The organism is Pigmentibacter ruber (assembly GCF_009792895.1).
GTDB lineage: Bacteria > Bdellovibrionota_B > Oligoflexia > Silvanigrellales > Silvanigrellaceae > Silvanigrella > Silvanigrella rubra.
The window spans coordinates 519,043-576,713 of record NZ_WSSC01000001.1 but is presented as its reverse complement, the minus strand read 5'-3'; the positions used below and the strand labels follow the sequence as shown (position 1 = coordinate 576,713).

General features: G+C 30.1%; 52 protein-coding genes (2 of these 52 only partly in view). 26 read left to right on the top strand and 26 right to left on the bottom strand.

All coding sequences use genetic code 11. The features are described 5' to 3' along the window. Positions 1 to 237, bottom strand: the 5' end (the start) of a protein-coding gene (thrS, locus tag GOY08_RS02445) for a threonine--tRNA ligase (RefSeq protein WP_158996974.1). 1,710 nt of this gene lie to the left of the window's left edge; the window shows 237 of its 1,947 coding nt (coding positions 1-237); its start codon is at positions 235 to 237; the stop codon falls past the left edge of the window. 240 nt (positions 238 to 477) lie between these two features. On the opposite strand from thrS, the gene rpsB reads away from it, so the two are divergent. Both rpsB and tsf read left to right on the top strand, forming a co-directional pair. Beyond that, the gene (gene rpsB / locus GOY08_RS02440) at positions 478 to 1,269 is read left to right on the top strand and encodes a 30S ribosomal protein S2 (RefSeq protein WP_158996973.1); all 792 of its coding nucleotides are present in this window, start codon (positions 478 to 480) and stop codon (positions 1,267 to 1,269) included. A 65-nt stretch (positions 1,270 to 1,334) separates the two neighbouring features. After that, positions 1,335 to 2,276 carry a translation elongation factor Ts gene (tsf, locus tag GOY08_RS02435; RefSeq protein ID WP_158996972.1) on the top strand — a complete coding sequence of 314 codons (942 nt, stop codon included), beginning with the start codon at positions 1,335 to 1,337 and terminating at the stop codon, positions 2,274 to 2,276. A 55-nt stretch (positions 2,277 to 2,331) separates the two neighbouring features. Here tsf and GOY08_RS02430 read toward each other — a convergent pair whose 3' ends face one another. Next, complete coding sequence (locus tag GOY08_RS02430; RefSeq protein ID WP_158996971.1) at positions 2,332 to 2,964, bottom strand: HAD-IA family hydrolase; 633 nt, start codon at positions 2,962 to 2,964, stop codon at positions 2,332 to 2,334. A 180-nt stretch (positions 2,965 to 3,144) separates the two neighbouring features. Here GOY08_RS02430 and tcuC point away from each other — a divergent pair, with 180 nt between their 5' ends. After that, a complete protein-coding gene (gene tcuC / locus GOY08_RS02425) occupies positions 3,145 to 4,419 on the top strand; it encodes an MFS transporter (protein WP_158996970.1) in 1,275 nt (424 codons plus the stop codon). Here the strand turns inward: tcuC and GOY08_RS02420 are convergent. Further along, positions 4,416 to 4,802, bottom strand: coding sequence for a hypothetical protein (locus GOY08_RS02420; protein WP_158996969.1), 387 nt, complete (start codon positions 4,800 to 4,802; stop codon positions 4,416 to 4,418). The two genes, tcuC and GOY08_RS02420, sit on opposite strands and share 4 nt — an antisense overlap. A gap of 77 nt (positions 4,803 to 4,879) precedes the next feature. Then, positions 4,880 to 6,409: a tetratricopeptide repeat protein gene (locus GOY08_RS02415; RefSeq protein ID WP_158996968.1), complete on the bottom strand. Its 1,530-nt coding sequence runs from the start codon at positions 6,407 to 6,409 to the stop codon at positions 4,880 to 4,882. A gap of 862 nt (positions 6,410 to 7,271) precedes the next feature. On the opposite strand from GOY08_RS02415, the gene GOY08_RS02410 reads away from it, so the two are divergent. Both GOY08_RS02410 and GOY08_RS02405 read left to right on the top strand, forming a co-directional pair. Beyond that, on the top strand, positions 7,272 to 8,288 hold the full coding sequence (locus GOY08_RS02410; RefSeq protein WP_158996967.1) for a C1 family peptidase: 1,017 nt from the start codon (positions 7,272 to 7,274) through the stop codon (positions 8,286 to 8,288). A gap of 57 nt (positions 8,289 to 8,345) precedes the next feature. Further along, the gene (locus tag GOY08_RS02405; protein WP_158996966.1) at positions 8,346 to 9,368 is read left to right on the top strand and encodes a C1 family peptidase; all 1,023 of its coding nucleotides are present in this window, start codon (positions 8,346 to 8,348) and stop codon (positions 9,366 to 9,368) included. A gap of 39 nt (positions 9,369 to 9,407) precedes the next feature. Here the strand turns inward: GOY08_RS02405 and GOY08_RS02400 are convergent, their stop codons facing one another. From GOY08_RS02400 to GOY08_RS02390, 3 genes are read right to left on the bottom strand one after another with little or no spacing between them, the layout of a single operon-like run. Next, entirely contained in the window at positions 9,408 to 9,890 is a 483-nt protein-coding gene (locus tag GOY08_RS02400; RefSeq protein ID WP_158996965.1) for a hypothetical protein, read from the bottom strand. Beyond that, the gene (locus GOY08_RS02395; protein ID WP_158996964.1) at positions 9,887 to 11,329 is read right to left on the bottom strand and encodes a hypothetical protein; all 1,443 of its coding nucleotides are present in this window, start codon (positions 11,327 to 11,329) and stop codon (positions 9,887 to 9,889) included. Before GOY08_RS02395 ends, GOY08_RS02400 begins: the two co-directional genes overlap by 4 nt. A gap of 4 nt (positions 11,330 to 11,333) precedes the next feature. Then, positions 11,334 to 13,394, bottom strand: a complete 2,061-nt coding sequence (locus GOY08_RS02390; RefSeq protein WP_158996963.1) for an Hsp70 family protein — start codon at positions 13,392 to 13,394, stop codon at positions 11,334 to 11,336. A gap of 140 nt (positions 13,395 to 13,534) precedes the next feature. Between GOY08_RS02390 and GOY08_RS02385 the strand changes: the two genes are divergently transcribed. Together GOY08_RS02385 and GOY08_RS02380 are read left to right on the top strand one after the other, a co-directional pair. Next, positions 13,535 to 14,425, top strand: coding sequence for a phosphatidate cytidylyltransferase (locus GOY08_RS02385; RefSeq protein WP_158996962.1), 891 nt, complete (start codon positions 13,535 to 13,537; stop codon positions 14,423 to 14,425). A 90-nt stretch (positions 14,426 to 14,515) separates the two neighbouring features. After that, positions 14,516 to 15,898: a GNAT family N-acyltransferase gene (locus GOY08_RS02380; protein ID WP_158996961.1), complete on the top strand. Its 1,383-nt coding sequence runs from the start codon at positions 14,516 to 14,518 to the stop codon at positions 15,896 to 15,898. On the opposite strand, the gene GOY08_RS02375 is transcribed toward GOY08_RS02380, so the two are convergent. Further along, on the bottom strand, positions 15,899 to 16,774 hold the full coding sequence (locus tag GOY08_RS02375; protein ID WP_158996960.1) for a CheR family methyltransferase: 876 nt from the start codon (positions 16,772 to 16,774) through the stop codon (positions 15,899 to 15,901). Positions 16,775 to 16,946: 172 nt separating this feature from the next. On the opposite strand from GOY08_RS02375, the gene GOY08_RS02370 reads away from it, so the two are divergent. After that, the gene (locus GOY08_RS02370) at positions 16,947 to 17,672 is read left to right on the top strand and encodes a response regulator (protein WP_158996959.1); all 726 of its coding nucleotides are present in this window, start codon (positions 16,947 to 16,949) and stop codon (positions 17,670 to 17,672) included. A gap of 6 nt (positions 17,673 to 17,678) precedes the next feature. On the opposite strand, the gene GOY08_RS02365 is transcribed toward GOY08_RS02370, so the two are convergent. The 4 genes from GOY08_RS02365 to GOY08_RS02350 all read right to left on the bottom strand — a co-directional run bounded on the left by GOY08_RS02365 (position 17,679) and on the right by GOY08_RS02350 (position 21,677). Next, a complete protein-coding gene (locus GOY08_RS02365) occupies positions 17,679 to 18,170 on the bottom strand; it encodes a c-type cytochrome (RefSeq protein WP_158996958.1) in 492 nt (163 codons plus the stop codon). A 183-nt stretch (positions 18,171 to 18,353) separates the two neighbouring features. Then, the gene (locus GOY08_RS02360) at positions 18,354 to 19,466 is read right to left on the bottom strand and encodes a thioredoxin domain-containing protein (protein ID WP_158996957.1); all 1,113 of its coding nucleotides are present in this window, start codon (positions 19,464 to 19,466) and stop codon (positions 18,354 to 18,356) included. A 46-nt stretch (positions 19,467 to 19,512) separates the two neighbouring features. Then, positions 19,513 to 20,037, bottom strand: coding sequence for a DUF2058 family protein (locus GOY08_RS02355; RefSeq protein ID WP_158996956.1), 525 nt, complete (start codon positions 20,035 to 20,037; stop codon positions 19,513 to 19,515). Between the two features lie 281 nt (positions 20,038 to 20,318). Then, a complete protein-coding gene (locus tag GOY08_RS02350; protein WP_158996955.1) occupies positions 20,319 to 21,677 on the bottom strand; it encodes an NAD(P)-binding domain-containing protein in 1,359 nt (452 codons plus the stop codon). Between the two features lie 317 nt (positions 21,678 to 21,994). On the opposite strand from GOY08_RS02350, the gene GOY08_RS02345 reads away from it, so the two are divergent. The 3 genes from GOY08_RS02345 to GOY08_RS02335 all read left to right on the top strand — a co-directional run bounded on the left by GOY08_RS02345 (position 21,995) and on the right by GOY08_RS02335 (position 24,905). Continuing rightward, positions 21,995 to 22,804, top strand: a complete 810-nt coding sequence (locus tag GOY08_RS02345; RefSeq protein ID WP_158996954.1) for a tRNA/rRNA methyltransferase — start codon at positions 21,995 to 21,997, stop codon at positions 22,802 to 22,804. 193 nt (positions 22,805 to 22,997) lie between these two features. Further along, entirely contained in the window at positions 22,998 to 23,759 is a 762-nt protein-coding gene (locus tag GOY08_RS02340) for a tryptophan 2,3-dioxygenase family protein (RefSeq protein ID WP_158996953.1), read from the top strand. An 18-nt stretch (positions 23,760 to 23,777) separates the two neighbouring features. Further along, on the top strand, positions 23,778 to 24,905 hold the full coding sequence (locus GOY08_RS02335) for an aminotransferase class V-fold PLP-dependent enzyme (RefSeq protein ID WP_158996952.1): 1,128 nt from the start codon (positions 23,778 to 23,780) through the stop codon (positions 24,903 to 24,905). Between the two features lie 15 nt (positions 24,906 to 24,920). On the opposite strand, the gene murB is transcribed toward GOY08_RS02335, so the two are convergent. From murB to GOY08_RS02315, 4 genes are read right to left on the bottom strand one after another with little or no spacing between them, the layout of a single operon-like run. Then, positions 24,921 to 26,636, bottom strand: coding sequence for a UDP-N-acetylmuramate dehydrogenase (gene murB / locus GOY08_RS02330; protein ID WP_158996951.1), 1,716 nt, complete (start codon positions 26,634 to 26,636; stop codon positions 24,921 to 24,923). A gap of 1 nt (position 26,637) precedes the next feature. After that, on the bottom strand, positions 26,638 to 26,970 hold the full coding sequence (locus tag GOY08_RS02325; RefSeq protein WP_158996950.1) for a hypothetical protein: 333 nt from the start codon (positions 26,968 to 26,970) through the stop codon (positions 26,638 to 26,640). Next, complete coding sequence (hflX, locus tag GOY08_RS02320) at positions 26,964 to 28,316, bottom strand: GTPase HflX (protein ID WP_158996949.1); 1,353 nt, start codon at positions 28,314 to 28,316, stop codon at positions 26,964 to 26,966. Before hflX ends, GOY08_RS02325 begins: the two co-directional genes overlap by 7 nt. Then, on the bottom strand, positions 28,313 to 29,002 hold the full coding sequence (locus tag GOY08_RS02315) for an alpha/beta hydrolase (protein WP_158996948.1): 690 nt from the start codon (positions 29,000 to 29,002) through the stop codon (positions 28,313 to 28,315). Before GOY08_RS02315 ends, hflX begins: the two co-directional genes overlap by 4 nt. A gap of 96 nt (positions 29,003 to 29,098) precedes the next feature. On the opposite strand from GOY08_RS02315, the gene GOY08_RS02310 reads away from it, so the two are divergent. From GOY08_RS02310 to GOY08_RS02295, 4 genes are read left to right on the top strand one after another with little or no spacing between them, the layout of a single operon-like run. Beyond that, positions 29,099 to 30,475 carry a 1-acyl-sn-glycerol-3-phosphate acyltransferase gene (locus GOY08_RS02310; RefSeq protein WP_158996947.1) on the top strand — a complete coding sequence of 459 codons (1,377 nt, stop codon included), beginning with the start codon at positions 29,099 to 29,101 and terminating at the stop codon, positions 30,473 to 30,475. 13 nt (positions 30,476 to 30,488) lie between these two features. Next, positions 30,489 to 30,962, top strand: a complete 474-nt coding sequence (locus GOY08_RS02305) for a hypothetical protein (RefSeq protein WP_158996946.1) — start codon at positions 30,489 to 30,491, stop codon at positions 30,960 to 30,962. Further along, a complete protein-coding gene (locus GOY08_RS02300; RefSeq protein ID WP_158996945.1) occupies positions 30,946 to 31,662 on the top strand; it encodes a motility associated factor glycosyltransferase family protein in 717 nt (238 codons plus the stop codon). The genes GOY08_RS02305 and GOY08_RS02300 overlap by 17 nt, the downstream gene beginning before the upstream one ends. Positions 31,663 to 31,673: 11 nt before the next feature. Further along, positions 31,674 to 31,967, top strand: coding sequence for a Trp family transcriptional regulator (locus GOY08_RS02295; RefSeq protein ID WP_158996944.1), 294 nt, complete (start codon positions 31,674 to 31,676; stop codon positions 31,965 to 31,967). 5 nt (positions 31,968 to 31,972) lie between these two features. Here the strand turns inward: GOY08_RS02295 and GOY08_RS02290 are convergent, their stop codons facing one another. Both GOY08_RS02290 and nadE read right to left on the bottom strand, forming a co-directional pair. Next, positions 31,973 to 32,545 carry a hypothetical protein gene (locus GOY08_RS02290; RefSeq protein ID WP_158996943.1) on the bottom strand — a complete coding sequence of 191 codons (573 nt, stop codon included), beginning with the start codon at positions 32,543 to 32,545 and terminating at the stop codon, positions 31,973 to 31,975. Between the two features lie 358 nt (positions 32,546 to 32,903). Continuing rightward, on the bottom strand, positions 32,904 to 34,799 hold the full coding sequence (gene nadE, locus GOY08_RS02285; RefSeq protein WP_158996942.1) for an NAD(+) synthase: 1,896 nt from the start codon (positions 34,797 to 34,799) through the stop codon (positions 32,904 to 32,906). Positions 34,800 to 34,992: 193 nt separating this feature from the next. On the opposite strand from nadE, the gene GOY08_RS02280 reads away from it, so the two are divergent. From GOY08_RS02280 to GOY08_RS02240, 9 genes are all read left to right on the top strand, one after another. Then, a complete protein-coding gene (locus GOY08_RS02280; RefSeq protein WP_158996941.1) occupies positions 34,993 to 36,123 on the top strand; it encodes an ABC transporter substrate-binding protein in 1,131 nt (376 codons plus the stop codon). Positions 36,124 to 36,320: 197 nt separating this feature from the next. Beyond that, complete coding sequence (locus tag GOY08_RS02275; RefSeq protein ID WP_158996940.1) at positions 36,321 to 37,451, top strand: ABC transporter substrate-binding protein; 1,131 nt, start codon at positions 36,321 to 36,323, stop codon at positions 37,449 to 37,451. A 138-nt stretch (positions 37,452 to 37,589) separates the two neighbouring features. Beyond that, positions 37,590 to 38,729, top strand: coding sequence for an ABC transporter substrate-binding protein (locus GOY08_RS02270; protein ID WP_158996939.1), 1,140 nt, complete (start codon positions 37,590 to 37,592; stop codon positions 38,727 to 38,729). A 31-nt stretch (positions 38,730 to 38,760) separates the two neighbouring features. Beyond that, positions 38,761 to 39,636, top strand: a complete 876-nt coding sequence (locus GOY08_RS02265) for a branched-chain amino acid ABC transporter permease (RefSeq protein WP_158996938.1) — start codon at positions 38,761 to 38,763, stop codon at positions 39,634 to 39,636. 4 nt (positions 39,637 to 39,640) lie between these two features. Then, on the top strand, positions 39,641 to 40,600 hold the full coding sequence (locus tag GOY08_RS02260; protein WP_158996937.1) for a branched-chain amino acid ABC transporter permease: 960 nt from the start codon (positions 39,641 to 39,643) through the stop codon (positions 40,598 to 40,600). Next, positions 40,593 to 41,393, top strand: coding sequence for an ABC transporter ATP-binding protein (locus GOY08_RS02255; protein WP_158996936.1), 801 nt, complete (start codon positions 40,593 to 40,595; stop codon positions 41,391 to 41,393). The genes GOY08_RS02260 and GOY08_RS02255 overlap by 8 nt, the downstream gene beginning before the upstream one ends. Position 41,394: 1 nt before the next feature. Continuing rightward, on the top strand, positions 41,395 to 42,102 hold the full coding sequence (locus GOY08_RS02250) for an ABC transporter ATP-binding protein (protein ID WP_158996935.1): 708 nt from the start codon (positions 41,395 to 41,397) through the stop codon (positions 42,100 to 42,102). Between the two features lie 5 nt (positions 42,103 to 42,107). Continuing rightward, a complete protein-coding gene (gene panC, locus GOY08_RS02245) occupies positions 42,108 to 43,022 on the top strand; it encodes a pantoate--beta-alanine ligase (protein WP_158996934.1) in 915 nt (304 codons plus the stop codon). 17 nt (positions 43,023 to 43,039) lie between these two features. Beyond that, positions 43,040 to 45,688: a 1-acyl-sn-glycerol-3-phosphate acyltransferase gene (locus GOY08_RS02240; protein WP_158996933.1), complete on the top strand. Its 2,649-nt coding sequence runs from the start codon at positions 43,040 to 43,042 to the stop codon at positions 45,686 to 45,688. 69 nt (positions 45,689 to 45,757) lie between these two features. On the opposite strand, the gene GOY08_RS02235 is transcribed toward GOY08_RS02240, so the two are convergent. Genes GOY08_RS02235 through GOY08_RS02205 form a run of 7 tightly spaced genes read right to left on the bottom strand, consistent with a single transcriptional unit; the run spans position 45,758 to position 55,448 of the window. Beyond that, positions 45,758 to 46,762 (bottom strand): response regulator, encoded by a 1,005-nt coding sequence (locus GOY08_RS02235; RefSeq protein WP_158996932.1) that lies wholly within the window; start codon positions 46,760 to 46,762, stop codon positions 45,758 to 45,760. Between the two features lie 9 nt (positions 46,763 to 46,771). After that, positions 46,772 to 47,614, bottom strand: a complete 843-nt coding sequence (locus tag GOY08_RS02230) for a CheR family methyltransferase (protein ID WP_158996931.1) — start codon at positions 47,612 to 47,614, stop codon at positions 46,772 to 46,774. Between the two features lie 19 nt (positions 47,615 to 47,633). Then, positions 47,634 to 48,479 carry a hypothetical protein gene (locus GOY08_RS02225; protein WP_158996930.1) on the bottom strand — a complete coding sequence of 282 codons (846 nt, stop codon included), beginning with the start codon at positions 48,477 to 48,479 and terminating at the stop codon, positions 47,634 to 47,636. 11 nt (positions 48,480 to 48,490) lie between these two features. After that, positions 48,491 to 49,570: a chemotaxis-specific protein-glutamate methyltransferase CheB gene (cheB, locus tag GOY08_RS02220; protein WP_158996929.1), complete on the bottom strand. Its 1,080-nt coding sequence runs from the start codon at positions 49,568 to 49,570 to the stop codon at positions 48,491 to 48,493. Between the two features lie 17 nt (positions 49,571 to 49,587). Then, positions 49,588 to 50,076, bottom strand: a complete 489-nt coding sequence (locus tag GOY08_RS02215; RefSeq protein WP_158996928.1) for a chemotaxis protein CheW — start codon at positions 50,074 to 50,076, stop codon at positions 49,588 to 49,590. Between the two features lies 1 nt (position 50,077). Beyond that, entirely contained in the window at positions 50,078 to 52,921 is a 2,844-nt protein-coding gene (locus GOY08_RS02210) for a hybrid sensor histidine kinase/response regulator (RefSeq protein WP_158996927.1), read from the bottom strand. 16 nt (positions 52,922 to 52,937) lie between these two features. Continuing rightward, positions 52,938 to 55,448, bottom strand: a complete 2,511-nt coding sequence (locus tag GOY08_RS02205) for a chemotaxis protein CheW (RefSeq protein ID WP_158996926.1) — start codon at positions 55,446 to 55,448, stop codon at positions 52,938 to 52,940. A 206-nt stretch (positions 55,449 to 55,654) separates the two neighbouring features. On the opposite strand from GOY08_RS02205, the gene GOY08_RS02200 reads away from it, so the two are divergent. Together GOY08_RS02200 and GOY08_RS02195 are read left to right on the top strand one after the other, a co-directional pair. Then, on the top strand, positions 55,655 to 56,308 hold the full coding sequence (locus GOY08_RS02200) for a globin domain-containing protein (protein ID WP_158996925.1): 654 nt from the start codon (positions 55,655 to 55,657) through the stop codon (positions 56,306 to 56,308). A 57-nt stretch (positions 56,309 to 56,365) separates the two neighbouring features. Further along, positions 56,366 to 57,136, top strand: a complete 771-nt coding sequence (locus tag GOY08_RS02195; RefSeq protein ID WP_158996924.1) for a substrate-binding periplasmic protein — start codon at positions 56,366 to 56,368, stop codon at positions 57,134 to 57,136. Between the two features lie 36 nt (positions 57,137 to 57,172). On the opposite strand, the gene GOY08_RS02190 is transcribed toward GOY08_RS02195, so the two are convergent. Further along, on the bottom strand, positions 57,173 to 57,671 hold the final stretch of the coding sequence (locus GOY08_RS02190) for a methyl-accepting chemotaxis protein (RefSeq protein WP_158996923.1). 1,082 nt of this gene lie beyond the right edge of the window; the window shows 499 of its 1,581 coding nt (coding positions 1,083-1,581); its start codon lies off the right edge, out of view; the stop codon is at positions 57,173 to 57,175.

Sequence of the window (57,671 nt, the reverse complement as noted above, 5' to 3'; positions counted from 1 at the left end):
ATGAACCGTGGAGTGTCTAATAACTTCAAGTCCCTCAGGATTTCTATCCGTTATAATCTCAACCTTGTCTCCATCATGGATTGGATGATCTAAGTCTACCAATTTTCCATTAATTTTCCCTACAATAGCACTTTTGGCGAGCCCCGAGCTTATGCTTTTCGCGACATCAAATACTGTTGAAGATGCTGGAAAAGAACGAGAGGACCCATCCGGTAAAAATATACTTAAAGAACTCACAAATTGTCTCCTTAGTTTAGCGCTCCCCACCTACTGTGTGGGTATGCGAAAGTCAAAGGCAGACTATCTAAAAATATTTCCTAGGTAAATGCTCATTTTAATTATCCTTGACTTCATTAGCAAAAAATTGTTTAAGTTCTGAGCCTGATTAGAGCATTCTCTGTAATACCCAAACTTGGTGGGTTACGAAACCTAGGTATTACAAGGGGTTAAACCAATAAACCAAGTAGGAGTTTATCTATGTCTATTGAAGTTCAAATGCGTGACTTACTCGATGCTGGCGTTCACTTTGGTCACCAAGTACGCCGTTGGAATCCTAAAATGCGTCCATTTATCTATGGTGAGCGCAATGGAATCCACATTATTGACCTCCAAAAAACTCAAAAATTATTTAAAGATGCTTTAAGTTTTGTTGAACAAACTGTTGCTGAAGGCGGACACATTCTTTTTGTTGCTACAAAAAAACAAGCACAAGAAATTATTGTTGAAGAAGCTGAAAGAGCTAACATGTTTCATATTCACCACCGTTGGTTAGGTGGTATGATGACTAACTGGCAAACAGTTCGTTCTAGTATTACTAAATTGAAACGCATTGAAAAAATGGCGAGTGACGGAACTTATGACAATATTACAAAACGTGAAGTTGCTCTTAAAGAACGTCTTCGTATCAAATTAGAACGCTCATTAGGTGGAATCAAAAATATGCCTGGCTTGCCTTCTGCTATTTTTGTTATCGATGCAAAGAAAGAATTCACAGCTATTGCAGAAGCAAATCGTCTAGGAATTCCTGTAATTGCAGTTACTGATACAAACAGTGATCCAAACGGTGTTGACTATATCATCCCAGGAAATGACGACAGCCTTAAAGCAATTAAGCTTTATGCTAGCCTTATTTCTGATGCTGCGATTGCTGGAAAGCAACGTCGTAAATCAGAATCTGGTAAAGATGATTCTTCTTTCTCTTCCGATAGCGGGCGTTCACAAGTAAAAGTAAAACGCTTGAAATCTCGTGACGAAGACGAAGCAAACTAATTTCCAAGGTGTTCCTCGTTAGGAGCACCTTTCTTGCTTACAAACATTTTTAAAAGGAAATCATAATGGCTGTAGTAACTGCTCAAATGGTTAAAGAACTACGTGAAATGACTTTGGCTGGAATGTCTGATTGCAAAAAAGCACTCGATGCAGCTGAAGGCGATATGGAAAAAGCTGTCGTTATTTTACGTGAAAAGGGTCTTGCAAGTGCAGCGAAAAAAGCTTCACGTGCGGCTAGCGAAGGTATTGTTTCAACTGTAGTTGAAAATAATATTGGATTTGTTTTTGAAGTAAACTGTGAAACTGACTTTGTAACAAAAAATGATGGCTTTCAATTATTTGTTACCAATTTACATAAAATTATCAGTGCAACAAAACCTGCACATTTAGACGAGTTATTAGCAGCTAATTATGATTCCACAGGAAATGTAAAAGCTGCTGCTACTGCATTAGTTGCACAAATTGGTGAAAATATCACTGTTCGTCGTTTTGAACGCATTGGTTCTGGAAAGAACTTTGTCACTTCCTACGTTCATGGTGGTGGAAAAATTGGTGTTCTTGTAGAACTTGCTGGAACTGGCATCGAAAATCATTTAAATGATTCTTCTTTAAATGAGCTCGGTAAAGATGTTGCACTCCAAGCTGCTGCGATGAAACCACAATATTTGAATGAGCAAGAAATTCCTGCTGAAACTATTAAAACAGAAGAAGAAATTATTCGGAACAAGTTTTTACAACAAGGAAAACCAGAAGCTGCATTAGCTAAGATAGTTCCAAGTAGTATTAAAACTTGGTTCAAAGAAATCTGTTTAGTTGATCAACTTTTTGTTAAAGATGATAGTAAATCAGTTGCTGCACATGTTGCAGAAACTGGAAAAAAACTCGGCATTTCTGATCTTAAAGTAGTTTCCTTTATTCGTCTTGAATTAGGACAAGGTGTTGAGAAAAAAGCTGAAGATTTCGCTGCAGAAGTTGCTGCAACTGTAGCTGCTGCAAGCAAAATGTAATTTCTTGTAAATTAAATATTGTATTTTAATTTAAAAGTAGTTAATTAGTTATTAACTACTTTTTTTTACTAAATTCATTAAGTATATAGGAAAGCTCTTGGCCATTTTTAACTATATAATTTGGTTTTTCTTTTGATAAAAGAGCTTCACTCTCTTTACCCCACAACACCGCTATAGAAGAAATAGAAACTTTTTTCGCAGCAATAATATCTCTCACTTCATCGCCAATATATATAATATCATTATAATTTACTTTATATTTATTCATTACTTCCTTAATTTTTTTAGATTTTTTAAAAAGAGAAACATCACCTATAATTTCAATAAAACTAATATAATTCAAATTTTTTTGAATTATATCTTTGATTAAATTTTTTGAATTTGAGGATAAAATAATTAATTGAATTTTATCTTTATTTAAATATTGAAACATTTCTATTATTTGTGGATTTAGGAGAATAAGATCTTTATTTAAATGAACAACTTTTTTTGCCAACTTATAATATTTTGGTATTTCAAACCAACGTATCTTAAGATCCTTTATTAACTCTTTTGTACTTTTATTTAAAATATCTTCTTTACTTAATGAAGGAATTTTTTTTATTCTTGAAATTTCATTTATTACTTCAAGAATAGCATTATAACTATCAACAATAACACCATCAAAATCAAAAACAGCTATTTTCATTCCAAAATTTAACCATAAATAAAAATTTTTATCGACTCTTTCATAGATAATTCTTCTAATGAAATTTCTACAACTTACAGTCAATAATTATATATAGATTTTTTTAATTACGCTATTTAGAATTCAATATAAATGAATATGAATATTTTCCTGCAGTAAAAATCTATGAAAGGTTTATAAATGGTAAAAAATAAGCAATCAAAATTAGGAACAGTGATTCGTGTTACTAGCGGTAATTTTATTGAAATGTATGATTTCTTTCTCTTTGGCTTTTATGCAACTTATATTTCTTCTACATTTTTTCCTTCTCAAAGTGAATATGCTTCGCTTATGTTAACATTTGCTACATTTGGCGCAGGTTTTTTAATGCGTCCTTTAGGAGCTATATTTTTAGGAGCGTATATTGATCATATTGGAAGAAGAAAAGGTTTGATTTTGACTTTAGGAATCATGGCAACTGGCACTGCTCTTTTAGCTTTTACCCCATCTTATCAAACTATTGGCATTATAGCTCCACTCATTGTTCTTTTAGGTAGACTTTTACAAGGATTTTCTGCAGGAGTTGAACTTGGAGGGGTTTCTGTTTATTTATCAGAGATGGCAACTCCAAAAAATAAAGGTTTTTATGTAAGTTGGCAATCTGCAAGTCAGCAATTAGCAATTGTATTTTCAGCTCTTCTTGGTTTTGCAATCAATAAATATCTTTCAAAAGATGTTATTGCTGATTGGGGATGGAGAATTCCTTTTTTCATAGGTTGTTTAATCATTCCAGTTGTTTTTCAAATTCGTCGTTCTTTACTTGAAACTGAGGAATTTTTAGCACAAAAAAAACATCCTAAATTTAAAGAAATAATACACTCTATTCTTTTAAACTGGCAATTGGTTATTACAGGAATGATGCTTATCGTAATGACTACTGTTACTTTTTATTTAATTACAGTTTATACACCTACATTTGGAAAATCCGTTTTACAACTTACATTAGAGGATAGCTTGCTTGTTAGTCTATTTGTAGGAATCTCAAATTTTATTTGGCTTCCAATTATGGGATCTTTATCTGATAAAATTGGTCGCTGGCCAATCATGGGAAGTTGTTCACTTTTAGCCTGCATCACAGCATATCCAGTATTATTTTGGCTAGTAAAAAATCCAAGTTTTACAAATATGCTTCTTGTTGAACTTTGGTTATCTTTTTTATTTGGTAGTTATAATGGTGCTACTGTAGTAGCCCTAACTGAAATTATTCCTAAACACATTAGAACAACAGGATTTTCTTTAGCTTATAGCTTAGCAACCGCACTCTTCGGAGGGTTCACCCCACTCATTTCCACTTGGTTGATTGAAAAAACTAGCGATAAAGCTGCTCCTGGATATTGGTTAGCCTTTGCAGGAGCAATGGGATTAGTAGCTACATTTTTAATTTATCGTGATATAGTAAAAGAAAAAAAGCATTAAACATCACGTCTCTTACTTTTTTTTAATTCATCCCTCTTCGTCTCTTCTTCATTTTTGCGAAAGCGAATTGAAAACTCAATTCTATGTTGCCTTGCAACAGAAAAAAACTTTTCAATCCCAAAAGACATTATATTTTTTACAACATCCTGACTAAGTCCTTTAAGGATTTCTTCTTTCCCTTTGTTTAATAATTGAGTAGCTTCTTTGGGAAAATTTTCTTTTACTTCCTTTATTACATCACGACCTGTCGCAACTGTTTTTTTTAAAATATCGCCTCCTATTTTTGCTAAATCTTGAAAATTTTCACGATCCAACCATTTTTGATGTTCTTCATCTGGAGAAACTCTTTTTTTAAATCTATCAGTATTTTTATTTTGTGTCATATTTCAGCCTTTCTGTTAACAGGCAAATGTCAATATGAAACATAAGTCAATCACAAAAGAAAAGCAAAAAAACTATCCTAACCAGCTTTTGGAGGATTTGCTTTTGAGACCGCTTTAGAATTTGGTACGGGGGTTCCTTTTATTCTTGCTAAGGCAACTATTGTTTCTTTACCATTTGGATCTAATTTTAAAGATCTCTCATAACATTCTATTGCTTTCTTTTTGTCCTTTAATGCTTCATAACAACAACCTAAATTATAAGTATATTTTGAATGATCTGGATCCATTAAAGTAGATTGTTCATACCATCCTAAAGCACTTCTATAATTTTTAAGACGAATAAATAACAGACCAACTCTAGCTAAATTGTCTGCAGTTGGTTCCATATTTGCCACTTCTTCACAAGCTGCAATAGCGTCAGGTATTTTACCCATTTTTGCATAAATTCTACCTTTTGCTTTTAAAACTTCCAATCTTAAAACAACAATGGTTTTAGGGATTTTATTAAGGTCAGCAATGGCTTTTTCATTCTCATTAAGTTTTTCAAATATTTTAGCTCGGCATAAATAAACATCATACTGATTCGGACTTTTATTTAATATGTCTGAAAACATATTAACAGCTTTAATCGGATGTCCATCTTGAATATAGAAATTAGCCAACTGCATTAAAGATTTAGTACTCTCAGGATTTTGTCTGCGTGCTTTTAAGCAATAATGCACACCTTTTTCTTTATTTCCTGAATTCCAAAGCATTTCAGCGTAACGTAAAAGTAAAGTTTCATCAGTTGGTTCATCATGCAAAGCAAGTTTCATTTGTTCAATAGCTTTGTCAAAATTACCAGGAGTCTTAATATTTTCAATATATATATCTGCCAATAACATTCTTCTATGAATTTGTTTACCATTAATCTTCAATTCTTTAACTAAAAAAGGAATAGCTTCTACTTTCTTTTTGTTACCTAATAAAATATCAGCACCTGCTGCGTAAGCAGGATAATACATGCTATTTATTTCTATAGCTTGATTAACTAACTCTAATGCATCTGTTATGTTACCTAACTTAGCTTCAGTTTGAGCTAATCCAATCAGAGATCTCGCAGTGGGTTTAAATTTTTCGTTAATAATTAAAAATTCTTTTTTAGCTTCAGCGTATTTTTCATTAAAAAAAAGGCTTTCAGCAAAACGAACTTTCTTAATATTTTCAGGTGGATTTTTGTACTTAGCATAGATAGACTCTGCCTTTTGAATTATATCTTGCGCTTCAAAAGGTTTTAAAATATAATCGCTCACTCCTAAATCAACACTGCGTACAATATCTTCTTTTGTAGCTTCACCAGAAATGAATAAAACAGGAATATCATTTTGCATTGCTCGTCCACGGATATATGCTAGGACTTCAAAACCATCACCTTGCGACATGTAAATATCAGTAATAACTAAATCAACTGCATGAGTTTTTAGCCAAGCAATTGCTTCTTTAGCGTTTCCAAAGTCTTCAACTTCATAATTCCCAGTTTTATCAAATATTCTGAATAGAGCTTTACGCATATTCAACTGGTCATCAATGACAACCACTCGAAGATGTTCTGATTTTCCATCAGGCATCGTAAGCTCCTTTATAAAAATTACAAATAAAATCGAAACTTCCAATTTTTATTTCGGTATTTGAAGATAAAAAATAATGTTTTAAATATTTTAGAAAACGTAAAAAAGAGGTAAAATATTAATAATTTCGAAATTTATAATTTTTCAAGAGATTTTTTCGTCAAAATTATGACTTCACATAACAAAAAAGAAATAATTAATAAATAATAAGTAAGTTCATTGTTTTTATTTGATTTTCCTTTAATTATTATTATTTTATATAAAGCATGTTTATATCCATATTTAGTAATGAAAAAATAGGGGAAATAAATTCTATTAGTAAAATTTTTTTTTTAATAACAAATATAATCTATTATTTTTGCGCTTTTTTTAGATCAAATTCTTTCTATTAAATTGAACGGATATTTTGATAAGTTTTGTTTATATTTTAAATTTTTATAACTCAATTTTTAATTTACAAAATTAATATAATTAAAATTTTAAAATAAATTTATAATTTTGAAAACTTTCTGGCTGGGTAATCATTTTATAATGATAAAAACACAGAGCATAAAAAAAAAATTAAAAATAATTTATGAAATAATATAATATTAAATATTTAATAATAAATTCAACATTATATAAAAAAGTAAAAATTTAAAATAGACTTCAATACTAGATCTATTTTCATCTCATAAAAATATTTTTGGTACGCTACTAAATTACTATAATTGCAAAATAAAACGAATCTTTACGAATATTTTTTTATGCTTTACAGTATTTTTAGTCAAACACTCATGATCCATTGCACTGAACTATTTTAATATTGCAAAATAATTCTGCATGAATGTTTGCTAATTTAATAATTCTTTTGGAGGTTACCATGAAATTTTCTTTGATTAGTAAACTTTCTTTAGTTGCAGTAGGATTTTGCTCATATTCTATTTATGCGCATGAATATTACAAAATTGAAGGTTCTCATGAAGTGATCATTCCAATTAAATCAAGCACAATGGAAGCTGACGGTGCATTTGATTTAGATAGATTAACAGGAGTGAAAAGAATTCATCTGTTAACAATTGTGCCTACTGAAGCTTTTAGAGAAAAAAATAGAAAAGCTCTTGCAAAAATGGAAGCAGATGGTGGTGAAAAAGACTATTCTGATGGAATCCAACCTTTCACAAATTCCGCAACATCTGTTGATTTAGGGATGGGAAAAGTACCTGTTCTTGACCAAGGTGCGCATGGTACTTGTGTTACTTTTGCAGCAACTGCAGCTTTAGATGCTAAATTAAAACTTGGTGATTATATCGATCAACAATGCATTCTAGCACTCAAAAAATTCCTTGGTGAAAATGTATGGAATGGTGCATATACAGCGGTTGAAATCCTTGAACCATTAAAAAAACATGGGATAATTCCAAAAGACCAATGCTTTGGCTCAAAATATGCAAATGTAAATCAAAAAGTTTCTGTTGCAAAATATGAATCAAGAAGTGACAAAAGTTACACTGGCCAAATTACATATCATTATACTGAAAAAGCTGATTTAGATGTAGTTAAAGCAACATTAAAAGCTGGTTATAGGGTAGCAATTGGAACTGGACTTTTAGACAACGATGGCGATCCTATTTCTGTAAATGGATTTGATGTTACAATGAAAGGCTCCAATAGATCCTACGATGGTGGTTTATGGGCATGTAAACAACCTGGCAATTCAACCAACTACTGTGCTGATCAAAAAGCTGGTCATGAAATTGTTATCTTTGGCTATGACGATAAACAACAATTATTGAAGATTAGAAATTCATGGGGTAGATCCGCTGGTGAAAATGGTAATTACTACATGACTTATGCATTCTTTAATGCAATGGTCGGCGACCATACAGAATTAAAGTAAAATTAATTCACTTTCTCCTCTTCTAGAGGAGATTTTTTTTATCTAAAGGAGATTTTTATGAAATGGCAACAAAAGGTATTTCTTTATGCGTCTCTATTTAGTTTGATAAGTTTTCAAAGTTTTGCTGCAGAAAATTCTATGTTTCAATTAGAGGGCACTAAAGAAACAACAATTATTGTTAAGAGCAAAACTTCATCTACAGCTAGAATTGAAAAAAAAATTAGACTTATGAAAATGACAGCTTCAAATGCTATGAAACTTAGAAATAAAAAAGTAATGGATAATTATTTTGATTTATATGAAGAAAAAGATTATTCTCAGGGAATTTCATCTTTCAGTGAAAACAGTAATGCAAAAGATCTTGGAATGAGTCTTGTCCCTGTTCTTGATCAAGGCAACTATGGAACTTGTGTTACTTTTTCCTCAACTGCAGCTTTAGATGCTAAATTAGCTAATTTATACCCTGATATACAAAATTATAGTCCAGACTTTATTGATCAACAATGTATATTATCTCTTAATAAATATTTGGGAAATAACTTTTGGAATGGAGCTGATAATCCAGGTCAGATTTTAGAACCTTTAAAAACTTATGGAATAGTTGAGAAAAATAATTGTAATGGGGTATTTTATTCTACACCTAGTTTCGCTATTTCTTCTGCGAACTATTCTAAAATAAGTAAAAAAGAATATACAAACCATATAAACTATAATTATCTCCAAAAAGCAGATTTAAACTCTTTAAAAGAAGCAATAGATAAAGGAAATAGGGTATTAATTGGATTTGCATTAGCAAATTATCCCGGTAATAAAATTTCTGTTAATGGTTTTGATTTAAATATAAATTTTACATCAACTTCAGGTGGTTTATGGGCATGTAAACAACCTGAAAGTGAAATTAACTATTGTCCTTCCGATGCAAAAGATGGTCATGAAGTTATAGTAATAGGCTATGATGATACTCAGCAATTACTCAAAATAAGAAATTCTTGGAGTGAAGGAGCTGGAGATAACGGAGATTTTTATATGACTTATACTTTTTTTGAAGCAATGGCAAAGGATCAAACTGAACTTTATTAGTTTAATTAACTTTAAATCCAACAGAACTCTATAAAATTCTTATTTTAAATAATCATTAAGAATCCGTTTTAATGCTTGATGAGAATGAATCATGGGTTCTGCATTTTCCTTATCCCAAATAGATCCAATTTTAAAATCATTGGTACTTTCTGGTAAAGGAACAAAACCACTTTGCCAAAACCAATTTAGTCGGCTTCTTGGATTTCCTAAAAGTTCAGCAGATGGTCTCCAATCACTATGTTTTTCAGCAAATTGATCAGGCGGATATCGCAATTGCAAAATTTTATATCTTTTTTTTACTACTGATTGTGGGGACCATATCTCTACACCAAGACAAGTTGCAGCTTTGGAGGGAGAAAGATTTTCTGCAGGCTGCGCAGAAGACCACTCACTTCCTATTTCCTCACATGGAGTTTTCCCTTTAGGAATTAATTCTAATCTTAACAGTTTTATTTCACTTGCTGCTCTTCTTCTAGGAACAAAAAGATTTTCATCATATTTCTCAAATTCTTCTTCTTTCATTCCATTATCTGCCTTTTTTGATTTATTAAGTTTTTAATATAAAGAACAAGTTCATCATTATTTTTGCTTTTTTTAGTATTATTTTCTAACAAACTATTCATAATATTTACAAGACTATAATATTTGTCATCAGAAAGAGAAGCATTAAATGAGAATACTTCTCTATTTTTTTGATCATCAGGAAACGTTTCTGGCATTTGAAACGTTGTCGCAACATCAGATAAAAAACTGTAATCAATTAAATTCGGACTAATTTTTTTAAATAAACATATCCCATATACTAAAGTAATAATAACATGAATATCCTTAGAGTATTTCCATGAAAATGCTTTAATAGCAGAAGAGGGATCGAATGAAAAAATCCATTCAAAAGGTTTTTTATAGACATAAGAAATTAATTCATCATCGATATTTTTACCTAGACTACATAAAACGCACTGTTTTAAAACAAAAGAAGAAAAATCATCTTCCTTTAATTTTAATCTTGAATTAGAAAATTTAAGCAATAAATTTAATATATCTTCTGTATATTTATGCCTACTTACTGAAGCTGGTAAAAATATTTTTTGAAACCCAGAAAGCAAAACACCTGATGTGGCATCTAATTCTGATAAAATATCTTCATTTAATGTTTTTTCATTAGCATTTTCCACTAGTAGACGAGTAATCCAATCCTGAAAATCACAAAATGATTCCAAACACCAGGTAGCAAGCGAATCTCTCCTAGAGTTCATTTTTTGAGTTATTGCCTGAAAAGCATCTAGGTTGCTTTTATTTTGATTTTGCTGGAGTTCATAGTAAATACGCCCATATTCTACTGCTAATATTGAATTTAAATGTTCCCATTCATCAACAAGTAAACAAATTTCACGTTGTATAGTTCTAATTCTAGCAAATAATTTTCTGTCATTAGTTTTTATATCAAATGTACTTAATTCACATACTTTAGAAACTGGTAAACATTTTGGTTCGTGATTACTAGTATCTAATCCAAATCGAATTCCATCTTCACTTAAAGAAACAGCAAAGTTAGTATTATTTTTTGTCAGGAACACAGAACCAAGTCCATCTATATCATAAAAATGAATAATAGCTCTAAATTGGTAGTTTCTATCATTTAATCCAAACCAATAATATAATGACAGATTAACTATTTTTTCTACTTCATTTAATATTTCAATAATTTCTTTTTCATTTTGTTCTGCTAAACCTTGCATTGAAAAAATATTTGTAAAGAAACTTACTAAACTTTCAGCAATTCTTTCAGACATTCTTTGCAATTCATAAGTTCTTTCAAATTTCTGATCATTCATCCCTCTATAATTTGACAAAAACTTTTTGAATTCTTTAATATGTGAAGGAGAAAGTAAATACTCTTCAAATTGGGGAAAATTTTTCTCAATTTCAGAAACAATATTTTTTAACAAATTTTTTGGCATTAATTTATTTTCCCTCTAATAAAGAAAGAAGATCTATTTCTAGATTTTCAAGTTCCTCATCATTATCTTCACCATTTTGAGACTTTATGAGAAGTTCTGTATAACTACTTAGCAACTGCTTTAATTTCATATATTCAATTGAAGATGAATCTATTTGTGAAAGATATCTTTTTGTTCTTAGTATTAAAGCATTTACAACATTTGTTGATTCAGTTAGTATGGGAGTTTTTTTATTCCCACCAAAAGGAAAAGAGAGAATATTTTTATCTTGTTTTGAGATTAAATCAGTATGCGAACCAATGTCTTCTGCAATTTGATCGCTATTTTCATCTTCTGGTTTAATAAATGGATTTATTTCTTCTGCAGCAATTGAGGTCCAACCTTTTACTTCGCCAGTCCTGCTATCAAATTGCGCTTTAGCTTCATTTTTAGTACCAAGTTGTCTAGCAAAAACTTGTACCATTCCATTTACATCATAAGTAAGTTGTATCTCACAACGCGTTCCTTTTGGACAAGGTTGTTCCAATTCAAATAAAAATGATCCAATTAATCTGTTTTCTCCAACTGTGTCGCCATCCCCCTGAACTACGACGACATGAACGGCATGTTGATTATTGTAAATTGTATTAAAAAACTCAGACCTTCTTGCAGGAAGTGCACTATTTCGATGTAAGATTGGTGCAACATGCAATAAATTTTGCAGTTCTTTGTTAAATTCTTCGATTCTTGCTCCTAACTTTCTGTGTAGTTCTTGCTCTGAAATTGGATAAGGTATTCCAAACTTTTTAGCTACTTGTTTAAAATTTTCATTGATAGATTCAGTATTTTCAACAACACCAATTCCCAAAGTATGACTGCAGACATCAACAAGAATGGTATCAGGTTGGATTCCTAAAATAATAGCCGCTTGCAATGCTGCTCCCCAACTCACAGCTAAATCTGGTTCTAACCTCGCATCGACGATACAATTAAAGTAATCTGAAAGCATTTTTCTGACTAAAGCTAAACGTGTACTACCACCAACTAATAAAATTCTTGAAATATATTTAGGATTTCTTTTCGCAGCATGCATAGCACTTTCTGTCAAATGCAAAGTTCTTTGGATAATTGGAATAACTAGAGTTTCAAAATCTTCTCTAGTCATTTGAAAAGAAATACTTGATCCTTTTCCATCTAAGTCAGGATGGGAAATGTCAACCAGACCTTCAGTCATAAAGGTTTTTTTAGCGTTTTCAGCAATGACAAGTAAATTTCTAAACATTTCGGAATCTTTTGCAGCTCTGCGAGCAAGTAATTGTGGATGCACTTTTGTCAAAAGAAAGCCTGCAACAGCTTCATCCACATCATCGCCACCTAAATGAATATCCCCATCACTACTCAATACATTAAAAATATACCCTTCCCTATCAACAATACTGACATCAAATGTTCCCCCACCCAAATCAAATACAGCTAGACTTTCTTTTTCTACAACCTTGTCTTCAGGCATCATACTATATGCGAGTGCAGCGGCGGTTGGTTCATTCACTATGCGCAATACTTTTATTCCAACTTTTTCAGCAGCAGCAATTGTTGAAAGTCGAGCAGCATCGTCGAAATGTGCTGGTACAGTAATAACAGCCCAAATGCCCCCATTTTTTTCTTTTTGCTCTTGTAATACAGGATGAGATACCAAATAATTTAAGACCAAAGACGCAATTTCTTCAGCAGAAAATATTTTTTCGTTTGAATAAAAATGCGTTAAGTTTTTCCCCATCGTCCTTTTTGTACTTTTGATTACTTCAATTGGCTCTGACTCTAATTTTGCTTTAGCCTCAGAACCCACTAACAGTTTATCATTTTTATTATCATAATAAACCATTGATGGAACTAAAAAACTATCTCCATATTTTAAAGTTACAGGTTGTGAATCTCCCATAGAGTAAACAGAAACTACTGAATTGGTTGTTCCTAAATCAATACCAATAGCTGCAACTGAATTTGGGATTTTATGAATTTCTTGAACATTATAAACTGATTGATTGTTTATATCTTTACTTTTTTTCTTGAACTGCAAAACATTCATATATTAGACTCCAAACTTTGCGTCTTTTATAGCCGCAGGAATGTCTATTTGATAGACTTTGATTACTATGGCATATTGCAGATTGCAAACCGGTGTCGCCGGAATAGTTACTATTTATTTTAGAGATTGGTTTTTAATATATGCTTAAAACTCGTTTAATAACCGCAGCAATTTTTTCAGGAATAATAATATATATTTTAAGTTTTTCGCCTCTTCATCTTTTTTATCCACTTTTTGTATTGATCACTTTTGTTGCTATTTTTCTCTCAGGCACTGAATTTGCCGCACTGAGATGGAATATCATGGATGGCTCTTCCATTACGTTAGAACAAAAACGACCAAAACTCAAGCCAAAGCATTTTGCTATTGGATTTTCATATGCTTTTTTAATTCTAACATTTTCAATTTCAAGCATTATTTTTAAAAATAATCCAGAAAAAATCCTTATATTACCTATAAGTTGGACTTTTCTTTGTTTCTTTGTTTCTGCAGCCCTGATTTACAGAAGAGCGACTGATATTCATACAGCTTCTAACAAGCTTCTAAATGTCATTGCTGGTTTTATTTACTTAGCTTTACCTGCTGCCTGTCTGACAAAGCTTAGTTTGATAGATTTTGATGGTCCTTATCGGAGTGCTCAATTATATTTTTGTTTAGCAACTATTTTAATGGGAGATACGGGTGCCTATTTTATTGGAACTCGTTTTGGAAAACATAAACTTATACCAAAAGTCTCCCCGAAAAAAAGCGTTGAAGGTTCAATAGGAGGTCTTGTTTTTAGTGGATTGACCGCTTTTCTATTGAACTATTTCTTTCAGCTTCCCTTTCCAGCTTGGTATGCCATTTTAATGGGAATTTGTATGGGTATTGCCGGACAAATAGGGGATTTATTAGAAAGTGCTTTCAAAAGAGCAGGAGGTTTTAAAGACAGTGGAAACTTATTACCTGGTCATGGCGGTTTTCTGGATAGAATTGATTCTTTAATTTTAGGAATACCTGTCGCATTTCTTTTTTTCTCCCTCTATCATTGATTTGACACCCCCAGTTACTTTTCCATTTTATACTCCACCCATTATCCGAAACAATCTTAGCTCAGCTTAAAGTTTTTTTTGGATGATGATATGAGTGAAGAATTTGAAAACCGAAGAGACACACGTAGATGTGTTTATTTGGGAGAAGGAATAAAAGTTTATATAAAAGATTTAGATGAAGTTCGCTCTATTCATGGTGAGATAACAGATATTTCTCCATGGGGTTGCAATATTTATATTGCAGATCAAAAACTTGCTACTTATCCTAAAAAAGGCGACACAATTAAAATATTTTATAACACAAGAGAAAAAAAGACTTTTACCTGTAAAGGAAGAGTTGCATATGTAATCTCAAAATTAATTGATGACATAAAATATTTACGTTATGGAATTGAAATTATAAATGAATACATAACAAAACCAGAAGTTGCAAATATAAAATATTATGATATTCCAGATATTTTTACACCACATTGCTGGTGTGATGATGCATTTTTTTTTCAAGAAAAAATTATTTTTAAAGTAAAAAGTTTGCACTCTAATGGAATGGTTTTATTAACATCAGCTAGAAACAAAACTCTCCTACCAAATTTAGAATTACAATTAAAAGTAAGCATACCTGCGTTAGATGAATTTATAGTGAATACTAAAATTGCTCAGGTAACTAATTCAACAAAAGCAAATGAAAAAGATAAATACTATGTTCATGTTAATTTTGAAAATAAAAATACAAAATTTCTCCAAGTTTTTGTTGAATATGTTTTATTTTGTGGAGTTGAAGTAACACCTAAAGAACTAAGAGAAAATAACTTGCCTGTAGATATCATTGAAAATAGTTTATCACATTACTATGCAATGGATAAATTTGATTTAGAAAAAGTTTATGAATTAAGAAAAATTGGTTTATTTGAAGAAATTCCTAAAATAATATCAGAAAGCGTAGTGGAAAATGAAAGTAGTCAGAATGATGATCCGTACAGAGATAAATTTGATGAATACTCTAGACAATTAATTTGCAAAGTTGGAAAAAAAGCTGTTGCGTGTTTGAGAATCATTTATAATCATCAAAATCAAGAGAAAACGGAATTAAACGAATTTTGTGAAAGTATACCCGATTGGTTATCTACAAAAAAATTTGTTGAAGTGTCACGCTTTGCTTGGGATAAAGATTATCGAGAAAGTGATGTTTTTATAAATATGATTAGACAAGTTGTAAGAATAGTTATTGAATCTGGTCATACACATATCGTAACAAGTTCACCTGAGCCTTTAAAGCCACTTTATACAAAAGTAGGTTTTCAAGCACTAGAAATTCCTTGGAAAGAAAAATACTCTGACATAAAAAAGAAAGAAACACTTTTATTTCTTGATGCTAAAGGAATTCTAGCAGGTGAAATAGTTATAGAAAAATTTATTTGGAATAAAATATACTCTAGAGTTGCAAATTATTTAGGAATATCAATGAAGGAATAATTATTTATTATTTAATTTATATATAGCAGGAATTACTGATTTTAATTTATGTTTATTTCCAATCATCGCCTCGGAATGTCCTATAAAAAGATAACCATCTTTTGTCAAACAAGATGCTAACTTTTCCACCGTATCTTCCACTACTTTTTGTGGGAAATATATCAATACATTTCGACAAAATATTAAATCAAATTTGTAAGGAAATTTATATACTTCACTCTTTAAATTAAATTTAAAAAAATCTATCATATTTCTATAATTCTCTTTTACTTGATACGAATCCGCAGGTATTTTACTAGACTCTTCAAAATATTTTAAGATAAGATCTGAGGAAATATGTTCACTAATTTCTTTTTTATATATCCCTAATTTAGCCTTTTCTAGCACCTGTGTATTTAAATCTGTTGCTTGAATTTTAATAGAAATATTTTTTGATCTACTGAAATATTCATTAAGTATCATTAATATTGTATAAGGTTCTTCACCACTGCTAGAAGCTGCACACCAAACTTTTATATCTTTCCGCTTTTCTTTTAGTAAATTTTCTTCAATCTTTGGAAGATTTTGTTTTAAAAATTGAAAGTGCTCTTTTTCTCTAAAAAAATGTGTGGTGTTAGTAGTTAAAACTTCCAAAAATTCATTTGTTACTTCATTACTTCCAATTTCTATAAGACTTATTAATTCTTTATAAGAAGAACAATTATATTTTTTTAAAACTTTATGAAGTCTATTTGACATTAAAGAAAAGTTTTTTTCACTAGGATCCATGAAAATCCCAGTTCTGTCTAATAGAATTTTTGATAAACTATTAAACCCAGCTTCATCTGAAATTAACTCATCAAAAGTAAGATTGTTTTGTTGAGGTGCTTTAGGCATTTTTTCCCTCGATAGCATTCTCTCCAAAGAAAATTATAACTTAATCACAGAAACTTTTCGGTGTAATTATGATTAAAAATAATGCCATGTCGGAAACCTAACACAAAAAAATCTGTCATATTTCTTATTTAAATGTAACATATATAAAATACTATTTCTTTGGAGTATAATTATGAGCTGCTTAAAGGAAAATCTTATCCTTGTAGTGGACGATGAGCCTGATTTAAGAGAAATGCTTGTCTCTGAACTTCAATCTCTAGAAGCAAAAACATTAGAAGCTGGAAATGGGAAAGAAGGTATTAAAATTGTTCAAAGCGAAAAAATTGATCTTATTATTAGTGATATTAGAATGCCTGGAGGAAATGGGATTGAGTTATTGGATGAAACAAAAAAAATAAATTTGCAAAAACCAAAATTTTTGTTCATCACTGCGTTTTCTGATTATACAAGAGAAGAAATTCATGCTCATGGAGCAGAAGGACTCGTTTCTAAACCATTTGATTTACCAAGTTTAATCGAAAATTTAGAATGGCTTTGTACTGATTTAAAAGAAAAATACTTAAAAAAACCAGCTCAACCAACTTCGTCGCAAATAAAAGTAACAGCCAACAATACTAGTGAATTTCTATTGGGTCGAGGTGGTGCTTTGATGCACACAGGGTCAAAATTGTTAGAAGCCGCTGAGTTTGTTGATTTTGAAATTCATTTTCCAGATGGGACTATAGTATCGGGAAAAGGTGAAGTTCTTTGGAATGGGAATGCTCAAGATGGTGAAAACTATTGCGCAGGCATTGAATTTAAGTATTTTTCGCCAGATTGTTTAAATTATGCAATAAAATTATTAGAAAATTGCAAGTCAATTGCCTATGTTCCAGAGAGAACAAAAAAAGTAGAATGAAACTTGTTACTTTTTAGAAGATAAGGAATGAACGTATTCCGCTAAATCTTTTCTATCTTTTTCATTAGGAACTTGAGCTTTAAAACTAGCCATTCCCGTTCCAGGTACTCCCTTTTCTATAACTTCCATAATATATTTAACCGGAGGTAGGTTAGCTTTATTATTTTTGAATTTCCCTTCAGCTAAATTTGTCGCTTTCATAGCTTGTCCTGAAGGGGTATCAGCTTTACCTGTGGCACCGTGACAAAGCGCACAAGTAGCAGATTCATAAAACTTTTTACCATTTGCGAGTTGCTCAGCACTTGCACCACTTCCTTTTGCAGGTGCTGCAGTAGCTGTTTCTGTTTCAAGCATGCTTGATGTTGTATTTACTGCAGTTTCAGATGATTTATCAGCTGATTTATTCATTTTAATTAAATCATAACGATAAACGACTATAAATACGACAAGCAGAGTTACTAAAAAAGATACTAGTAATACCTTTGTAGGAGCCTTCATTTTTTCCTCCAATGAAAATAGAATCCAAAAATAAATATTGCTATCTTACTCGACAATATAAAAAAAAATTTAATCTTGAATAAGACATAAAAAATTACACTTGTAAAAATAATAAACCAAATAAAACAAAAAGAAAATGCTATCCATAAATTTAAATGTTACATTTTCTTTAATCAAAACAATCTATTTTATTGCAGCTTTTATACTTGCTTCTAACTGCTGAGGATTGGCTTCTAAGATTTTTCCATTTAAATAGAAAGTTGGTGTCCCTTTAAAACCAGTTGAACTATTAAATTCATTTTGTACTTTTTGGATATATTCATTAGGTTCATTAGAATTTAAGCATTCTGTAAATGCTTTCAAGTCAAGATTTGATTGTTTTGCTACATTGATAGCTTCATCCATAAACTGTTTTGTAGGATCATTGCCAGTAGGGTTTGCCTTCGAAAAAGGGACTTGAAAAGCATTTGTATGATAATCCCAAAAAGATTTTTCGCTTTGTTTAGTTGCACAAAATGCCCCCTTAGCCAACGCACCACTCAATCCTTGTGGAGCTAAAGGATAAGAAATATGCACAAATTTTACTTTATCAGCGAATTCTTTAGCAATTTTTTCTATGATAGGCTCCGACTCTCTACAATGTGCACATAAATAATCCGCTACCTCAACAAAAACTAAATTAGCATTTTTATTTCCTCTGGAAGGATAACCATCTAAATTTAATTTTACTGATGGAGAAGTTGGAGGATTTAATAAAACTTTAATTCTTCCACCAGCTTCCAGCTCTTGTATTTTGCGCAAAACAATTTCCGAAGCTTTTTGTTGTGACATTTGCATTTGTAGTTGAGCTTTTATTTTATCAAAAGGTTGGCCACCAAACACGCCTGCACCCATTTGAGCAATAATTTTTTCATAGTACTGCTTTGCTTCCTGTTCTGATACAGGTGGAATATTTAATAATTCTTCTAATTTAGGAAGTTCAGTAGTACTAACGGCTTTTCCTGCATCATTTGCTAATGCAATGCGCAGAGCTGTTTGGGAAGCGAAGTTTTTTTCCGCATTATAAATGTTATTTTGCAATGTGTAATAATCCATTCCTGAATCACCTGGTAACATTCCTGAATCCCAAGTTTTACCATCAACAACAACAAATGGTTTTCCTAAATTTGCAGATAAATCAACAGCTTTTTTTGCTTTTTGCGCTAGCATAACCCCAGTGGTTGCCAAAGCTCCTAAAATAATCCCACCAATAAAAAAACCAATTATTTTAACGTTGCTAGATTTGCTATCTTGCATATTTTCTCTCCATAATAGACATGAACGGAAACATTTAAATCCTCAACTATAATTCAATATCCTCAGAATCATCAAGCTCTGAGTGTAAGGTAATTAATCTCAGCGGAGAAATTTCTTTAATAATTTTTGCAGCAGAAAGAGGTACGATATAAAATTCATCAACCTCATCAAGAGGCCGCCCAATTCCTAATTTACCACGGGCAAGCATTTCTCGTTGCCAAGGCGTGACTAATACTTTACGTACATATTTATCTTCCGCAAAATAATACGGCTCTGAAGCATTAGGCGAATTGAGACAATTGCTATTTAATATTTGTCTTGCTCTGTATATCAATTCTCTTTGTTGAACCATTAAATCACGTTGTTTATTTAATTCTTTATCAATTTCTTTCTGCTTATTTTTTTCAATTTCAATTTTTTCAAGTTCTGCTTTTTTTTCCGCTTCAATAGTGTCCGCAAGTTGTTTATTTTTCTTGGAATCATGTTCTTGTTTGCGGTTTGAGGCTTCTACTTTTTGTGCTTGTTTTTTGGAAACCAATCCTGCCTTTAAAAGTTGATCCCTTAAGCTCATATTTATTCCTCCCTTACCCTTTCATCCTTCTCCCGACTTTTATGAATTGTCAATTTATCTTAAGGTTTGGAAAATAGAAATGTATCAAAAATGAGGCATTTTTTAGAAGTTATCCACATTGAAAGTGGATAACTTAAGGAAGAACAAATGACTTATTCTTAAAAATAAATAACTTCAAAGGTATGCCATTTTATAGAGCAATATTTAGATCGATTTTAATAATAACCTCAAAAATACGAAACAAGTTTTAATTTCTGAGCAAAACTTACTTGCATTCAGGACTATTTTAAGGGGTTTTGGGATGAAGATAAAAATGATTCCATTGAATCATCCAATGTGTCTATCCAAGGGGTATGGTGGTAGAAAGAATAATTACCTGTTATTACTGAACAATAAATTTGATCCCGAAATGTCATAATATTTTCTTTTTTATGCTTTTTCCAAAGAAAAAAATTAGCATTCACTTTATCTGTATCCAGTTTAGGATAATCTGTTAATGAAATAAGCTCTTTAACATAATCCCCTTGAAAGACTATCTCATCAAAATGATTTTTTAAATTTTCTTCTTTTGTTAACCACTTGTTATTTTCAAGAAGTTGCTCTTGCAAAGAAGGTAACGAAAACTTTCCAAGAATAAAATCTCGCGCTAGCCATGCTTGAGCATCAAACATATTGAATGTGTAATATTGGTCTTGCATTCCTAAATATATTAATTTAGGATTTTCAAACCAAAATATTCCTTTATATAAATGATTTGGCCATAATCTATTTTTGGTTTTTAACTGTAAATTTTCTGCTAGAAATGGAAAATGGTGCTTATAGCCTGTACATAAAATAATTGCATCTATTTTTTTTGATGTCCCATCTTTAAAATATGCAATATTTAATTCTACTTTATCGAGCATAGGTTTTTCTTCCCAATTGTTTGGAAAGTTAAAGCCCATAGGTTTGGTTCTATAGCATGAAGTAATACTTTTGGCTCCATATTTATAACACTGTGAGCCTATATCTTCAGCTGAATAGCTGCTACCTACTATCAAAATATCTTTATCTTTAAATTCTAAGGCATCACGAAAATCATGCGCATGCAATATTCTTCCATTAAACTTATTCATACCAGAAAAAATTGGATAATTTGGAAAAGAATAATGTCCAGAAGCTACAATTACATAATCAAATACCTCAATTTGCTCTATATCTCTTTTTAAATTTCGATACCTTAAAATAAATTTTTTTGTTTCGTTATTAAATTCTACATTTTTTACAGGACACTGAAATTTTATCCATTTTTTAACGCCTGACTTTTCTACTCTTCCTTGAATATAATCAAACAGAACCTCTCTAGGTGGATAAGAAGGAATTTGTCTTCCAAAGTGTTCTTCAAAAGTGTAATCAGCAAACTCAAGGCATTCTTTGGGTCCATTTGACCATAAATAACGATACATACTACCGTGAACTGGTTCTCCATCTCTATCAACCCCAGTTTCCCAAGTATAATTCCACAGCCCTCCCCAATTTTTTTGTTTTTCAAAACAAACAATTTCAGGGATAGGAAGCCCTTTTTGTTCAAGTGCTGCAAAAGAACGCAGTTGAGCGCAGCCTGACGGACCAGCGCCTATAATAGCAACTCGAATTTTCATATAAAACCTCATTAATATTTAAATATTTGTTCATTAAATATAATAAATAAGATGAATTTTTAAATTAGAAGAAAAGATATAGCATTTTTTACTAACAGCAAATATACTACAACTCTTTTTCTAATTTCTCAACTAAGTTACTAGTATTTTTATATTTTCTCTAAATTAAAAATGTCTTTACAAATGCGGGAAAGAAGAAATATACCCATTAGGTCAATTGGAATTGATTCAAGCCTTTTTTGTGAATCAAGCACAATTTAATAGCCCAGACAGTTTATTACAGATAACTATTATTAGTTAAATTATTGGAGATTCACTTGAAAAAAAGAGAAAAAGAACAAGAAAAAATAAAACAACATGGTGAACACAGAAAAATTCCTAAACCAAGAAAAAACTTAGAAATGAAAATATGTGGCCTCCATGCTTGCAAAATGTTATTTAACAAACGACCTCAAGATCTTATTCGCGTCTATATCACAGAAAATATGTTGAAAGAAATGAATAAGGTTCTAAAATATTGTGCAGAAAAAAAATTAGCTTATCGCATTTTAACCGAAGACGAAATGCTAAAAGTTTCTGAATCAAATCATCATGAAGGAGTTTGTTTTTTAATCCGCCGGACGCCTTCTATTAGCTATGAAGATTTTCTTAAAAATGAAGAACATATTAAAAATACAAATTGTATTGTTGCGCTCGAAAATGTTCAAAACCCTCATAATCTAGGCGCTGTCATGCGTGTATGTGCAAATTTTGGAATAAATGCCATACTAGTATCACACGCGGACGCAGCATTATCTGGAGCAGCTTATCGGACATCTGAAGGTGGAGCTGAATTTATAAAAATAATTACAGCAGATAATTTTAACAAAGCCCTAGAAAAATTTAAGTCATTTGATTATAAGATTATACTGACCTCTAGTCATAAAGGTACAAATCTATTTAATGAAAAAATTCCAAAAAAATTAGTATTTGTTTTTGGTTCAGAAAACTCAGGTATAACAGAAGCTCTGCTTAATAATGGGGATAAAATTATCCAGATTCCAAGTTCAGGTAATGTTGAAAGTTTAAATATTGCATGTGCATCAAGTGTTATTCTTGCTGAATATTGGCGAAATCATAAAAAATAATTAAATAAATTAAAATAGCATTATTATGTTACCAATTATATTGGTAACTTTGATATACTGATAATTAGCAAAAAATTAAAAATAAAACTTTTCTTTTGTCAAAAAAATGATATCTTATACATTGTAGTTCCTTTTTGTTTAGTTAAATATTTCAATATCTATGTTATTCAATTTTAATATTAAAGGATATGTTATGTTAAGCAATAGACTTACAATCGATGAATTATCTGAATTAATGAATGGAAATGGAAAAAGTGACTACGAAATTTATTTAAAAACAAAAGATCTTTTGTCACTGCAAACAAAATACAATGAACTTTGCAATGCAGATGAAATTCACTTCCAACTAGTACATCAAGCTGAAGAACTATTTTTTAAATCTTTAAATTTTTCACTACTTGAAATAAATAAATATTTACTAGAAAAAAATTATCAAAGAATTATTAGCAATTTTAAACGCGCTCACAAAGCACAAGAGTGTTTACTAAAAACAATTGAAATTCTTCATTCTATGTCACCTAGGGAATATCAAGATATTCGTTTAAAGTTAGGAAACGGAAGCGGACAAGATTCCCCAGGATTTAAATCGTTTTTAAAAATTGCACCAACTTTATGGCTATCATTTAAAGAGCATTTTAGTATACATGATATTAATGATTTTGAAAAAATATATCATACTGAATATGTCCATAATGATGTTTATTTAATCTGTGAATGTTTTCTTGAATTAGATGATCTTTACAACAAATTCCTCTATTTTCATATGAAATTAATTGGTAGAAGTATTGGCTTACAAGCGCACTCAATGAAAGGGAATGTTGTCACAAATCTTACAAATAGAATTGCCCGTTCACTATTCCCAGAATTATGGGAAATTCGTTCAAAAATGACCTCTGAATGGGGAACTCAATATGGAATTGTAAGGGATAGTTTAAGCTCACAAAAAATCGTATAAAAATATTAGGTTCTAAAAATGCACACTTTATTAAACCAATTTCTAAAACCAAATGGTCTTTATTTTCTTAATCATTCTATGGGGTGTCTAAATAAAAATCAAGAAAGTGTAAAAGAACAATACTTTAATACTTGGAAAAATTATGGTGGAAAATCTTGGAATGAATGGTTGCCCTATTTAGATATATTTCATAAAAAATTGGCTGAGATAACTTTTAGTAAACCCATTCATTTTTGTTTTCAAGGAAATAATTCTTTAGCACTTTTAAAAATTATTCAGACAATACCAAAAGATAAAAAGCGAAAAAAAATTATTATTAGTGACTTAGAATATCCTTCTATGCAATTTATATTTAACTTTCTTCCTAAAGAGTATTATGATTTAACTTTAATTAAAAGTAAAAATGGGAGAACAGAAAAGGAACAGTGGCTAGAAAAAATAGATGATAATACTTTATTATTATTTGTATCACATGTGACATATGGTAACTCATTCAAGCATCCCATTGATGAAATTGCCAAAAAATGTAAAGAGCTTGATGTTATATCAATTTTAGATCTTGCTCAATCTATAGGTATTATTCCAATTAATTTAGGAAAATCTAATTTTGACTTTGCTATTGGATCTTGTGTTAAATGGTTATGTGGTGGAACAGGTGCAGGATTTATTTGGTCCAATGAAAATGTTTTAAGAAAAATACAACCTACAGCGTTTGGTTGGTTTGGAATGGAAAATATATTTGCTGAAAATATTAATGAATTTAAGCTAAGTACAAATACCAAACAGTTTATGGATGGCACTCCGTGTATTTTACCTTTAATGTTAGCAGTTGAAAGTATAAAATTATTAAGTGAAATTGGGATTGAGAATATTTTACTTAAAAATCAGGAATATATTTCAAACTTATATGACTTTATCGAAAAAAATACTGAATTTAAAATTTTGTCTCCAAAAAATAATGAAGAGAGAGGCGGGACTTTTGTTTTTACTACTCCAAATGATGAAAAGTTTTTAAATTATTTAAATCAAGAAAAAGTTTTTGTGGATAAAAAAAACAATTTTGGTATTAGATTTTCACCACATATTTACAATACTTGGGAAGAAATAAATAAATTTAAAGAAATTGTTGAAAATTTTAAATTTTAATTATTTGATATATCTTTAAAATAATTTAACTTTCCAAAATTTTGCAGGTTGATGAAAATCAGCTTTCAGATTTTCATCCTTAATTTTTTTCATATTTTTGAAATGTAAATTTTTCTCTTGTTTCCAAGCAGGTGATAAATAATATTTTGCATATCCCAAGCTTAAAGCACATTGAAAATAAATATAATTTTGTTGATCACTTATTACTTTTTTTAAATTATTATATGTAAAACTCATCCCAAAAACATACCTTAAATCTTTGTCATTATGAAAATGAATACACATCTCATTTATAATTAAAGAATCCCATAATTTTTCGTTAGGTTTTGTATTTTGTGCCGACCTTTTTCGAATACCATCAAATTCAAGAGCAATCCATTCTCCGTTTGGGGTTATTTCAAATTCTAAGTAAGATGTTTTTGGTTTCTCTGGATGTGCAAAGAATATTTCACTTACACTGTATTTCCAAAGTTCATCAATAAATTTATGATTCTTTTTTTGATATTTTTCTGGAGCAGGTATTGAAAATATTTTATTTGGATTATCTATTGTAAATGTTTTCCATTGCAAAAAAGGTTTATTAGGATTTCTTTTTGCAGCTTCAAAACTAATTAACTGACAAATACTTACAAATACATCAGGGCGACCAGCAAAAGGAGTTTGAAAATATTCAAAAAAAGGCGCTTCATAGAGAATTTTTGGAAATTCATTATTTGAGTAAAAAAGTTTAGTAACAAAATTGTTCGGGTAATAAAAAAGTCCTACCCACTTTTTACCATTTGCATCTTCATAACTTGGGCCTAATTTTTCCATCCCACATTTTTGATACATTTCTTTCTGAAATAAACCTACAGGCTGAACTTCTAACTCTAAAACAGCTTGCAACTCTTTTTTTGCTTTATTTCGCATTATTGCAGTTAATTCTAGCATATCATTTGTTTTTGCACTACCCATATTCCAAACAAAATTTGCATGATATTGACTAACTTCTGCAGCTCCCACTTTCAAACCTTTTAAACCTAATTCATCAAAAATTTGCCCGCTTGGTTTCCCAACAGAATAATTATTTTTAAATGTTGAACCACAACTTGGTAAATAAAAATGTTTTTTTCTGTGTCTATCTTCTTCACAATCATACATATGTTTTAAAAGTTTTTCAGCTGCTGACTTATTTGGAAAATATAATCTTACACCTACAACAATTTCAGGCTTGTTCATTAATGTTGTTAATTTATATCCTTGAAAAATCTCTTCTACTGTATAAAATTTTATATATCCGTATTGATCGATAGTAATTACATTTTTTACAATTTGAGATATTTCACCACCATAGCAACGCGCATTCATTCTTACTGATGCACCAACTTGCCCAGGCATTCTAAACATCCAAGAAGCACCAGCTCTATTTGCAACCAAACATATTTCAGCAATTTCTGTATTTGTAACTCCACCTTCAACAAATAAATATTCATCTGTTTCCCAAAACCAATGATTTAATTTTTCTAAAGATAGAATAACACCAGAAAAATTTTCATCAGAATATACCGAATTGCTCCCTGATCCTAAAATTGAGCAAGGTAACTGTTGAGAATGGCACCATAATATTGTTTCTTGAATTTCATATAAATTTGATGGAGTAGAAAAATAACGAGCAATACCTCCCATTTTATAATAGGTCTTTTCTTTAATACTTTGATTTTCTATAAAGTAATTCGGAATATTTTTTTGCATTTTATTTACCAAGAACTTGTTTCACTTCTTCTTCATTACAATATTTTGGGCCGCCTACATAATTAACTATTGCATTAATTTCTTTTGCAATAGAAATATATGAAAAATTTAATTTTTCTAGTGCTTCGCAAATTTCTAAAAATAAAATTTCTGTTTGCTTTTCTAATTGAGTTAAGCTTTGGTGGTAATTACTATTGTCATATTTTGCATATAAATCCCCAACATTCCAATTTTCAGGTGGTATATGTCCTAATTGAGTTTCTATAAGTTTTAGTTCCATAATTTTATTTTTAATATTTTCGGGTATTTTATTTTCCTCTTTTTTATCTACCATTCTAAATTTTCCTCAACTTTATTAATCACAAAATATCTTTGATAAATACTTTTAGACATTCTAACTTTAAATATACCTTCATCTTGTGTCCATTTTGCTTCTAATACACGAGTATGCGAATAAATTAATGACAACATTTTAGAATCTTCATAATGTACATTAAATACTTTTTCTACCATATTTTGCGCAAGAAACTGCACAATAGTTTCTCTAAATTTTTTTATATCCTCTTCTTTTTGACTAGAAATACAAATACTTTTTGGGTAACTACGCATTAATATTCTAGCCAACTGCGGCTCACCTTTAATGGCATCTATTTTATTAAAAATGATTATTTTTGGAACCTCAGATGCTCCTACTTGGCGGAGAACCTCATCAGTTACCTTAATATGTTCCTTATAAGACTTATTAGAAATATCCACAATATGCAAGATAAGATCTGCCTTGCAGGCCTCTTCTAAAGTACTTCGAAAACTCGCTACTAATCCATGTGGTAAATTTCTAATAAAACCAACTGTATCAGTGATTAGAATATTCATGTTATTTGTTCCACGAATTTTTCTTACACTTGAATCCAGTGTTTCAAACAATGAGTCTTTGGCGGACAAATGACTTTCAGTTAATGCATTCATTAAAGTTGTTTTCCCTGCATTGGTATACCCAACTAAAACTACATTCCATTCATCTAACCTGTTTTTTCTTTGTGTTTCTCTTTCTTTTTGAATTTTTTCTAAATCTTTTTTTAAGGAAGCAATTTTATCTTTCATGCGTCTTCTATCAATTTCAAGTTGAGTCTCACCAGAGCCTTTCACTCTTCCTCCAACTCCACCACCGCCTCTTTGTCTTTCCCAAGCAATCCAAGCGTTGGATAAGCGAGGAGCCATATACTCCAAGTGAGCAATTTCAACTTGAGTTCTTGATTCTTTTGAACGCGCATTTTTTTTGAAAATCTGCAGAATAATACTTGTTCTATCAAGTACAGGTTTATTTATTAAATTTTCTAAATTCCTGACCTGTGTTGGAGATAATTCTTGATCAAAAGTAACATAATCAATTTGTAATATTTGACAAGATTTTTTTATTTCTTCTGCTTTTCCTAAACCTATATATGTGGCTGGGACAGGTTTATTTTTCTTCTGAACTGAAACTCCCAAACATTCATCTCCAAGAGTTCTTACAAGAGCACCTAATTCTTGCAGACTTTCTTGAATTTCAACAGGATTGTCTTCAGGTAATTCTAAGCTAACTAGATAAGCCTTCATCCCAACTATATCACGATTTTCTAGTTGTATTCTTGCTTTTTCTAATTCTAGAGTTTTTTCTATATCAATATTTGTTTTATTCAACGATTTTCCTCAATAAATTTGGTTATGTCTTTAATTTCTTCGCTAGAAATTGTATGCCCCATGTTACTATAAATTTTGTTTCTTAACCGTTTCACACCCAAATCTTTTAATGAATCCAACATATCATAATATGTTACTGGAAAAATTACTTGATCTTGGTTGCCATGAAGAACAAGCATAGGTGTTTCAATAACTTTACCTGCATAAGCATTTTTAATCGCATGCGCTTGAAAAATAAAACCACTTAATGCCAAAATTCCAGCGAGTTTTTCTTTTGTTTTTAATCCGCAGTGAATAGCTAATGCAGCTCCTTGTGAAAAACCTAACAGAAAAACTTTTGAAAAATCTAGTTTACAGACTTCAATAGCTTCATAGATTAATTGCAATATGAGTTCTTCTGAATTTCTTCTTTCTTCAGTTGGGTCGTTAAATAGCGGAAACCATTGTGCTCCGTCAAATCCCATAGGATAATTCTTTGGACCTTGAGGAAAAAGCCAAAGAACGTTTTGCACATTTATTTCATTTGCCAAAGAAGAAAAATTTGCAGCATTATCGCCAAAACCATGTAAACAAATAATAATATTTTTAATATCATCACCTCTAATGTTCGATACAACTTTGAGAGGACTATTTAATTGAATAGTTTTCTTACCTTTAGCATTTATTGAATTTGATTGTATTGACATTCTGTCTCCATTAGGTGAATTTGACATTTAATAATGTCCTTTATGGCAATATACTCATTTTTAGATCACAGCAAAACACTAGAGGCAAATCTTATAATGATTCGATTTCTGGCTTTTATTCTTTGCAGGATTTTCTTCAAAAGAATTTGTATTTCAGGAACACCTTATACAGGTGGAAGTTCAATATGGGCTTCAAATCATTCTAGTGGCATTGTTGATCCAGCTGTGATGTTAGGTTTAGCTCCCGTGCGAATCAGACCTCTTGCCAAGCATACTCTTTGGGACATTCCCGTAATGCGCCAATTTCTAAAATTAACTAGAGCAATCCCTGTAACTCGTTTGCAAGATATCAAAAAAGATATTCAAGCCCAAAAAGAAATGTTGGAACAAGGTAATTTTGAAGCTGACTGGCGTGCAAAAGCAAATAATGAGGCCTTTCAAAAAGTGGGAGATGCATTATTGGAAGGAGATAGCATTCTTATTTTTCCCGAAGGCGTTAGTCATGATGAACCTTTCATTTTCCAATTAAAAACAGGTTTGGCGCGTATGGCTTTACAAGCAATGAGCCGGAGCAAAGATGAAAATTTTACTGTAGTCGTTCAACCTGCCGTAATTGATTATTCGGAAAAAGATGAATTTCGTAGTGAGTTGTATTTGCATTTCTGTGAACCTGTAGTCATTACATCTAGTGATTTTTCTGTAAAAGATATAATGGATGGAGTAAGAGAATCCTTAGAATCTGGTTTTGCTAGTTTTTTTAGCTGGGATGAAAAAAGAAATTGGCGCTTTTTATTTGAACTGGCATATGGAAGAAGCCCATCTTCCGCAAGAGAATTTAGAATTTTTGTTGAGCAGAACCGTCCTAATTTTGATTCTGACCCAATTATTATGGCTAAAATTCAAACAATGCGCAGAATGATGCAAGCTGTGAATGTTTCTCCAGCACAACTTGTCTGGGGGGATAATAATTATAAAAAGAGAAACTTCTTTTGGGTGATGATAAGACATGGCTGGTTTTATCTTTTTGTATCTTTTCCTATAGAAACACTAGGAACGTTAGTTTGGGTATTACCAGCAAAAATTTGTGAAAGACTTGCAAAGAAAAGCACTTCCGACAGAGATGTGCGTGCTACTATGAAAATTGCGCATGGAATGTGGTTTTTTCCCCTTTGGGCGTTTCTCATGTCCTCTATTTTTACTTACTTTGCAGGTGGCTATTTACCTCATATCAATAAAATCGTATTATGGGTTGCTTTCCTTATCTTAACTCCAACATTTCTTGCGTTAAGTTTGATAGTCCAAGAAAGCATTAATTTTTTCCCAGGCTTTTTACGCTTAGCAAAACTGCGTTTTTTCTTTCCTAGAGGTTGGTATGAACTCATGAAAGAATGGAGAGAAATTTCAGACGGGGTAATGCAAAAAATAAAAGACTCTGAAGAACAAAATTTAAAAAATAAATCTCTCAATAAATAGGATTTTTCCTGATATGCCTTTTGCAAAAAAAATATTTGATTCAGATTTTGAATCTTACTTAAAACGAAATTTTCCTGAGCATGCAAGAAGAATTATTCAAGCGCGTTCAATTGCTAATCTTGTCCGTTTTTTTTATCCCTTACTTTCATTTTTAATTCCAATTGTTTTTTTTGCTACAATTGCCTTAATTATTGCATTATTTAAATCCAAAATATTAGAAGAAGCACAAAAAGGGCGCTTTTCAGAAATTATTACAAACACTTCAATTCAAAGCGTAATTGCGGGTATATTTGCTATTGGTATTGTTTTAGCATTTGTTTCTTTTATACTTGGATTAACTTTTGGTTTTTCAAAAGCTAGAGATATTATTTTTAAATCTGAAGAACTTGAAGCAAAAATGAGACATATTTGGTTAATCGATAAAAAAGATTCTCAATTACCACACTTAGTAAGAAGCCATACAACTGATCATGAACCAGAAGCTTAAAGTTCAAAAATTTATAATTTTTTTAAATGGTTCAAATTCACAAACAAATGTCAAAGTCATAGCAAATAAACAAAAATCCTCATCCTTAACTGACTTAAATGAGAATGAAATTTTCATTGCTGATGGAGGATTGAATCATTTTCTACGAAATAAAATATCTAGTAATAAAATTATTTGGGCTGGTGACTACGATAGTTTGACAGAAAAATCCAAAAAATTTCTTGACAAAAATTCAGTACGTAACAATATGGGACAGGAGAGAGAGCTGATTGTTGAAGAAATCTCTTTGCAGAAAAATAAAGACTATAATGACTTTTCATTTTTATTAGAATTAATAAAGAAAAAGTCAAAAAATATTCCAATATTTATTGAAATTTTTTTTGGACTAGGTGGAAGAAAAGATCATGAACTAGCAAATATATTTGAAGCAAAAAGATTTGTTAAAAACCATGCTCCAGGAGGTATTTGTTATTTTCACGGAGGTGTTATTATTTCATCTGTTAACTTTGAAGTAATTTGTGCCAATAAGTTAACATTCTCAATTTTTTCAGATGAAGATAATGTTCCTATCTCTATTAAAGGAGCTAAATATAGTGGAAATATTACTCTTGAAAGACCTTCGCATGGCTTGAGTAATTCAACAAAAGGAAGTAGGATTTTTATAAAGCCTAACAGTTCTACCATTTTATTTTATTTTTAAAGGATAAGAATATGACTCAATCTAAATTTCAAAAATCAACAAAAGAAATTTTAGATTTTATTTTAGAGATCAAAGATAAAGGTATTTCTATGGATGACTCAGAACAGTTTTTAAAAGTATTTCTTACCCCTGCTGAAATAGATGCTATTTCTCAAAGACTTCAAATTGTTGATATGATTGCTAAAGGAATAGCACAAAGAGAAATTTCAGAAAAATTGGGAGTAGGAATTGCAACTGTGACAAGAGGAAGCCGAATGTTACAAGAAAATAATGAACTTCTTAAAAAAGTTTTTCCAAGAAGTTAAACTTTCTATTGCATTTTTTTCATCTTATTTAATAATTCATTTATGTCATTAATTTGTTCTTCTTCTATATTATGATGTATATTTAATACGAATTCCATTATGGAATTTAACCATTTCTCATTTTTAGAAATATCTAGCACTAAAGATAAAATTATAAAACATTTTATTAACTTTTCAATGCTAGTTTCATTTTCTTCAATTATTGGCTTAAGCCTATCCTCAATGAGTATCTTTCTAATTAATGGCCCACATTGTAAAAAAACTTTTTTTAAAGTAAATTCCCAATCATTGCCATCAAGCGAAAAAAAGTTTTTATCAATATTTAATTCTTCAATTTCAGAGATAAAAGAAATTAAATCATTATCATTTAGTGAAGCAAATTTTTTTAATATTGAAATACTATTTGATATTGGAGAAAATTTCTTTAATCGAATTTTATTATAATAACTTTTATCCATATTAAGAAGTTCGGCAACTTCTTTGTTTTGATAACCTGTTGTTAAGTGAAATTTTTCTAAATATTGTGATAAGGTCCGTATATATTTTTCATCGTCCTTATTTAGCTTAACTTCATCCATAAAGTTTGTGCTCCTTAAAATTTGAAGAATCCTTCTCCAAAAGTTTTTTTTTTACTACATCCTTTTATGTTGATCTAGTTATTTTGGAAAGTTAAAAAAAAGAAAATTTTAGGAAAAATAATTTTTTAGATAATTACTTTAAATTACTAAAATTTTATTTAAACCACGATATCACACTATTAATAAATAGAATATTATTCTATTTATTAATACTAAATTAGATTAAAAATCTATTAAATTAACATACTTAAGAATAAATCACTTTATAAAATTAATAAAGTTGCCTAAAAATTATTTTTTTAATTGTTACATAAATATTTTTAGTTAATATTATGAATAATACATTATTTTTTTTTGCTTATTCTTTTAAGATCTTACTTTTAATTTTTATATATCCTGCCGAAAAAGTAACACGCCCAATATGCTCTCTATGATCATTCCCAAAAGCCCTTCTACTCAACGCAATAACTGGAGGAGCTTGAACTCTTTTAAAAGCACCCATACCTTGATATAAAGTCCACCAACGTTCCAAATCATTTATAAAAGCATGCACATTAGGAAATAGATTTTCTATCAACTTACTTTCACAACCAATAAGTGTTGCAAGGTTGTTTTTTAAATATGCTTTTAAACAATCCTCAGGTGTTTTTCTATTCCAATGCTCAACCCAAGAGGAGAAAAGCAAATCATGATAAGGGTAATTTAAAGGATCTCCTTTATTTTCCATGACATTATGATTTTCACTAAGTTCCGCGCTTGGAACAACTTGTAGTGTTTCATTGGGAATAACCTGTTTTTTAAAAATATGTTTGTTATAATGATGAGAAAGCAAATAAACATCTTGTTTCCACAAATCTGCAAGAGGTGCCATAAATCCAGCTTGATCTCCATATAAAGTAGAATAGCCTACTGTCATTTCTGATTTATTAGCATTGCAAACAAATACTCCACCTAAAGCCGCAGCAACTGCTGCTAATATTCTTCCACTTCTATCTCTTGCTTGGATATTCTCAAAAACAAAAGAATTTACTTCAATTTTTTCATTTGAATGAGAAAAAGAAACTTTATTTATTTGATCTTTTGTATATTTAATAGATTCATCTATAGGAATAAAAGCAAATGGACATTGAAGATTATCAGCTAATTTTTTTGCAGCATTTTTTGTTAGTTCAGAATTAAATTGAGATGGCATATTAATTAAATACACATTTTTGTTACCTAAAACACGTGTAAACAGGACTGCACTTAAAGCAGAATCAATTCCACCACTCAAACCAATTACAACCTTTTTAATATTCCATTCATTTAAACAACTTCTAAGGATGTACTCCAAGGAAAATTGCAATTCACTAGCTTTATCAAGCTTATTTCTTTCATTTAAAAATGATTGTTTACTGATTAATGTTTTTCTAGAAAGGTCAAATTCAAAAAAGCGGAGAGATTCTGAGAAAAATTCACCAATTTCAATAACTTTTCCTTTATTTGAATAAAAAGTAGAAGAACCATCAAAACCATAAATTGTTTTTCCTAAATTTTGCACACCTACACAATTTACATAGAACAAAGAAGTGTTACAATACTTACTTATCTTGCAAAATAATTTTTCACGTTTTTCTTTTTTTGCCAAAGTATAAGGTGAAGCACTTAGATTTAGAAAAAAGTCGTGCTTATATTTTTTATTAAAAGTTAGAATTGGATTATTACTATAATCATCTGACCAAGCATCTTCACAAATTGAAACCCCTATTTTTATAACTTTTCCATTTAGCTTTAATTTTAAAGGTTCATATAGTTCTTCAAGCTTTGAATTATTATCACTCGCAAGTTTTCTAAGATCATAAAAGTAACGAGAATCATCAAATTCTCTATAATTAGGCATTAGAGATTTAATCCAAAAAGGATATTTTGTTTTAGAATTAATTATAAAATTTCCTTTAGAAGCACAATAAATTGCATTATATTTTCTAACTCTTCCATCTTCATTTTTTTTCTGCCAATCAACTCCAACCGAACCAAAAATAATATCAATTTTATCTGATAGTCTTAGAATTTTTTTATGATAATACTCGCAATCTTGTAAAAATGATAATTGTTCCCAAGTATCTCCAATAAAATATCCAGGCAAAGCCATTTCAGGAAAAATAATTAAATGTGCTTGATTTTCAATGGCATCTAATATCTGCTCTTGCATTTTATGAAAATTCTCTGCACAGTTTGCTGCTTTTACTATCAATTGTCCTATTGCAATTTTCATAATATTCCTCAATCAGTTCTTAAATTTAGAAGCAAACTTAACTTCCTAAAAAGAAATCTATTAAATATCAATTTTAGAAACAACCTATTTTAAAATTCATCTTGAAGTTTTTCTCAAATCTGGGATAATCTTTTAATATTCCGTTAGTTATTCCGTTCTATTTTTTCACCTTACCACCGTTTGAGGTTATTTTATGCTTCTTTATAGAACTAACATAAAGCGAAATTTAAAGACTTTTCTTATTTTAAACGGTTTAACATTTTTTTCCTCAGCCATAGGATTAGAAGTAAAAGTCGGAGCAGTTCTTTCCATGACGGGCACATTGGGATCTTATGGTCAAGATGCAAAGAAAGGGATGGAACTGGCATTAGCAGAAATGGGAAATTCAGAACCAAAAATAAAACTCATCATTGAAGATTCACTCAGCACACCTGCTGAGGCTGCTAAAGCGATAAATAAACTGGTAACTTCAGATAAAATAGCAGTTGCTATTGGTGATGTTACAAGTTCAAATACAATAGCAGCAGCTTCGATTGCTGAAAAATCAAAAATTCCAATTATTTCTCCCGCAGCTACAAATGATAGTGTCACTTTTCAAAAAAAATATGTATTTCGGGCATGCTTTATTGATAGTTTTCAAGGAACCGTCATGGCAACGTTTGCTACCTCTACTCTAAAAGCCAAAACTGCAATTGTTATGGAAGATTCCGATTCTGATTACAGCAAAGGATTAAGTAAGAGCTTTGTGGAAAATTTTACAAAAAACGGTGGAAAAGTTACAAAAATATTACGTTATTCACAAAAAGACACTTCTTACAGCGCCCAATTGACGGAAGTTAGAAAAATCAAACCAGATATTTTGTTTATTCCTGGGTTTCACCAGCAAGTTGGAGTTATCTTACGAGAATCAAAAGATCTTCAAATATCTGCAAAAATTCTGGGTGGAGATGGTTGGGATACCCCTGAACTACGCCAAATAGCAAAAGGAGCTGAGAATGGTAGTTATATTTCTAATCACTACATAGCAACTGGTGATAATAAAAAGCTGCAAGCATTTGTAAAAGCGTATAAGGCAAAGTTTAAAGAAGAACCGAGTTCTTTTGCTGCCTTAGCTTACGATTCGATTTATATGGTAAGAAATGCAATTAAAAATAAAAATTCAGCAGAACCAGAGAAAATTACAGAAGGGCTTGCCGCTATCCAAAAGTTTGAAGGTGTGACAGGAATGATTTCAATGGATAAAAACCATAATCCTACAAAACCAGCGGTTGTTCTTGAATTTATTCCAAATGGTTACAAATATATTTCAACGGTTAATCCATAACTATTCTTTTACAAGTAATCTTTTATATTTAATCTTCTGGTAATTTAATGTTAATTTATCTAAATTAAATTAATTTGCTATTTTATGAAAAAAATGTTATCTCTCAATTCTCTTGAAAATTGCTTTGTAATTTTTTTTTACTTTCTGAAAAGCTGTACAAAGAGTTATAAAAAAATAATATAGATTGGGTGGCCAGAATGAAATTAATAAAGATTAATTCAATTATTTTTAGCTGTGTAACTTTTTATTTTAGTCCATTATTTGCCGGCGAAAATAAAATTGGTGTCATTATTTCTTTGACTGGACCACAAGCATATTACGGTAAAGAAACAAAAAATGGTTTAGAACTTGCCTTAGCAGAATACAACTCAAAAAATCCACAAACTAAATTTAAGTTTGTTTACGAAGATAGCCAAAGCTCCCCTAGTGAAGCTGCAAAAAGTGCAAATAAATTATTAACATCAGATAAAGTACCAGTGATCATTGGTGATTTGGTTAGCTCAAATACAATTGCAGCAGGTTCTATAGCAGAAAAAGCAAAAGTACCACTCGTTTCTCCTGCTTCTACAAATGATAGCGTAACAAAAGACAAAAAATACATCTATCGGACTTGTTTTACAGATAGTTTCCAAGGACTGGTGATGGCAAATTTTGCTGTTCAACAGTTAAAAACAAAAACCGCAGTCATTCTGCAAGATATAGATTCTGACTATAGTATTGGTCTGAGTAACAATTTTTCCAAAAAATTTGTGGAAGATGGTGGAAAGGTTTTAAAGGTAATAAAATACTCTCAAAAAGATACTTCATTTACTCCACAACTTGGAGAAATAAGGAAACTAAAGCCTGAAGTAATTTTTATTCCAGGCTTCCATCAACAAGTTGGCGTGATTTTACGTGAAGCAAAAGAGCTAAATATCAATACTAAATTTTTAGGTGGTGATGGCTGGGATACCAAAGAGTTAAGAACAATTGCAAATGGTGCTGAACAAGGTGGATATATTTCAACTCATTATTCACCAGACATGCCCTCACAAAAATTGCAAGAATTTATTAAAAATTATAAAGATAAATTTAAAGTAGAACCTAGTTCCTTTTCAGCATTAGGTTACGATACTGCTAAAATTGTGTTCTCTGCATTTAAATCTTCATCTCCAAACACATCAGAAGAAATCAATTCATATTTATCTAATTTAAAGAATTTTTCAGGTGTTACCGGTACCATCTCAATGGATAAAAACCATAATGCTTTAAAATCTGCTGTTATCTTAGAGTTGACCCAAACGGGTTATAAATATGTGACCAATATAAATCCTGTGAAAAATAATTAATTAATATTTTAAAACAAAACATATTTTTTCTTAATTAACAATTGCTAATAAAATAATTTAGTTACTTTTAATTAATTAGAAAAAATGATAAAAGAGTTTCCGTTCGACAACACTACTATTTTTATATGAGGGATTAGTATGCTAAAAAACTGCTACTTTAGTAAATTTAAATCAATTATAGTATCAAGCTTTGTTTCTATAACTACAATAAATTTTACTTATGCAAAAGAAATAAAAATAGGAGTACTACTTCCTTTAACTGGAAGTCAAGCCTTTTATGGAAAAGAGGCTAAAAATGGAATTGATTTAGCCATAAAAAATTATAATGATCCCAATTTAAAAATTAAATTGGTTGTAGAAGACACTCAAAGTACTCCTTTAGAAGCAGCTAAAGGGATAAATAAACTAATAACATCTGATAAAGTTTCAGTAGTGATTGCTGAAGTTATTAGTTCCAACGCAATAGCAGCAGCATCAATAGCTGAAAAAGCAAAAATTCCTATTATATCTCCTGCAGCAACAAACGATGCAGTTACTTTAGGAAAAAAATATGTTTTTAGAACTTGTTTTATTGATAGCTTTCAGGGTGTTGTTATGGCAAATTTTGCCGTCAAAAATTTAAGTGCTAAGTCAGCAATTATTCTTGAAGATTCCGATTCAGATTACTCGAAAGGCTTGAGCGACAGCTTTAAAACAACTTTTACTAAAGCAGGTGGACAAATTAGCAAAGTACTTAAATATTCACAAAAAGATACCAGCTTTACAGCTCAACTAGGTGATGTGCGGAAATTGAAACCAGATGTTGTTTTTATTCCAGGCTTTCATCAACAAGTGGGTGTTATTCTGCGTGAAGCTAAAGAACTTGGCATAAAAACAAAAATGTTGGGTGGCGATGGATGGTTTACCCCAGAATTGCGTATGATTGCAAAAGGAGCTGAAATTGGAGGATATACTTCAACACATTATTCAACTGATAGTGATGAGCCAAAAGTTAAATCCTTTATAGAAAATTATTCTAAACGTTACCAAGCAAAACCAAGCGCACATGCGGCGTTAGGATACGATACATTCAACATTATCATTCATGCATTAAAAGGTATTGATAAATATGACTCTGAAAAAATAACTGAAGCTCTCTCGAAAATAAAAGATTTTCATGGTATAACTGGAAATATTACTATGGATAGGAATCATAATCCCATTAAGCCAGCTGTTATACTTGAATATGTACCTAACGGATATAAGTACGTAACTAGTATTGCGCCTGATAAACTGTAATAAAAGACTCTAATTTTAAGGTAACATGATTATGATAGACTTTATTCAGGCTGTTATTGATGGAATTGCAATAGGTAGTTTATATGCATTAATTGCTATTGGCTATTCAATGGTTTTTGGAATTTTACAATTTGTGAACTTTGCACATGGTGAATTATTCATGCTTGGTGCTTATTTTGTAATGCTTTTATTAACCATAGGAACACCTATTTGGGCTGCTCTTTTATTAGCAATTTTAGCTGTTGGTGTTATTGCTATTGTTATTGAACGAGTAGCCTATAAACCGTTAAGGAAACACAATAGACTTGCTCCTTTAATTACAGCCGTTGCAATGAGTCTTTTTCTCCAAAATATTGTCCAGGTTTTATTCTCTCCCAATTCGTTAAGTTATCCAATAAATATACCTGGAAACATTTTAACCTTTGGAGATTTATTTGTTAGAATCAGAGATATTGGAATTTTCTTATTAACAATATTATTAGTTATTTCTCTTGAACTCTTTTTAAATAAAACAAAAGCAGGAAAAGGGATTAGAGCATTGGCTATGCACACTGATGCCTCAAAAATTTGTGGAGTTCCTTTTGATAGAACAGTTAGTTTAACTTTTTTTATAGGTGCAATGCTTGCTGTTATTGCAGGAACAATACAAGGCATGGCAACAAACCAAATTTTTCCACTAATGGGTGTAAATGCTGGTTTAAAAGCTTTCGCAGCCGCTGTTTTAGGAGGAATTGGTGATTTAAAAGGAGCAGTTCTTGGTGGATTATTTTTAGGTATTTCTGAAAGCATGCTTGTAAGTTATGAACTTTCAACTTACAAAGATGGCTTTGCTTTTGTCTTATTAATTATTGTTTTACTTGTTAGACCGCAAGGAATATTAGGTAGAGCACAACTAGTAAAAGTATAAAACTATGAGCGATATTTTAAATTATATACAACTCCCATTTATAATGTTTTGTATACTTGCAATTCAAGCCATGAGTTTGCAAATTATTCTTGGCGGAACAGGATTATTATCTTTAGGACATGCCGCTTTTTATACTGTAGGTGGTTACACTTCTGCTATATTTACTGTGTTCTTGGCACCAAAATTGGGAATTGAAAATCATAGTTTAATGCTTTTCTTAGCTTGTTTAGTTGGGATGATAAGTGCTGCTTGTAGTGGTCTTATAGTTGCTATTCCTTGTTTAAAATTAAGGGGCGATTACTTAGCTATGGCAACACTTGGTGTTGGTGAAATAGTTGCTACTGTATTTAAAAATTTAGATTTTGTTGGTGGCACAAGAGGTTTTAAAGATATCCCAAAATTAGGATCTGGCTTGTTAATCTTTTTTATAATGTTTATTGTAGCACTTTTTATAATTAAATTTTATAAAACAAATTTAGGTTTTGCTGTCCGAGCAACAAGAGATGATGAGATTTCTGCTAAAAGCATAGGAATTAATATCTATAAAACAAAAATTATATCTTTTCTAATAGGTTCTTCTTTAGCAGGTCTAGCAGGTGTTTTTTATGCACACACATTACAATTTATTAGCCCAGATGAAGCTGGATTTTATAATAGTGTTGTTTTAGTGCTAGCTGTTGTGATCGGTGGAATGTATAGCGTTTTTGGAAGCATTTTTGGCGCTTTAATTATTGTCCTCATCCCAGAATTACTCCGTTTTATCCCCCAAATCACAAATCCTTTTTTACTATCTTTAGTTGACAAAGGTTTTATAAGCAATTCATTTGTTACTATATTTGATTCTATATTTTCAAATAGGACTTTAGTTTTTTCTGTTTTAGTTATCATAATTATGTTACTTAATCCAAAAGGAGTAGCATCTTTGATAGAAAACTTAAAAAAAATGAGGTCTACTCATGTCTAATATACTTTCAATTACAAACGTAACAGTTAAATTTGGTGGCCTTGTTGCTTTAAATAATTTTCATATCAATGTAAGAAAAGGTGGTATTTCTGGAGTTATAGGTCCTAATGGTGCTGGAAAAACTACTGTATTTAATATTATAACAGGTGTGTATAAACCTTTTTCGGGATCAGTTTTAATTGATAACAAAGAATTAGTAGGATTACCAACACACTTCATTGCTCATTACCATGTAGCTAGAACATTTCAAAATATTCGATTATTTTCAAATATGACAGTAAGTGAAAATATTCTTTCTGGTGCTGCTATTGAAAGAGAAGGTGATTTTTTCTCTTCATTATTCTTTTTACCGAAGACCAGAAAAAAAGAAAAAGAGTTGCAAAAGAAAATGGAAGAACTTCTCCATTTTTGTGGTTTAGAAAAATTTAAAGATTTTCCTGCTACTTCGTTACCTTATGGCTTACAAAGAAAATTAGAAATTGCCCGAGCATTAATGACTAATCCTAAATTATTATTATTAGATGAGCCTGCTGCTGGAATGAATCCAACTGAAAAATTAGCATTACAAGAACTCGTTAAAAAAATTTCAAAACAAAATATATCAATCTTACTAATTGAACACGATATGAAGTTTGTAATGAATTTATGTGAACACATTACAGTTTTGAATTATGGCAGTGTCATTGCAGAAGGGTTACCAAAAGAAATCCAAACAAATCATGAAGTAATTGAAGCATATTTAGGTTCTGATGTTGAAGATGACTTTATCGTAAAAATGGAAAAGGAATCATAATATGCTGCACGTTGAAAATCTTTCTGTTGAATATGGTGCTATTCAAGCATTAAAAAATATCCAAATAGATGTATTTCCAGGTGAAATTGTTTCTTTAGTAGGCAGCAATGGAGCTGGAAAAACTACATTTCTCAGAACTATCTCTGGTTTAATAAAAGCAAAGTCTGGTAAAATTAAATTTATTGATAATTACATCCAATCTTTAGCAACTCACGAAATTGTTACATTAGGAATCAGTCAATCTCCAGAAGGCAGAATGGTTTTTCCTGACATGTCTGTAAAAGAAAATCTTTTAATGGGATGTTTTGCTTTTTCATTTAGTAAGGAAGAAATTCAAACAAATATTGATCGTATGATAACTTGGTTTCCTCGTCTTGGAGAACGTATAAATCAAAAAGCTATTTTGTTATCTGGCGGGGAGCAACAAATGCTTGCCATCGCCCGTGCCCTCATGGCAAAACCCAAGTTACTGTTATTGGACGAACCTAGTCTTGGGATTGCTCCTTTAGTGGTTCAACAAATTTTTAAAATTATCGTTGAGCTCAATCGCGAGGGAATGACAATATTGTTAGCAGAGCAAAATGCACGCTTAGCGTTAAAAATTTCGCACCGCGCATACGTTTTAGAACTCGGCACAATTATTAAACAAGGCGAAGCCAGTTTACTTCTCCACGATAAAGATGTTCAACGGGCATACCTTGGAGGTTAATTCCTGTGCCCCTAGTTTTTACCCGTCGCCATGAATTTTTAAAATATATTAAAGAACAAAAGGAAAAAAGAAATTCAATTGGATTCGTCCCTACAATGGGTGCATTGCATGCAGGTCATGCTCAACTTATAAAGCAATCTAAAAATGAAAACAATTGTACTGTTGTCTCCATCTTTGTGAATCCTAAACAATTTGGTCCTACAGAAGATTTTGCTAAATATCCAAGAACATTTCAAAATGATATAGATTTAATTGAAAGCATAGGAGCCGAGGCGGTTTTTTGTCCTACCGTAGAAGAAATGTATCCCAATAATTTTAACACCCAAGTTTCAGTTTCCGGAATTACTGAAGTCCTTTGTGGAGCTTACAGACCTGGGCACTTCAATGGTGTAACAACTGTTGTTTTATTACTAATGAATCTTGTACAAGCGGATAGAATGTATTTAGGACAAAAAGATTTTCAACAAGTACAAGTTGTTAAAAAAATGGTTCTTGATCTTGTGCATACTACAAATATCATTATGGTACCCACAGTAAGAGAAGAAGATGGTCTCGCTTTAAGCAGTAGAAATCGCTATCTTTCACCAGAAGCTAGACAAATTGCAACGGCAGTTCCAAAATCTTTAGCAGCTGCTGCAAAGCTTTTTTTGCAAGGTGAAACGAATGTGACTAAATTGCTAAAGGCTTCACGACAAGAATTAAATAAATTTCAACTAGAGCCACAATACCTGGAATTCCGGAAGATTTCCGATCTTACAATTAAATTTGAAAACACTATTCAAGAAGAAACTGTTCTTGCAATAGCCCAGTTTATTGATAGTAATGATTCAAAAGTGCGCTTGATTGATAATGTTATTTTAGATAACAACTCTACAAATAAGCAATCTCTTGAAGATCTCATCTCCAGAGCATTTCGCTAATTTTGTGGAGTAAAAATATGTATAAAGTATTAGGAATTCATTTTCGCAATTGGCTTTGGCTTTATTCGCCTTTAGCCTTATTTATCAGAATTAAAATCTATCCAAAGTCTGTAACTAAAGAAACTTTTTTTGATATTCATAATGGGAAATCTATTATCTATATTTTACCAAGAATGTCTATTCTTGATACGCTAGTGCTAAACAAAGCATTAAAAAATTTTGGGCAAAAAAAAATTGTTACAGAAGCAAAGCCTAAGCGTTTTCGCTATTGTGCATTATTAGCAATTAAATCAGGTTCTATTTTGTTTTCTAATTTTCACAAAGATCATTTTCTCTCTGATTTTATAAAACTATTAAAAAATGATCCTCGTGCCAAAAATGATAAATTTATTTTTGTCCCTGTCAGTATATTTTGGAGTAGAGCTCCTGAAAGAAATGAAAAAGGATTTATATTACGCTCCCTTTTTCCTGATGATGGAACTGGAAATTTTTTGCAAAAAATATTTATGTTACTTTTGCATAGAGGAGAAGTAAATATATCATTCGGCAAATATTTTCAATCTCCAAATTTAGAAGTGTTAGCTAGTAATGAAATAGAAAATAATTCTAATATAGATAATGAAGTAGATATTGCAAGAAAAATGCGAAGATTATTTAATATAGAATTTGCTAAAGAAAGAACGGCAGCTTTTGGCCCTACTTTATATGATAATGACAAAATATGTCAGTGGATTTTATCCACTTCTTCAACTAAAAAATTTATTGCAAACTCTGACAATCCCATCAAAATAGAACAACAAATTGTAAAATATATATATGAAATTGGTGCAAATTATAATTACGTAACAATTCGTGCCTTAGAAAAAATGTTTGATTTTGTTTGGAATAAAATATTTGAAGGGGTTCGAGTTCGTAATTTTGAGTCCATTGAACGCATAGCAAAAGATGGACAAATAATTTGGATGCCATGTCATCGTAGTCATTTTGATTATTTACTACTTTCCTACGTTTTATTTAAAAAAGGTTTTGTTGTCCCACACATTGCTGCAGGAATAAATTTAAATTTTTGGCCTGTAGGGTCTATTCTGCGCAGAGGTGGAGCTTTTTTTATCCGGAGAAGTTTTTCTGGAAATAAAGTATACGCACATACATTTTCTGAATATGTAAACTTTTTACTCCAAAATAGTTTTCCAGTTGAATTTTTTCAAGAAGGCGGCAGGAGTAGAATTGGGAAACTTTTAGTTCCTAAAATGGGCATGCTTAATATCTGTATCCAAAGTGTCATTCAACGCAAAGCTGAAAATACATATATTGTACCTGTTTACTTTGGTTATGATAAAGTAATGGAAGACGATTCTTACGCAAAAGAACTAAAAGGCGCAAAAAAACAAAAGGAAAACGCCTTTCAATTTTTAAATGGAATAAGAAAAGTATTTAGCAATTATGGCAGTGTAGATGTTTCTTTTGGAGATCCTATCCGAATAGGAACTATTTGGAATGATTATTTTACTAATCTCCGCAAAGAAATGCCTAATATCTCTTCACAAAATGAGATTCTACCTTGCGATTTGAAAAATATCCCAGATAATATTGATACTAGAGATCCACAAATACAAGGCTTAATAAAGCATATTGCAATACACGTAAATCAAAAAATTAATTCTGCAGCTACAGCATCTGGAACTGCCATTTTAGCGTCTTGTCTTTTAGCTAATTCAAATCAAAAAATAGCTTTTGAAGACCTGCAATTCCAAAGTGTTTTAATCAATTATTTAATTAATGAATTAGGTAAAAATTTAAATTGGAAATTATCTACTAGTATTGAGACAGAAAATATTTTCGAATACATTAAGTTTTATTTAAATCAATTTAATACTTCTCCAGAAGATGTTGTCTTAACTCAATCACATACTAATTTAGCATCTATTCATAACTTTAGTGAACAATTATTTACTATGGGTGAACGTTGGAAACTTATTTTTAAAGAGTACGAAACTGAAGGAAATATTTACTTTCTTAAAAATGAAGATAAAGAAATGAACTTATGGTGGTATAGAGGAACAATATTTCATATTTTAACACCATTTGGTCTTATTTCTCAAGCTATTAATCTAGAAAATAAACAAAATTTTTCTTTTGAATATTTCCAATTTATTATCAATTCGTTTCGAAAAATATGGCAGGATGAATTATTTTGGGATCAATCAACTTCGAGTGAAACAATTACTAAGTCTTGCTTGAATATTTTTACCAAAATGGGACTTCTATTACCTAATGCCGATTTTACTGAATTTTGCTTGCAAAAAGATAATTCAAAAAATACAGAAATTATTGAGTTTTTAGCAAAAACAATCCAACCAGAATGTGAACTTTATGGCATTATACTTTCAACAGCTATTGAACTTGTAAAAAGCAAAGGCGTATTTTCACGTGATGAATTAATTCAAAAAGCAATTACCACTCATTCAGCAGCTTACTTAAGAACAATAGCTTATCAGCCACCAATATTCTCAAAAGTATTTTCTCAAAGAGCGTTTGAATCGTTATATAAAGCAGGTATGTTTACCCCACGCGAAAACCAAAAACTATCTTTAAATCCAACTGTAATTTCTGGCCTTACCCATTTTCTAAATGTATCATTATGGTCAAATTATGTTACGTCATAGTTAATTTGTTTTTATAAAAGTAAAAAACCTAACTTTTTTGCTTTTATAGATTTTTTAGTTTTCAATTATTTACTTTTCTTTTTCAAAATTAAGCAGTTTAGTTGTGGCACTTTTTATTTCATCAAGACACTGCTGTAAAATTTGTCTATCAGTTAAATATTGATTATTATTTTCAGAAGAATTTAATAGTGTATCAAGTTTTTGCACATAAACAAAAGTCTTAAAACATGCCTTCGATATTTTCAATAATTCTTTCCACATATTTCTTGTTTTCATTGCTTTTTCAAGAACTAAAAGAATATCAAGAAATTTAAATGGTTTTTCTATAAAATCGGTAACTCCTAACCGCAAGAAATTTTTTGCATAATCTAAATCTAAATTTCCAGATACAAGTATAACTGGAATATAAAGATTAATCTCTCTTAAATGTTCTGTAAAAACAAATCCGTCCATTTTTGGCATTTTTAAATCTGTAAAAATAACATCTATTTCATTTTGTTTTAAATATTCCAACGCTTCAAAGCCATTTTCTTTTGTCACAACAAAATAATTCTCTTTCTCAATTACTTGCTTTATAAATTCGGCAATTTCATTTTCATCGTCAATTACTAAAACATTCCCTTTTACTTTTTTTACTTCTTCTTGGAAAGTTTTTGTATTTTCTTCAAGTTTTAAGTTCTTACTGTGTAGTATATTTCCTATTTTAGTTAAAGGTTCATGCAAAAATTTTAACTCAAAATTAATATCCTTATCTATCCCATTAATGGCTTGTTTTAAATTATCATTTCCATTTAAAAGAGTATCTAAAATACCTTGTGACAATTCTATTTTTTTATTTTTAATTTCAATTAGTAATGTTTCAAATACATGCGTAAATTTGACAATTCCATCAATACCAACAACACCCGCAGACCCTTTTATCGTATGTAAAAAACGCAGCAATTTATCCATATGAGAAAAATCTTGTGGATTTTTCTCTAGCTGCATAAAAATAGCTTCAGTTTCATCTAACATTTCTTTTGTTTCTGAAATAAAAGTATTTATTAATTCTTTTTCAAAAGAAAGTTTATCCATCCATCCTTCCTATTGTTTACTTTTCAACCTATGGACTGTTGTATTTTCATAAGATTCTATTTCATAATCATCAGAAAGTTGTAAAATGCTTTCTGCACCACCTAATACTAAATATCCATTTGGATTAAGTAAACGAGAAAATCTTGAAATTACACTTTTTTTATTTTCTATGCTTTGATAAATTAAAACATTACGACAAAAAATAATGTCAAAAGGTTCCGTCATTGGCCAGCTTTGTAACAAATTCAACTGCTTAAAAGTCATAAAAGCTGATAATTCTGGTTTGATTTTATATGAAGGAGATGATGAACCATCTATATGTATTTCATCAAAATATTTTGCAAGGTATTGACTAGACAATCCTCTTTGTACTTCAAGCAATGAATAAATTCCACTTTTTGCTTGCTTTAATACTCTGTCACTTATGTCAGTTCCAAATATTTCGTAAGACTTATAAATTCCTTGCTCTTTTAATTCATTCATAATCATAGCAATAGAATAAGGTTCTTGCCCTGTGCTTGTGGCGGCGCACCAAATTTTAATTTTATTTGCATTCGCCATAATTTTTGGAACATAAACATTCTTTAAAAAATCAAACAGTTTTGAATCACGAAAAAATGATGTTTCATTATTTGTTGCCATATCTAGCAATAAATCTTTAAGTTGTCTATTTAATCCATTCGTTTGAATATCATTCCAAAGGGAATCTATACTATTAAAATTTAATTGTTTTATCAGCGATTGGACTCTTGAAAGTAACAGATATTTGTTGGAATTGTCATAAATAATTCCAGTTTCATTTTCTATGACTGTCGAAAAATAATTTAATAGATGATCTTTATAATTTTCCATGTTCAAAGCAAGGTTCCCTTCATAGGTTTTGACCTATAATTGAGTAAAGCAATTTAATTTTATCTTGGAGTGAATTTTCACTATCTTGCTCTTTTCCATCCTTTTTTAAAGAGTTATATAAATTTGTTAATATTTCAAGCGCGATAGTTAGAAAGTTTAGAAGATTTTCTTTATCTATTTTTATTTTTTTATTCATTAAATTTTCAAGAAATTTCCCACAATCAGAAGAAATATTTTCTGATATTTTTGCATTAATAAAATTTGCTGCTGCTTTTGCTGTAACAAATTCAGCCTGAACCTTTTTTATTTCTGCATAATTTTTATCTTCTGCTACTTCATTATTTCTGTATTTTTCAATTAGTGTTATCAAACAAGGCTTGACAGATTGCTCAAAGCAATTTAAATATTCAACAAGCATTGATTTATTTACCCCATTCAGGGGTTTTAAACTATTATTACTGTTATCGCTTATGACGGCTTTATTTTCTGTATTTTGGCTATTTATTTTTTTATTTGTTAATAGTTCAGAATAATTTACTGCTTCCTTTGAAAGAATTTCACTTGTAATATAGCCTTTTTCTAAAGCAATTTCTGTAAAAGATTTTTGTTTCACTGCAACTTTTGCCATTATTTTTTCTAATATCTCTTGTTTCATTAAACCTAATTCATACGAAGAAGTTAAAAAATCTTTATTATGAATTTGTTGACGGAATAAAATATCCAGAAGATCTTTTTTGGGTAACAAACTATGTTCATCAATAATTTCAGGCACTGAAGGCACTGAAGTTATTTGTTCAAGCATAATTGCTAAAACCTGCTCAGGAGAAAGAAGTTGTTTGTCTAATAAATATTGACTAAAAAGCACCGATTGCTCCTTTACTCAACCATTTTTAATAAAAATTGTCCACACTCTTCAACACTACTCATCATATCAAAATTTCCAGAGGCATATACCGCCCCAGGCATTCCCCAAACAGTCGAGGAAGCCTGATCCTGAATGATAACTGTTCCTGCACTTGATTTTATAGCTTGCGCTCCAACCATTCCATCCTCACCCATCCCCGTAAGGACAAAAACTGAACAGGCATTCCCATAATTTGAAGATAAAGATTCAAACAAATTATCCACAGCGGGACGTACTGAATTTCTTTTTGGCCCCTGATCTAACCGAATATAATTGTTTCCATCAGTCCCTCTTTCCACCGTCATATGATAGTCACCTGGAGCAATATAAATTCTGCCTGAAGAAATAGGTTCGCCTTGTTTTCCTTCAAAACACGGATGACCTGAAATAAATTGAATTCGTTCAGCTAACGCTTCTGTAAATTTAGGTGGCATATGTTGAGCTATTAGAATTGGAACATTTAATTTATTCCCTTTTAATGGTGATAAAATTATTTCTAAAGCATTCGGTCCACCAGTAGAAGAACCAATACCAATTATTTTGGGTTTTTTTAAAAATAAGTTACTTAAATTTATTTTTTGAATTGGTTTATGAAGTTCATAATTGTTTGCAATCAAAACTTTTTTCTCTTGATTAAATTGTCCTGCTAATTTTCCTTTAAATTGCAGAACTTTTGGAATTAATTCTTTTTTAATGCCATCTAATGCCTCTTCCAAAGAGCCTGTTGTTGATGCTGGTTTTGCAATAAAATCAGAAGCACCTGCTTTTAATGCACGAAAAGCAAGATCAATTCCTTCACCTGTGGGTGCTGCAAAGATGATTACTTTTTGTTGTAAATTGCGTTTGCGCATTTCTTCGAGGGTCTGCATACCGTCCATGACAGGCATTTCCAGATCTAGTATTACAACATCAACAACATTTTGTTCAATTTTTTCAATTGCTATTTTTCCGTTTGCTGCAACTGCAACAACAACTATTTCACTATTTTCTTCCAATGCAGATTTTATTTGCGAGCGAAAAACTACCGAATCATCTACAACCAATACACGCATGAAAACACCCTACAAAGTTAATTTTTTTTATTTAAAAATTTAATTATACTATCAACATTTAAAGCACTAAGTAATGTATTTGATATCTTGTAAACACCTAACATATATTCACGAATATTCTCAGGTACTGTTTGTGGTGTTGGTTCATAATCTTTTTCAGATACTTCAATCACATCACCTATTTCATCAACTTGAAAAGAAATCAACATACCATCTAGTTTACAAACAATATTAATAAATTCATTTGGCATAGCATCCAAAAAACCAAATAAATGTCTTAATCCAATTGCAGTTGCAACTTGTCCACGTAAATTAATTAATCCTCTTACATAATCAGGAGCTAAAGGAATAGTTGTCATTAACATAGAACGCACGACTTCTTGAACTCTATTTACTTCTATACCATATAATTTATTGTCTAAATAAAATGATGAAAACTGCTTGGTTTCAGTATGTAGTATTGAATTTTTTTGCTCAGAATTGCTGAGCTCTAAATTACTAGACATATTACTCTCCGCTGGCAGTTACATTTTTTAAGACTATTTCATCTATTTCTTTTATCATTTTCTCAGCATTTAATTTTTCCATATAATTTAAAAATCCGGCTTTTTTACCTTCTTCAATATCTTTGCTGCTAAATTTTGTTGTTATTGCCATCATAGGTAAATGAGCTAGTGAATTATTCCCTTTCACTCTTCTAGCAAATTCTAATCCATCCATTTGTGGCATTTCAATATCAGACAAAATAAAACAGTAATGGTTTTTTGGTGCTTTTTCTAACATATCAAGTGCTATGGCACCATCAAAGGCAGTATCAACAATAAAACCAGCATCTTCTAAAACTGTTTTTACATAATTTCTAAAAAATGAACTATCTTCTGCATATAAAATTCTACAATTAATACGCTGTGATTTTAAATCTTTTTCTTTCATATCTTCTTTTAATTCATTCGCTTTTTTTACATGTCCTACTTGAATTTTCTCTTTTAAAATTTCAATCATATTTAAGATATCTGCTACAACAATAATATTATTATCAGTTGCTATTGTTCCTAATATTCCTAGTCTATCTTTTATGGATTGATTTATCTTACTTGTTACTTCAACTATATCATGTACTGCATTAACTTCTATTCCGTAAAAATTTTCACTTTTCTTCACAACAATAATTGGTATTCTTGTTGTATCGAGTTTATTAGGCGCTTCAAACTGTAAATTAAGAAACTGTGGCAATGAAAAAATTGGTAGCAATGATTCACGATAACGAATAACCTTTTGTTCTCCAGAAAATTCGAAGGCTGTTTTCTCAAATTCTTCTATTCTGTTTACAAGAGTTAAAGGAACTGCATAATGTCCAGGAGCACCCACATCAATTAATAAATATTCACTTGAATCTTGATGATAATAATTTGAAATTTTACTTTTAATTAAAGTAGTCTTTTTATCTTCTGAACTTTCTAAAGAGATATGCGCTCTTGTAGCAATTCCTAATACATCTAATGTCAAAGCAACAGAGCCATCGCCCATTATAGAAGCACCTGAAAATACTTTTAGCTCTTTTAAAAATTGGGTCAGTGGTTTTACTACAATATCAGCAGAATCATCAATATCATCTACAATTAATCCAAATAAAAAATTATCTGCATTTAATATAACGACATTTGTTATGCTTTTTTCAATAAAAGCCACATCAACTTTTTTAGAAAATAAAATTTCAGAAAGAGAAATAATTGGAATTAGCTTTCCTCTGAGACGAAAAACCATGTTACCTTGAAGAGATTCAATTTTTTCAGCATTTTGTTCTGTTCCATCAATCATAATTAGTTCAACTAATTTAGTTTGTGGAATTGCAAATTTTTGTGCATTTGCTTTTACAATAAGTGCTGGCAGAATTGCTAAACTTAACGGAATTTTAATGATAACAGTTGTTCCTAGTCCTTGTGTACTAAATAAGTCTACTACTCCACCTATTTTTTCAATATTCGTTTTAACAACATCCATTCCAACACCTCTTCCTGAAATATTGGAAACTGTCGTCGCCGTTGAAAACCCAGGGTAAAAAATAAACATTTGAATTTCTTTTTCAGTCATTTTAAGTAAATGTTCTGCTGTAACAAATCCTTTTTCTATAGCTTTTTCTCCTATTCTTTTGATATCAAGCCCTTTCCCATCATCAATCACTTCAATGATTACAAGTCCATTTTCATTGTAAGCATTAATTTGGATTAGTGCTGTTTCTTTTTTTCCTTGTTTTTTTCTTTCTTCTACTGTTTCTATTCCATGATCTATTGCATTACGTACTATATGCATTAAAGGATCTTTAACGGCTTCAATAACTGTTTTGTCTAATTCTGTTTCTACCCCATGTAATTGAAGATCAATTTTTTTCTCAAGCTCTCTTGATAAATCACGAACAACTCTTGAATAAACTGTTAGTATATTACCAATAGGTTGCATCCGCGTTTTCATAACTTCTGTTTGCAATTCAGCAGTTAAAATATTTAATCTTTGACTCATCTTTAAAAATTCTTGATCTTCATCGTTTTCTTTTGCATGCTGAAGGAGTTGATTGCGAATTAAAACCAATTCACCTACTAAATTCATTAAACTATTTAATAAACCTACTTGCACCCGAATTGTTTCATTAGCATTATCCTCAACGATAACTTTTTTAATTTCTTTATTCTCTAAACTATTAGCAACAGTTTGTTGATTTTTTTGGAATTGTTCTTCTTTTTTCACATTTTGTAAATTATTCTCTTGAATTTTATTTTCCATTGCTACATTACTGCTTGCTTTAGGAACAGTTTCCGTAAAAAATCCAAATCCATTATTTTCATCTTTATTGCTGCTCACTTGCTCAACTCTTTCTGAAATATTAATTTTATTGCCTAAAGTCCCTGGTTTATCGGCATATAACATTACTTCCTTTACAAGGGGTTGTGTTTTTATAAAATTAAATTCTATTGAATTAAAAAACTGAAACAATAGTTTATCAAGTTCTTTGCTTTGACTTGGTTCTTTATTTGAACTCTTTATACTAACTAAAGCAATTTCTATAAAATCTAAGCCTATAAAAATGCAATCTATTAATTCTTTTGAAAAAGGTAACTTTTCTTTCCGAACAGGGTCTAAACAAGTTTCAAGTGCATGTGCAAATTGCCCTATTCGCATAAAACCAAATAATTGAGCAGAACCTTTAATGGTATGAATATCTCTATATATAGAAGCAAGAAGTTCTTTTTTCATTCCATTTTTTTGAATTTCATTTAGACTTGTTGAAATTCTTTCAAGCATTTCCTGACATTCATCGATATATTCTTGAAATGCTGCTTCTTGTTTGCTAGCCATACAATCCTTTCTTAAATTAGTCTAAACTAGCAGAAATACTAACCTTATATAGCACATTTGGGACATCAATAATTGAAACAGTTTTTTCATTAACTTGCACATTACCTAAAATCCCAAGTCTATCAATAACATGAGTATCTATTTCTTCTTGCCTTTCGACAATATCTAGGACTTCTTCAACTTGAAAGCCAACATATTGTTCATTGTTTTTAACAACAATAACATTGATTCTATCATCAGAAGACTTTAAACATTTCGGCAATCTTAAAATATTAGCCAAATTGTAAATTGGCATAACTTGCTCACGATATTGAATAACATCTAATTCACCAGACTTATGAATATTTTTTTTATTTATTTCTTCAATTCTAAAAATATACTCCAAAGGTATAGCAAAGATAGATTTTTCTTCAATTCTTGTGATTAAAATATCTGATTTTTTTTCTTTACTTTTCAATTCTATATTTGTTTCTTTAGAAAAATTATCGGTCATTTTTTTTAGGCCAGTGAATTCTGCTATTTTTTTTACATCTAAAACAAGACCAACAGAACCATCACCCATAAATGTTGCTCCGGAAAATATCCCACCAAAATTAAAACAATTAGGTATTTTCTTCAAGACTATTTCTTCTGAATCAATAATATTATCAATAATTATAGCAAAAGAGTAGCCTTCATTTTTTATCACTAACAATTCAATATAATCACTATTTTTCTTAGCACCAGCATTTAATTTTAGTATTTTATCGAGTTCCACTAAGGGGTAAATAACATTCTCTCTTTTCAAAACTTTTTGATTAAAAACAGAATAAATATTTTCAATAAATTCTTCGTTTTTAATGCGCAAAACAATATCAATGCTTTCTTCTGGTATAGCAAAAGTTCTTTCATTTACTTCAATAATTAATGAATTTAAGATGGTGACAGATTTTGGTTTTGGTAATTTCAGTGAAAATTTAGTACCCCTATTCAAGTTTGATTCTATCGTTAATTTTCCATTAATTGCTTCAACTGAAGACTTGACCATATCCATCCCAACACCACGACCTGAAATATCTGTTACTTGAGTTGCTGTGCTAAAGCCCGGAGCAAAAATAATTTCAAATATCTCTTTGTCGGACATTTTTTTAATTTGATCTAATGTATAAATTCCTTTTTCAATAGCTTTTGCTTTTACTCTATCTGTATCAATACCCCTACCATCATCTTGAATATTTAAAATAAAATCATTATTATCTTCCTCGCATTTTATATGAATTGTCCCTTTTTCTTGTTTTTTTAATTTAACTCTTTCTTCAGCACTTTCAATTCCATGGTCTGCGCTATTTCTAACTAAGTGAATAATACAATTACTGCAAACTTCAGCTATAGAATTAGCGACTCGAATAGAATCCCCTTCAATAATTAATTGGATATTTTTATTTAATTCTTTTGCTATATCTTTTATAATTCTTTGCAGGGGTTTAAATATTCCACCAATTGGTACTTTACAAATTTCACTAATTTTATTTTGAATAACACCATTTATTTTTGTCATTTCCTCAAATAACTCACTTAATATATGAATTTCCTTATTATCAGAGTATTTTGATTCTAAGCTATGAATAATTTTTAAAACCATGTTTCTAATTACTGTAATTTCACCTGCATAGCTTGCCAATTCATCTAACAAAAAAACTGGGACAGAAATATTTTCTTTAACTTTAACTCCTGTATTAGTTTTTTTTGCTTCTTTTTTCTCAATATCATCAGCTTTTTTTTCAAGGTAATTTAGATCTTTTATTATTTTTTCTAAAGAAAATTGATGTAAATTTCTTTTTGGTATTGAGGATACTAATTCTTTTATTCTATCAAGACCAAGAAATATGATATTTAAAACTTCATCACTAATAATTAAATTTTTCTTTTTTATAGCTTGAAAAATATCTTCATACTTATGAACATATTTGGTTACAATATTTGTATTCAAACAACCGCTTGAGCCTTTTAATGTATGTAACTCTCTAGCAATAGAATTTATCAAATCATTATTGTTTCTATCATCTTCTAAGAGAAGAATTTTTTCTTCAACTTCATCAATAATTGAAATTGCTTCTTCAAAAAATGTGGCTTCAATTGCTCTATTTTCAATAATACTTTGACAGCGATCTTCTGAATTTTTTTTAACTATTTCAAGCATTTTTTCAAATTGAAATGGTTTTTCATAAAAACCACAAATCTTTAAATTTAGCGCATCTAAAGCCATTTGTTTTGAAACATATGCTGAAATAATTCCGAATGGGATTTTATCATCTAACTCCAGAGTTTTTTTTCTTAATTCAAATCCATTTAAATTTGGCATCATATAGTCACAAAGTACTAAAACTAAATCTTCAATATTATTCCTAAATAACTCTAAGCCTTCATTTACATCATTGGAAATAATGGGAGTAAATCCTGCTTTTATAATTATTTCTTTACCTATTTGTAATAAATCTTTTTCATCATCAATCCATAATATTTTTAAATTTTCTTTCATTTCCGACATATTTTTCTCTTTTTTAATTCATATGAAATATCAATACTATATTATTGAAATTTATAATAACAATAAATAATGCATTTATTACCTATACATTTATAATTTAATAGGAAATATTTAATACCCCAAATATGACAGTTATCAATTATTTCCTATTTTATTTTTCTTATTTTTCTATAAAGTTAATAAAAATACTTCTATAGGAAATAATTATGCAAATAAAAACTGATTTAATTAAAGATTGTTTTGAACTTATAAAGCCTATTTTAGATCAAATTATTGCAAGATTTTATGAAAATTTATTTCTTGACTTTCCACAAACAAAACAAATATTAATAAAATATGATTTAAACAAACAAAAAAAATTTTTAATAAACTCTTTAATTACTATAATCGATAATTTAGAAAATAAAAAAAATTTGACCCAATTTTTGCAAGAGCTTAGCGAGCAACTGCAAAAATTACCACTTGCAGACCCACATTATGATTGGGCTGCACAAACTTTCCTAAAAACTTTAGGGCAATTTCTAGGTAGATCTTGGAGCTCTGATTTAAGTTTTGAATGGGGTAGCGTATTTAATTTAATTGTCAATACTTTAAAACAAGGAGTAAGTCTTAATATGCAAAATGATCTTCAGCATTCTATAGTAGCACACAGTTCTCAAGAACAATTGATTTCAAATGAAAAGTCTGAAACCAGTTGTCTGACTGATGAATTTAAGCAAAACATTCAAAATGCTGTTAAAGCCATTGTTTTGAAGCAAATAAAATTAGAAGTTGAAAAATATTTAAAAGAAGAATTAATAGAAATATCAAGAATGACTCCAGAAGAATTAATAGCTGTTGCCATTCAACCAAAGGGTTAGAAAACTTTAGCAATCGATGAAAATAAGTTTTTTAATTCAAAAAATAAGACTAGTAATATGAAAAATATTTTTTTTATTTGCTTTATTGTTTTTATTACACCTGCTTTTTGTCAAGAAAAAATTACTATTAAATTTGCCATAAATGAAGACTCAATTCCATTATCATATTCAATTAATAAAAAACCAAAAGGAATTTTAGTAGATATTATAAATGAATTTTCCAAATTAAATAAAGAAAAATATAAAATATTTTTAGAACCATTTCCATGGCCTAGAGTTATTTATATGGTAAAAAAAGGTGAATTCGATGCTTTTATTAGTTTAAAAAGCAAAGAAAGAGATGAATATGTGGATTATAGTTCATATCTGGTATTAAAAGAAAATCTTTATTTTTACTACTCAAAAGAAAATAAAAAATTGACTAATTTAAATACATATAATTCAATAAATGACTTTAAAAATTTCCTTTTTCTAGATTATTTTGGTGATAGTCTTAATAAATATCATTCTGAAGAAAATGGTTTTAAAAATGAATTTTCAACCAATAAAAAGTATATTTTATTCAAATTAAATAAAAATAGAGGAGATCTATTTTTATCTACAAAAAGATCTCCTCAATTCTTAATAAAAAAATATAAACTAAAAAATATAGTTTGGAAAAAAGTTGATTTTATAAAGGGTGATTTCAACTATTATCTATGTCTAAGAAAAAATATAGCAAATAAAAAATCTATTTTAACTGATTTCGATAATTTTATTAAAGCCCCAGAAACAATCCAAAAAATTAATAAAATTACCGAAAGATATATTAAAAATATAGATGAATAATTGGAATTAATATATTTATAATATTTATTTGTAAGATTAAACTTTAATATTTTTCACTAATATATCTAATTTACTTGCTAATTCACTCAAAGATCTTGCAGAAATTAAAACTTGCGAAGATCCATTTGAAGTTTGCACTGCAGCCTCCGAAACTACTTTTACATTTTGAGTAATATTTGCCACTCCCTCAGCTGATTGTTGTACAATTCTTGCTACTTCATTTGTTGTAGCAGCTTGCTCCTCTACCGAAGCTGCAATTGCAGTTGCAATACTATTTAATTTTTCAATTGATTGGCTAATTAAAGTAACTGCATCGATAGAGCTTTTAGAATCGCTTTGAATTCCTGTAATTTTATTAGTAATGTCTTCTGTTGCTTTAGCAGTTTGTTTTGCTAATTCTTTCACTTCATTTGCAACCACTGCAAAGCCTCTTCCCGCGTCCCCAGCTCTTGCTGCTTCAATTGTTGCGTTTAAAGCCAATAAGTTTGTTTGTTGTGCTATAGAACTAATTACTTTAATGACGTTACCAATTTCT

Bases quoted from the DNA above. Each gene is read 5' to 3' on its own strand.
- rpsB (WP_158996973.1), top strand. From the start codon at position 478: ATGTCTATTGAAGTTCAAATGCGTGACTTACTCGATGCTGGCGTTCAC.
- tsf (WP_158996972.1), top strand. From the start codon at position 1,335: ATGGCTGTAGTAACTGCTCAAATGGTTAAAGAACTACGTGAAATGACT.
- GOY08_RS02430 (WP_158996971.1), bottom strand. From the start codon at position 2,964: ATGAAAATAGCTGTTTTTGATTTTGATGGTGTTATTGTTGATAGTTAT.
- tcuC (WP_158996970.1), top strand. From the start codon at position 3,145: ATGGTAAAAAATAAGCAATCAAAATTAGGAACAGTGATTCGTGTTACT.
- GOY08_RS02420 (WP_158996969.1), bottom strand. From the start codon at position 4,802: ATGACACAAAATAAAAATACTGATAGATTTAAAAAAAGAGTTTCTCCA.
- GOY08_RS02415 (WP_158996968.1), bottom strand. From the start codon at position 6,409: ATGCCTGATGGAAAATCAGAACATCTTCGAGTGGTTGTCATTGATGAC.
- GOY08_RS02410 (WP_158996967.1), top strand. From the start codon at position 7,272: ATGAAATTTTCTTTGATTAGTAAACTTTCTTTAGTTGCAGTAGGATTT.
- GOY08_RS02405 (WP_158996966.1), top strand. From the start codon at position 8,346: ATGAAATGGCAACAAAAGGTATTTCTTTATGCGTCTCTATTTAGTTTG.
- GOY08_RS02400 (WP_158996965.1), bottom strand. From the start codon at position 9,890: ATGAAAGAAGAAGAATTTGAGAAATATGATGAAAATCTTTTTGTTCCT.
- GOY08_RS02395 (WP_158996964.1), bottom strand. From the start codon at position 11,329: ATGCCAAAAAATTTGTTAAAAAATATTGTTTCTGAAATTGAGAAAAAT.
- GOY08_RS02390 (WP_158996963.1), bottom strand. From the start codon at position 13,394: ATGAATGTTTTGCAGTTCAAGAAAAAAAGTAAAGATATAAACAATCAA.
- GOY08_RS02385 (WP_158996962.1), top strand. From the start codon at position 13,535: ATGCTTAAAACTCGTTTAATAACCGCAGCAATTTTTTCAGGAATAATA.
- GOY08_RS02380 (WP_158996961.1), top strand. From the start codon at position 14,516: ATGAGTGAAGAATTTGAAAACCGAAGAGACACACGTAGATGTGTTTAT.
- GOY08_RS02375 (WP_158996960.1), bottom strand. From the start codon at position 16,774: ATGCCTAAAGCACCTCAACAAAACAATCTTACTTTTGATGAGTTAATT.
- GOY08_RS02370 (WP_158996959.1), top strand. From the start codon at position 16,947: ATGAGCTGCTTAAAGGAAAATCTTATCCTTGTAGTGGACGATGAGCCT.
- GOY08_RS02365 (WP_158996958.1), bottom strand. From the start codon at position 18,170: ATGAAGGCTCCTACAAAGGTATTACTAGTATCTTTTTTAGTAACTCTG.
- GOY08_RS02360 (WP_158996957.1), bottom strand. From the start codon at position 19,466: ATGCAAGATAGCAAATCTAGCAACGTTAAAATAATTGGTTTTTTTATT.
- GOY08_RS02355 (WP_158996956.1), bottom strand. From the start codon at position 20,037: ATGAGCTTAAGGGATCAACTTTTAAAGGCAGGATTGGTTTCCAAAAAA.
- GOY08_RS02350 (WP_158996955.1), bottom strand. From the start codon at position 21,677: ATGAAAATTCGAGTTGCTATTATAGGCGCTGGTCCGTCAGGCTGCGCT.
- GOY08_RS02340 (WP_158996953.1), top strand. From the start codon at position 22,998: ATGTTAAGCAATAGACTTACAATCGATGAATTATCTGAATTAATGAAT.
- GOY08_RS02335 (WP_158996952.1), top strand. From the start codon at position 23,778: ATGCACACTTTATTAAACCAATTTCTAAAACCAAATGGTCTTTATTTT.
- murB (WP_158996951.1), bottom strand. From the start codon at position 26,636: ATGCAAAAAAATATTCCGAATTACTTTATAGAAAATCAAAGTATTAAA.
- GOY08_RS02325 (WP_158996950.1), bottom strand. From the start codon at position 26,970: ATGGTAGATAAAAAAGAGGAAAATAAAATACCCGAAAATATTAAAAAT.
- GOY08_RS02315 (WP_158996948.1), bottom strand. From the start codon at position 29,002: ATGTCAATACAATCAAATTCAATAAATGCTAAAGGTAAGAAAACTATT.
- GOY08_RS02310 (WP_158996947.1), top strand. From the start codon at position 29,099: ATGATTCGATTTCTGGCTTTTATTCTTTGCAGGATTTTCTTCAAAAGA.
- GOY08_RS02305 (WP_158996946.1), top strand. From the start codon at position 30,489: ATGCCTTTTGCAAAAAAAATATTTGATTCAGATTTTGAATCTTACTTA.
- GOY08_RS02300 (WP_158996945.1), top strand. From the start codon at position 30,946: ATGAACCAGAAGCTTAAAGTTCAAAAATTTATAATTTTTTTAAATGGT.
- GOY08_RS02295 (WP_158996944.1), top strand. From the start codon at position 31,674: ATGACTCAATCTAAATTTCAAAAATCAACAAAAGAAATTTTAGATTTT.
- GOY08_RS02290 (WP_158996943.1), bottom strand. From the start codon at position 32,545: ATGGATGAAGTTAAGCTAAATAAGGACGATGAAAAATATATACGGACC.
- nadE (WP_158996942.1), bottom strand. From the start codon at position 34,799: ATGAAAATTGCAATAGGACAATTGATAGTAAAAGCAGCAAACTGTGCA.
- GOY08_RS02280 (WP_158996941.1), top strand. From the start codon at position 34,993: ATGCTTCTTTATAGAACTAACATAAAGCGAAATTTAAAGACTTTTCTT.
- GOY08_RS02275 (WP_158996940.1), top strand. From the start codon at position 36,321: ATGAAATTAATAAAGATTAATTCAATTATTTTTAGCTGTGTAACTTTT.
- GOY08_RS02270 (WP_158996939.1), top strand. From the start codon at position 37,590: ATGCTAAAAAACTGCTACTTTAGTAAATTTAAATCAATTATAGTATCA.
- GOY08_RS02265 (WP_158996938.1), top strand. From the start codon at position 38,761: ATGATAGACTTTATTCAGGCTGTTATTGATGGAATTGCAATAGGTAGT.
- GOY08_RS02260 (WP_158996937.1), top strand. From the start codon at position 39,641: ATGAGCGATATTTTAAATTATATACAACTCCCATTTATAATGTTTTGT.
- GOY08_RS02255 (WP_158996936.1), top strand. From the start codon at position 40,593: ATGTCTAATATACTTTCAATTACAAACGTAACAGTTAAATTTGGTGGC.
- GOY08_RS02250 (WP_158996935.1), top strand. From the start codon at position 41,395: ATGCTGCACGTTGAAAATCTTTCTGTTGAATATGGTGCTATTCAAGCA.
- GOY08_RS02240 (WP_158996933.1), top strand. From the start codon at position 43,040: ATGTATAAAGTATTAGGAATTCATTTTCGCAATTGGCTTTGGCTTTAT.
- GOY08_RS02235 (WP_158996932.1), bottom strand. From the start codon at position 46,762: ATGGATAAACTTTCTTTTGAAAAAGAATTAATAAATACTTTTATTTCA.
- GOY08_RS02230 (WP_158996931.1), bottom strand. From the start codon at position 47,614: ATGGAAAATTATAAAGATCATCTATTAAATTATTTTTCGACAGTCATA.
- cheB (WP_158996929.1), bottom strand. From the start codon at position 49,570: ATGCGTGTATTGGTTGTAGATGATTCGGTAGTTTTTCGCTCGCAAATA.
- GOY08_RS02215 (WP_158996928.1), bottom strand. From the start codon at position 50,076: ATGTCTAGTAATTTAGAGCTCAGCAATTCTGAGCAAAAAAATTCAATA.
- GOY08_RS02210 (WP_158996927.1), bottom strand. From the start codon at position 52,921: ATGGCTAGCAAACAAGAAGCAGCATTTCAAGAATATATCGATGAATGT.
- GOY08_RS02205 (WP_158996926.1), bottom strand. From the start codon at position 55,448: ATGTCGGAAATGAAAGAAAATTTAAAAATATTATGGATTGATGATGAA.
- GOY08_RS02200 (WP_158996925.1), top strand. From the start codon at position 55,655: ATGCAAATAAAAACTGATTTAATTAAAGATTGTTTTGAACTTATAAAG.
- GOY08_RS02195 (WP_158996924.1), top strand. From the start codon at position 56,366: ATGAAAAATATTTTTTTTATTTGCTTTATTGTTTTTATTACACCTGCT.